Origin of the sequence: Aeromonas sp. CD, from assembly GCF_033349375.1 — a bacterium.
GTDB lineage: Bacteria > Pseudomonadota > Gammaproteobacteria > Enterobacterales > Aeromonadaceae > Aeromonas > Aeromonas hydrophila.
The window spans coordinates 2,359,813-2,417,278 of sequence record NZ_CP137631.1; the positions used below are offsets into that span (position 1 = coordinate 2,359,813).

At 58.9% G+C, this 57,466-nt stretch carries 53 protein-coding genes (1 of these 53 cut by a window edge); 28 read left to right on the plus strand and 25 right to left on the minus strand.

Annotated features, from left to right (window positions below):
* Positions 1–268, plus strand: partial view of a sensor domain-containing diguanylate cyclase gene (locus R2E40_RS11055; RefSeq protein ID WP_318165488.1) — the end only. The gene continues 1,382 nt to the left of window position 1, outside the view; only the last 268 of its 1,650 coding nucleotides appear in the window; the start codon falls outside the window, past its left edge; it ends in the stop codon at positions 266–268.
* Between the two features lie 95 nt (positions 269–363).
* Here the strand turns inward: R2E40_RS11055 and R2E40_RS11060 are convergent, their stop codons facing one another.
* The 7 genes from R2E40_RS11060 to R2E40_RS11090 all read right to left on the minus strand — a co-directional run bounded on the left by R2E40_RS11060 (position 364) and on the right by R2E40_RS11090 (position 7,102).
* Positions 364–1,368 (minus strand): substrate-binding domain-containing protein, encoded by a 1,005-nt coding sequence (locus R2E40_RS11060; RefSeq protein ID WP_318165489.1) that lies wholly within the window; start codon positions 1,366–1,368, stop codon positions 364–366.
* On the minus strand, positions 1,368–2,300 hold the full coding sequence (gene rbsK / locus R2E40_RS11065) for a ribokinase (protein ID WP_318165490.1): 933 nt from the start codon (positions 2,298–2,300) through the stop codon (positions 1,368–1,370). Before rbsK ends, R2E40_RS11060 begins: the two co-directional genes overlap by 1 nt.
* Positions 2,301–2,407: 107 nt before the next feature.
* Positions 2,408–3,283 (minus strand): ribose ABC transporter substrate-binding protein RbsB, encoded by an 876-nt coding sequence (rbsB, locus tag R2E40_RS11070; protein ID WP_010634030.1) that lies wholly within the window; start codon positions 3,281–3,283, stop codon positions 2,408–2,410.
* 21 nt (positions 3,284–3,304) lie between these two features.
* Positions 3,305–4,270 carry a ribose ABC transporter permease gene (gene rbsC / locus R2E40_RS11075; RefSeq protein WP_011706157.1) on the minus strand — a complete coding sequence of 322 codons (966 nt, stop codon included), beginning with the start codon at positions 4,268–4,270 and terminating at the stop codon, positions 3,305–3,307.
* Positions 4,267–5,784 (minus strand): ribose ABC transporter ATP-binding protein RbsA, encoded by a 1,518-nt coding sequence (gene rbsA, locus R2E40_RS11080; RefSeq protein WP_130633399.1) that lies wholly within the window; start codon positions 5,782–5,784, stop codon positions 4,267–4,269. The genes rbsC and rbsA overlap by 4 nt, the downstream gene beginning before the upstream one ends.
* 75 nt (positions 5,785–5,859) lie before the next feature.
* Positions 5,860–6,279 carry a D-ribose pyranase gene (gene rbsD / locus R2E40_RS11085; protein WP_065477537.1) on the minus strand — a complete coding sequence of 140 codons (420 nt, stop codon included), beginning with the start codon at positions 6,277–6,279 and terminating at the stop codon, positions 5,860–5,862.
* Positions 6,280–6,484: 205 nt separating this feature from the next.
* Positions 6,485–7,102 carry a glutathione S-transferase family protein gene (locus R2E40_RS11090; protein WP_318165491.1) on the minus strand — a complete coding sequence of 206 codons (618 nt, stop codon included), beginning with the start codon at positions 7,100–7,102 and terminating at the stop codon, positions 6,485–6,487.
* Between the two features lie 300 nt (positions 7,103–7,402).
* On the opposite strand from R2E40_RS11090, the gene R2E40_RS11095 reads away from it, so the two are divergent.
* Both R2E40_RS11095 and R2E40_RS11100 read left to right on the plus strand, forming a co-directional pair.
* Positions 7,403–8,140, plus strand: a complete 738-nt coding sequence (locus tag R2E40_RS11095) for a hypothetical protein (protein WP_029303065.1) — start codon at positions 7,403–7,405, stop codon at positions 8,138–8,140.
* A gap of 71 nt (positions 8,141–8,211) precedes the next feature.
* Positions 8,212–8,889 carry a DUF2987 domain-containing protein gene (locus R2E40_RS11100; protein ID WP_318165492.1) on the plus strand — a complete coding sequence of 226 codons (678 nt, stop codon included), beginning with the start codon at positions 8,212–8,214 and terminating at the stop codon, positions 8,887–8,889.
* 84 nt (positions 8,890–8,973) lie between these two features.
* Here the strand turns inward: R2E40_RS11100 and ttcA are convergent, their stop codons facing one another.
* The 11 genes from ttcA to ccoN form a co-directional block, all read right to left on the minus strand.
* On the minus strand, positions 8,974–9,882 hold the full coding sequence (gene ttcA, locus R2E40_RS11105) for a tRNA 2-thiocytidine(32) synthetase TtcA (protein ID WP_011706151.1): 909 nt from the start codon (positions 9,880–9,882) through the stop codon (positions 8,974–8,976).
* 67 nt (positions 9,883–9,949) lie between these two features.
* Complete coding sequence (uspE, locus tag R2E40_RS11110) at positions 9,950–10,894, minus strand: universal stress protein UspE (protein ID WP_005300766.1); 945 nt, start codon at positions 10,892–10,894, stop codon at positions 9,950–9,952.
* Between the two features lie 134 nt (positions 10,895–11,028).
* Positions 11,029–11,784, minus strand: a complete 756-nt coding sequence (locus tag R2E40_RS11115) for an FNR family transcription factor (RefSeq protein WP_005300768.1) — start codon at positions 11,782–11,784, stop codon at positions 11,029–11,031.
* A gap of 68 nt (positions 11,785–11,852) precedes the next feature.
* Positions 11,853–12,539, minus strand: a complete 687-nt coding sequence (locus R2E40_RS11120; RefSeq protein WP_318165493.1) for a sulfite exporter TauE/SafE family protein — start codon at positions 12,537–12,539, stop codon at positions 11,853–11,855.
* Complete coding sequence (gene ccoS / locus R2E40_RS11125) at positions 12,523–12,714, minus strand: cbb3-type cytochrome oxidase assembly protein CcoS (protein ID WP_005300771.1); 192 nt, start codon at positions 12,712–12,714, stop codon at positions 12,523–12,525. The genes R2E40_RS11120 and ccoS overlap by 17 nt, the downstream gene beginning before the upstream one ends.
* A gap of 128 nt (positions 12,715–12,842) precedes the next feature.
* Entirely contained in the window at positions 12,843–15,242 is a 2,400-nt protein-coding gene (locus R2E40_RS11130; protein ID WP_318165494.1) for a heavy metal translocating P-type ATPase, read from the minus strand.
* A 92-nt stretch (positions 15,243–15,334) separates the two neighbouring features.
* On the minus strand, positions 15,335–15,823 hold the full coding sequence (locus R2E40_RS11135; RefSeq protein WP_011706148.1) for a FixH family protein: 489 nt from the start codon (positions 15,821–15,823) through the stop codon (positions 15,335–15,337).
* Positions 15,824–15,941: 118 nt separating this feature from the next.
* On the minus strand, positions 15,942–16,931 hold the full coding sequence (gene ccoP / locus R2E40_RS11140) for a cytochrome-c oxidase, cbb3-type subunit III (protein ID WP_011706147.1): 990 nt from the start codon (positions 16,929–16,931) through the stop codon (positions 15,942–15,944).
* A complete protein-coding gene (locus R2E40_RS11145; protein ID WP_005300779.1) occupies positions 16,931–17,110 on the minus strand; it encodes a CcoQ/FixQ family Cbb3-type cytochrome c oxidase assembly chaperone in 180 nt (59 codons plus the stop codon). Before R2E40_RS11145 ends, ccoP begins: the two co-directional genes overlap by 1 nt.
* A gap of 12 nt (positions 17,111–17,122) precedes the next feature.
* Positions 17,123–17,737, minus strand: coding sequence for a cytochrome-c oxidase, cbb3-type subunit II (gene ccoO, locus R2E40_RS11150; RefSeq protein WP_005300783.1), 615 nt, complete (start codon positions 17,735–17,737; stop codon positions 17,123–17,125).
* A 16-nt stretch (positions 17,738–17,753) separates the two neighbouring features.
* The gene (ccoN, locus tag R2E40_RS11155; RefSeq protein WP_016350679.1) at positions 17,754–19,178 is read right to left on the minus strand and encodes a cytochrome-c oxidase, cbb3-type subunit I; all 1,425 of its coding nucleotides are present in this window, start codon (positions 19,176–19,178) and stop codon (positions 17,754–17,756) included.
* Between the two features lie 283 nt (positions 19,179–19,461).
* Here ccoN and R2E40_RS11160 point away from each other — a divergent pair, with 283 nt between their 5' ends.
* The 14 genes from R2E40_RS11160 (at position 19,462) to rmf (ending at position 40,209) form a co-directional block, all read left to right on the plus strand.
* Positions 19,462–19,920 carry a hypothetical protein gene (locus tag R2E40_RS11160; protein WP_318165495.1) on the plus strand — a complete coding sequence of 153 codons (459 nt, stop codon included), beginning with the start codon at positions 19,462–19,464 and terminating at the stop codon, positions 19,918–19,920.
* Between the two features lie 110 nt (positions 19,921–20,030).
* On the plus strand, positions 20,031–20,489 hold the full coding sequence (locus R2E40_RS11165; RefSeq protein WP_318165496.1) for a GAF domain-containing protein: 459 nt from the start codon (positions 20,031–20,033) through the stop codon (positions 20,487–20,489).
* Positions 20,490–20,590: 101 nt separating this feature from the next.
* Entirely contained in the window at positions 20,591–21,229 is a 639-nt protein-coding gene (gene proQ, locus R2E40_RS11170) for an RNA chaperone ProQ (RefSeq protein WP_011706143.1), read from the plus strand.
* 8 nt (positions 21,230–21,237) lie between these two features.
* On the plus strand, positions 21,238–23,253 hold the full coding sequence (gene prc, locus R2E40_RS11175) for a carboxy terminal-processing peptidase (protein WP_016350681.1): 2,016 nt from the start codon (positions 21,238–21,240) through the stop codon (positions 23,251–23,253).
* Positions 23,254–23,387: 134 nt separating this feature from the next.
* Positions 23,388–26,012, plus strand: a complete 2,625-nt coding sequence (gene pepN, locus R2E40_RS11180) for an aminopeptidase N (RefSeq protein WP_318165497.1) — start codon at positions 23,388–23,390, stop codon at positions 26,010–26,012.
* Positions 26,013–26,084: 72 nt separating this feature from the next.
* Positions 26,085–26,306 carry a DUF2835 domain-containing protein gene (locus tag R2E40_RS11185; RefSeq protein WP_005300804.1) on the plus strand — a complete coding sequence of 74 codons (222 nt, stop codon included), beginning with the start codon at positions 26,085–26,087 and terminating at the stop codon, positions 26,304–26,306.
* Positions 26,307–26,584: 278 nt separating this feature from the next.
* Positions 26,585–31,444: an NAD-glutamate dehydrogenase gene (locus R2E40_RS11190; RefSeq protein WP_318165498.1), complete on the plus strand. Its 4,860-nt coding sequence runs from the start codon at positions 26,585–26,587 to the stop codon at positions 31,442–31,444.
* A 76-nt stretch (positions 31,445–31,520) separates the two neighbouring features.
* Positions 31,521–32,531 carry a quinone-dependent dihydroorotate dehydrogenase gene (pyrD, locus tag R2E40_RS11195; RefSeq protein ID WP_113995028.1) on the plus strand — a complete coding sequence of 337 codons (1,011 nt, stop codon included), beginning with the start codon at positions 31,521–31,523 and terminating at the stop codon, positions 32,529–32,531.
* An 87-nt stretch (positions 32,532–32,618) separates the two neighbouring features.
* Positions 32,619–33,155 (plus strand): cell division protein ZapC, encoded by a 537-nt coding sequence (locus tag R2E40_RS11200; RefSeq protein ID WP_318165499.1) that lies wholly within the window; start codon positions 32,619–32,621, stop codon positions 33,153–33,155.
* A gap of 669 nt (positions 33,156–33,824) precedes the next feature.
* A complete protein-coding gene (gene rlmKL / locus R2E40_RS11205; protein ID WP_029300911.1) occupies positions 33,825–35,996 on the plus strand; it encodes a bifunctional 23S rRNA (guanine(2069)-N(7))-methyltransferase RlmK/23S rRNA (guanine(2445)-N(2))-methyltransferase RlmL in 2,172 nt (723 codons plus the stop codon).
* Positions 35,996–36,226 carry a glutaredoxin family protein gene (locus R2E40_RS11210; protein WP_029300910.1) on the plus strand — a complete coding sequence of 77 codons (231 nt, stop codon included), beginning with the start codon at positions 35,996–35,998 and terminating at the stop codon, positions 36,224–36,226. The genes rlmKL and R2E40_RS11210 overlap by 1 nt, the downstream gene beginning before the upstream one ends.
* A gap of 74 nt (positions 36,227–36,300) precedes the next feature.
* Positions 36,301–38,223, plus strand: a complete 1,923-nt coding sequence (locus tag R2E40_RS11215) for an ABC transporter ATP-binding protein (protein WP_318165500.1) — start codon at positions 36,301–36,303, stop codon at positions 38,221–38,223.
* 8 nt (positions 38,224–38,231) lie between these two features.
* A complete protein-coding gene (locus R2E40_RS11220; RefSeq protein ID WP_318165501.1) occupies positions 38,232–39,869 on the plus strand; it encodes a DUF3466 family protein in 1,638 nt (545 codons plus the stop codon).
* 160 nt (positions 39,870–40,029) lie between these two features.
* Entirely contained in the window at positions 40,030–40,209 is a 180-nt protein-coding gene (gene rmf, locus R2E40_RS11225; RefSeq protein WP_005315693.1) for a ribosome modulation factor, read from the plus strand.
* An 81-nt stretch (positions 40,210–40,290) separates the two neighbouring features.
* Here the strand turns inward: rmf and fabA are convergent, their stop codons facing one another.
* The 3 genes from fabA to R2E40_RS11240 all read right to left on the minus strand — a co-directional run bounded on the left by fabA (position 40,291) and on the right by R2E40_RS11240 (position 43,354).
* Positions 40,291–40,851 carry a 3-hydroxyacyl-[acyl-carrier-protein] dehydratase FabA gene (gene fabA, locus R2E40_RS11230; RefSeq protein WP_016350690.1) on the minus strand — a complete coding sequence of 187 codons (561 nt, stop codon included), beginning with the start codon at positions 40,849–40,851 and terminating at the stop codon, positions 40,291–40,293.
* An 81-nt stretch (positions 40,852–40,932) separates the two neighbouring features.
* Entirely contained in the window at positions 40,933–42,912 is a 1,980-nt protein-coding gene (locus tag R2E40_RS11235; protein ID WP_318165502.1) for a Lon protease family protein, read from the minus strand.
* Between the two features lie 49 nt (positions 42,913–42,961).
* Positions 42,962–43,354, minus strand: coding sequence for a helix-turn-helix domain-containing protein (locus R2E40_RS11240; protein ID WP_226033531.1), 393 nt, complete (start codon positions 43,352–43,354; stop codon positions 42,962–42,964).
* 124 nt (positions 43,355–43,478) lie between these two features.
* Here R2E40_RS11240 and R2E40_RS11245 point away from each other — a divergent pair, with 124 nt between their 5' ends.
* The 9 genes from R2E40_RS11245 (at position 43,479) to R2E40_RS11285 (ending at position 51,088) form a co-directional block, all read left to right on the plus strand.
* A complete protein-coding gene (locus R2E40_RS11245; protein ID WP_017785335.1) occupies positions 43,479–43,730 on the plus strand; it encodes a hypothetical protein in 252 nt (83 codons plus the stop codon).
* Entirely contained in the window at positions 43,717–45,249 is a 1,533-nt protein-coding gene (locus R2E40_RS11250) for a replication initiation factor domain-containing protein (RefSeq protein WP_139430849.1), read from the plus strand. Before R2E40_RS11245 ends, R2E40_RS11250 begins: the two co-directional genes overlap by 14 nt.
* Before the next feature lie 26 nt (positions 45,250–45,275).
* Complete coding sequence (locus tag R2E40_RS11255; protein ID WP_010634003.1) at positions 45,276–45,599, plus strand: hypothetical protein; 324 nt, start codon at positions 45,276–45,278, stop codon at positions 45,597–45,599.
* A 300-nt stretch (positions 45,600–45,899) separates the two neighbouring features.
* Positions 45,900–46,112, plus strand: a complete 213-nt coding sequence (locus R2E40_RS11260) for a major coat protein (RefSeq protein WP_010634002.1) — start codon at positions 45,900–45,902, stop codon at positions 46,110–46,112.
* 39 nt (positions 46,113–46,151) lie between these two features.
* Entirely contained in the window at positions 46,152–47,549 is a 1,398-nt protein-coding gene (locus R2E40_RS11265) for a hypothetical protein (protein ID WP_226014497.1), read from the plus strand.
* Between the two features lie 3 nt (positions 47,550–47,552).
* On the plus strand, positions 47,553–47,867 hold the full coding sequence (locus tag R2E40_RS11270; RefSeq protein WP_010634000.1) for a DUF2523 family protein: 315 nt from the start codon (positions 47,553–47,555) through the stop codon (positions 47,865–47,867).
* A 3-nt stretch (positions 47,868–47,870) separates the two neighbouring features.
* A complete protein-coding gene (locus tag R2E40_RS11275) occupies positions 47,871–49,073 on the plus strand; it encodes a zonular occludens toxin family protein (RefSeq protein ID WP_318165503.1) in 1,203 nt (400 codons plus the stop codon).
* A gap of 406 nt (positions 49,074–49,479) precedes the next feature.
* Complete coding sequence (locus tag R2E40_RS11280) at positions 49,480–50,202, plus strand: DUF4145 domain-containing protein (protein WP_318165504.1); 723 nt, start codon at positions 49,480–49,482, stop codon at positions 50,200–50,202.
* A 415-nt stretch (positions 50,203–50,617) separates the two neighbouring features.
* Complete coding sequence (locus R2E40_RS11285; protein ID WP_318165505.1) at positions 50,618–51,088, plus strand: hypothetical protein; 471 nt, start codon at positions 50,618–50,620, stop codon at positions 51,086–51,088.
* 36 nt (positions 51,089–51,124) lie between these two features.
* On the opposite strand, the gene R2E40_RS11290 is transcribed toward R2E40_RS11285, so the two are convergent.
* The 3 genes from R2E40_RS11290 to R2E40_RS11300 form a co-directional block, all read right to left on the minus strand.
* Positions 51,125–51,475, minus strand: a complete 351-nt coding sequence (locus R2E40_RS11290; protein WP_318165506.1) for a DUF3653 domain-containing protein — start codon at positions 51,473–51,475, stop codon at positions 51,125–51,127.
* Positions 51,476–51,672: 197 nt separating this feature from the next.
* The gene (locus R2E40_RS11295) at positions 51,673–52,950 is read right to left on the minus strand and encodes a site-specific integrase (RefSeq protein WP_318165507.1); all 1,278 of its coding nucleotides are present in this window, start codon (positions 52,948–52,950) and stop codon (positions 51,673–51,675) included.
* Positions 52,951–53,228: 278 nt separating this feature from the next.
* Positions 53,229–53,543 (minus strand): YebG family protein, encoded by a 315-nt coding sequence (locus R2E40_RS11300; protein WP_130632364.1) that lies wholly within the window; start codon positions 53,541–53,543, stop codon positions 53,229–53,231.
* A gap of 174 nt (positions 53,544–53,717) precedes the next feature.
* On the opposite strand from R2E40_RS11300, the gene R2E40_RS11305 reads away from it, so the two are divergent.
* Complete coding sequence (locus R2E40_RS11305; RefSeq protein WP_318165508.1) at positions 53,718–54,614, plus strand: esterase/lipase family protein; 897 nt, start codon at positions 53,718–53,720, stop codon at positions 54,612–54,614.
* A 48-nt stretch (positions 54,615–54,662) separates the two neighbouring features.
* On the opposite strand, the gene R2E40_RS11310 is transcribed toward R2E40_RS11305, so the two are convergent.
* Positions 54,663–56,633 carry an SDR family oxidoreductase gene (locus R2E40_RS11310; protein ID WP_029300896.1) on the minus strand — a complete coding sequence of 657 codons (1,971 nt, stop codon included), beginning with the start codon at positions 56,631–56,633 and terminating at the stop codon, positions 54,663–54,665.
* Between the two features lie 248 nt (positions 56,634–56,881).
* Between R2E40_RS11310 and R2E40_RS11315 the strand changes: the two genes are divergently transcribed.
* Positions 56,882–57,463, plus strand: a complete 582-nt coding sequence (locus R2E40_RS11315; protein WP_024945221.1) for a phasin family protein — start codon at positions 56,882–56,884, stop codon at positions 57,461–57,463.
* Positions 57,464–57,466: the final 3 nt, after the last annotated feature.

A 57,466-nucleotide genomic window follows, 5' to 3' on the forward strand; every position in this document is an offset into this window, starting at 1 on the left:
GGACGCCTCCCGCACGCCGCGGGTGCTGCTGGTGCCGGCGCTGCAGCCGGATGCAGCCTTGCTGGCGGGATTGCGGCAGCAGGGGGACATCCTGGCGCTCAGCGATATTGGCAGCGCCACCCCGGCCCAGTTGGCGGCCGGCTGGCCCGTCCGTTACTGGCTGCCAGATGACGCGGAGCACAGCGAGCTGTTGCAGCCGCTGGCCCGGCGACTGGGGCTGGTGCAACTGGAGGTGCTGGCGGGCAGTGAGGCAAGGCAGCTGGCTTGAGCACACAGAGCGGTATTGAACCGGCCAGAGACAACACGCAGCAAGGCGACCCCAGGGTCGCCTTGCGCTTTTATTGCAGGTATTGCAGGTGAATGTCAGGGGCGGGGGGCGCAGGAATCCCTGATCACCAGGTCGGGGTCGACGGTGATCAGATGATCCGCCACCGCCTCGCCATTGATGCGCGCCAGCAGCCGGGTGACGGCAAGGCGGCCCAGCTCCTCTTTCGGCTGATTGACCGTGGTGAGCGGCGGCGACATGAATTCGGCCAGCGCCACGTTGTCATAGCCGACGATCGAGAGATCGCGCGGGATCACCAGTCCCGCCTGATGAGCGGCGCTGATGGCTCCCATCGCCATCATATCGTTGCAGACGAACAGCGCGGTGGGGCGCTCGGGCAGGGACAGCAGGCGGGTCATCGCCTGATGACCGCTGGCGCAGTCGAAGTCACCCTCCTGAACCCACTCTGGGTTGACGGTGAGCCCGGCCTCCTGCATCGCCTGCTCGAAGCCCGCCTGACGCTGGTTGGCGGGGGCGCGGCTGTGGGGGCCTGTGATGCAGCCGATGGCGGTGTGACCCAGCTCCAGCAGGTGGCGGGTCGCCAGGTAGCCGCCGCGATGGGAGTTGTCGGCGATAAGATCCACGTCGGCGCTCTCCATCCCCCAGTCCATCACCACCACCGGCAGGCTCTTGAGCCAGTCGAGCTGGTTGAACACCTCCTGCTGCCCCTCGCTGCACATGATGAGCAGGCCGTCGACCCGTTTGCGCAGCATCATCTTGAGGTAGGAGAGGGCGGTCTCGGCCTGGCCCTCGGTGTTGCCCAGCATCAAGTTGTAGCCCTGCTCGAAGCAGTAGCGCTCCACCCCGCGTACCACCTCGGCGAAGAAGGGGTTGCTGGAGGTGGTGACCAGCATGCCGATACTGTTGGTCTCCTTCACCTTGAGGCTGCGGGCCACCAGGCTCGGGGCATAGTTGAGATCGCGCATGGCACTGAAGACCCGCTCGCGGGTCTCCTCGGCGACGAAACGGGTCTCGTTGATGACGTGGGAGACGGTGGTGGTCGACACCCCCGCCAGCGCCGCCACCTCCTTGATATTGGCCATCAGTGCCCCTGCGCAGTCTGCTCAAGCAGGAAGGTGTCTACCTCCTGCTTGCTCGGAATGGAGCTCTGGGCGCCAAACCGGGTGACGGAGAGCGCTGCGGCACCGTGGGCAAAGCGCACGGCAGCGTCAAAGTCGGCGCCGGCGAGCTCGGCCGCCAGCAGGGCGCCGTTGAAGGTATCGCCGGCCGCCGTGGTGTCTACTGCTTTGACCCGAAAGCCCGGGATGAGCGCTTGCTGCTGCCCCTTGCTGCAATAGACCCCTTGCGAGCCCAGGGTAATCATCACCTCTCCGATGCCCATCTGGTGGAAGCGGGCGGCCGCCTCGGCCGCGCTCGCCTCGTCGGTGACTTTTACGCCGGTCAGCAGCTCGGCTTCGGTCTGGTTGGGGGTGATGAGGTCGACCAGTGCCAGCAGTTCGCTTGAGAGCGAGCGAGCGGGGGCGGGGTTGAGCACCACCCGGGTGCCGTGGGCACGGGCCAGGCGGGCGGCTTCCAGCACGCTCTCCAGCGGCACTTCCAGCTGCAGCAGCAGGGTGTGGGCGGCGGCGATCATCGCCTGGTGGCTTTTCACCACGGCCGGGGTGAGGGCGCCGTTGGCTTCGGCGGAGATGCCGATGCTGTTCTCTCCCTCATCGCTCACATAGATGATGGCGATGCCTGTGGGGAGCTTGGGATCGAGTTCGACGGCGCTCACGTCGATGCCGTCTTTGGCAAAGCCGGTCTTCATCTGGTGGCCGATGGCGTCATCGCCGATGCGGGCGATAAAGGAGACTTCTGCACCTAACCGAGCGGCGGCCACCGCCTGGTTGGCGCCCTTGCCACCGGGCACCACTTGATAGCTGTGGCCGGTCAGGGTTTCACCCGGGCGAGGAAAGTGGGGGACGCGCAGCACGTGGTCTGCATTGACACTGCCCAGAACGACGAGACGATTCATGTTGAGTACTCCTGATGCATCTTGGCATGGACACGAAAGCCGGACCCAGGCCGGGAGGCACCGTAAACCTTGAGTGAAAAGGGGGAGGCGAACCTCCCCCCGTCAACTTACTTGCTGACAACTTGCAGCGGAACCGGGATGGATTTTTCCACCGGCTGGCCCTTGAGCACCTTGTCGGCGGTTTCCACGCCGATGGCGCCGATCAGCGCGGGCTGCTGGGCCACGGTGGCGGCCAGTTTACCCTTGGCCACGGCGGCCTTGCCATCGTCGGTGCCGTCGAAGCCGACGATCATCACCTCTTTGCCGGCGGCCTGCACGGCGCGGATGGCACCCAGCGCCATCTCGTCGTTCTGGGCGAACACCGCCTGCACGCTCGGGTGAGCGGCCAGCAGGTTCTCCATGACGTTCAGACCCTTGGTGCGGTCAAAGTCGGCGGGCTGGGAGGCCAGCACTTCCAGCTTGTTGGCGGCTACGGCCAGGGCAAAGCCTTCGCCACGGTCACGGGCGGCGGAGGTACCGGCGATCCCTTCCAGCTGGATCACCTTGGCACCGGCACCCAGCTTCTGGGTGATGAAATCGCCGGCCAGTTTGCCGCCCGCCACGTTGTCGGAGGCGATGTGGGCCTTGACGTCCCCCTGCGCCGCGCCGCGGTCCAGGGTCAGTACCGGGATGTTGGCCTTGTTGGCCAAGCGGATGGCATTGCCCACCGCTTCGGAATCGGTCGGGTTGATCAGGATGGCGTTGACCTTGCGCACGGTGAGATCTTCCATGTTGGAGAGCTCCTTGGCCGGGTCATTCTGGGAGTCCAGCACCACCAGCTCGTAGCCAAGCTCCTTGGCCTTGGCTTCTGCCCCTTCCTTCATGGTGACGAAGAAGGGGTTGTTGAGGGTGGAGACCACCATGGCCAGGGTGTGATCGGCGGCCTGGGCGGTGCCCAGCACGGACATGATGGCGGCAGCGAGCAGGGTATTGAGCTTTTTCATCATTTCATTCCTTGTGTGTGCTTACTTGCTTTTGTTATCGATCATCACGGCGAGCAAAATCACGCTGGCCTTGGCGATCATCTGGTAATAGGACGATACGTCGAGCAGGTTGAGGGCATTGTTGAGGAAGCCGATGATGAGCGCCCCGATCAGGGTACCCATGATGCGGCCCTTGCCCCCCATCAGGCTGGTGCCACCCAGCACCACTGCCGCGATGGCATCCAGCTCGTACCCCATGCCGGCGGTCGGCTGGGCGGAGGAGAGGCGGGAAGTGACGATGAGCCCGGCCAGTGCCGACAGCATGCCGCACAGACCATACACCGCGAGCTTCACCCGGTCCACATTGATGCCGGAGAGGCGGGTGGCCGATTCGTTGCCGCCGAGGGCATAGATGTAGCGGCCCAGGCGAGTGTGGTTGAGCATGAACCAGGCCAGCAGGAAGACGATGGCCATCAGCCAGATGGGCACTGGCAGACCGAACAGGTAACCGGTACCCAGCCAGGCGAAGTGATCGGCGCCGTCACTGAAACCGGTGGAGATGGGGCGCCCCTCGGTATAGACCATGGTGACGCCGCGCAGGGCGGTCATGGTGACCAGGGTGGCGATGAAGGCCTGTACCTTGCCCTTGGCAATGATGAGGCCGCTGATGCCGCCAAGCAGGGCGCCGGCCCCCAGGGTGAGGGGGATCACCAGGGCGATGGGCAGCTCCATGGCCACCATGGTGGCGGCCAGGGCGCCGCACAGGGCCAGTACCGAGCCGACCGACAGATCGATGCCGGCGGTGAGGATGACCAGGGTCATGCCGACCGCCATGATGGCGTTGACCGAGGTCTGACGCAGGATGTTGAGCAGGTTGTCGGCGGTGAAGAAGTTGGGGCTGAGGAAGGAGACCACGCCGATCAGCACCAGCAGCGCGACCAGGGATTTGTTCTCGATCCACCAGGCCTTGCTCATGACGCCGCGGCGGGAAAGGGTTTGGGTTGTCATTGTGCTGCCTCTTGCTCTGCTTGCCACTGTTTACCGACTGCCGCTGCCATCAGCTTCTCCTGATTGGCATCGCGGGTGTTGAATTCTGCGCTGATGCGCCCTTCGTGCATCACCATGATGCGATCACTCATGCCGAGCACTTCCGGCATTTCGGAGGAGACCAGGATGATGCTCATCCCCTCCTTCTTGAACTGGTTGATGAGCTGATAGATCTCCTTCTTGGCGCCGACATCGACGCCGCGGGTCGGCTCGTCCAGGATCAGCACCTTGGGCCTTGTCAGCAGCCCCTTGGCGATGGCCACCTTCTGCTGGTTGCCGCCGGAGAGCAGCTTGATCAGCTGATCCTGACTCGGGGTCTTGATGTTGAACAGGCGCACATAGTCGCCCACCGCCTGGCGCTCGGCCTGGCCGTCAATCTTGCCGTGGCTGATGAACTCGCCGAGGGCGCACAGGCTCATGTTTTCGCGCACCGACAGCTCCAGTACCAGGCCATCGCCCTTGCGATCCTCGGAGATGTAGGCGATGCCGGCGGCCAGGCCATCGGCTGGGCTCTTGGGGACCAGTGCGTGACCATCCACGGTAATGTCACCGGCGCTGATGGGGCTGGCACCGTAGATGAGCTTCATCAGCTCGGTACGCCCGGACCCCATCAGGCCGCTGAAGCCCAGAATTTCACCCTGACGCAGGGAGAAGCTGACCCCGCGCACACCGGGGCCGGCCAGCTCCTTGACCTGCAGGCTGACCGGGCCGAGCTCGCGGGCGAGGCGCGGGTACTGCTCTTCCAGCCGGCGGCCCACCATCATCTCGATGATCCTGTCTTCGTCGAGCTCGCTCACCGCCTGCTCGCCGATCCACTTGCCATCGCGCAGCACGGTGACCCGATCACAGATTTCGAAGATCTCCTTCAAGCGATGGGAGATGTAGACGATGCCGCAGCCCTGCTCACGCAGCTCGCGGATGACCACGAACAGCTGCTCGGTCTCAGTGTCGGTGAGGGCATCGGTGGGCTCGTCCATGATGATGACGCTGGCATCAAACGACAGCGCCTTGGCGATCTCCACCATCTGCTGTTCGCCGATGGAGAGATCCCCGAGCCGGGTATCCGGGCCGTGCTTGACGCCAAGCCGTGCCAGCAGGGTGCTTGCACGCTCGCGCAGTTGCTTGTGGTCGATGCTGCCAAAACGGGTACGCGGTTCGCGGCCGAGGAAGATATTGGCGGCAATCGACAATTCCGGCAGCAGGTTCAGCTCCTGGTGGATGATGCTGATCCCCTGATCCTGGGAGTCGCGGGGGCCCTTGAAGTGAACCGGCTGGCCGCGATAGCTGATGCTGCCCGCATCGGCCTGGTAGATGCCGGTCAGTACCTTCATCAGGGTCGATTTGCCGGCGCCGTTTTCGCCGAGCAGGGCCATCACCTGACCCGGATAGACCTTGAGGCCCGCCTCATCGAGGGCGCGCACCCCGGGGAAGGTCTTGACGATCCCGGAAAGCGCCAGAATGGGCGAGGGAAGCATATTGGCGTTCCCGGAGAGCCCGACAGGGGACGGGGGGAGCATATTGGCGTTGCTCATAGCTGCTTCCTTGGGAATTTAAAACGCCACGCCGGCGCAGAGAATGAGGTTGGCGTAGGGGGTCACCTCGCCGCTGCGCACGATGGCCTTGCTCTGGTGGGAGCGAGCCTTGAATGCTTCGTGCAGGCAGTACTCGATGGTGATGGGCTTGCCCTGGGCGGCGGCGTGCGCCGCCAGCTGATCCACCAGCGCCTGATGGGCGGCGGGGCTGATCTGCTTGATCTCGCTCGCCATGATCACCTTCTCCACCACCAGGTCGGTGAGCAGGGCGGTCAACACGGTTTCAAGGCTCGGCGTCCCCGCCATCAGCGCCAGATCGATGCGCTCCGGGCCGGCCGGAATGGGCAGGCCGGCATCGCAGACGGTGATCTCGTCGGTGTGACCCATCCGTGCCACCAGGGCACTCAGGGGAGCATTGAGCAGTACGCCTCGTTTCATACAGCACCTCGGCAGGCTATGCCCGCGTATCTGATGTTAGCTAGGCAACCGGTTACGCAACCGGTTGCGTCATGAGGTGGAAGATAGGCGCTCAGGCGGTTTTGATCCACCAAGAGATGGCAGAAATGTGAAAACGATCTCAATGGCGAGGGGAAAGCGGGGAAAAACAGGTGCCAGAAGAGCACTGGCACCCGTAACGAGAGGATTAAAGGGCTAGCCCTTGCTGCACGCCGGGGCGTGCCAGCATGCGCCGATAGTGATCCGCGACCTTGGGAAACTCGCTGATGGTCACCCTGTCGCCCTCGAGCCAGCTCGCCACCACGAACAGGTAGATGTCGGCTAGGCTGAACTGCTCCCCCAGCACCCAGGGACCGGCGAGATAGTTGTTTTCTATTTGGGAGAAGCCATCGCGCATGTTGCGCGGCACCTTGGCCTGCATGGCGGCGATGGCCTGCTCATCATCGGCCCAGCGGGCCGCACGCCGGCTATGGGCATGGGCGACGTGCACAGTAGAGGCGAGGAAGCTGTTGACCTCCTGCATGCGGGCCAGCAGGAAAGGATCATTGAGGGGGGCGAGTTTGGCATCCGGGAAGCGCTGCGCCACATAGAGCAGCAAGGCCGGGGTTTCGGTGAGCACGCCGCGCTCGGTCACCAGCGCCGGCACTCGGCCTTTGGGATTGATGGCGAGGTAGGCGGGGGAGCGCTGCTCGCCGCTGGCGAAGTCCACGCGCCTTATTTGGTGAGGTGCGCCAGCCTCCACCAGGGCGATACGAACCGCCATGGCACAGGTGCCGGGGGTGAGGTAGAGGGTCAGTTCTGACATGGTCGATATCCTTTATCGAACGAGGGGGCATGAAATCCGCCGCCCAATGAGCTAGCTAGCGGCGCTTTGGGCATCCTACCCCCATGCGTCAGGGGAACCAAGCGGGTATTGCGAGTCAGGTGGGCGAGTGGGCCGGGGAACCCGGCTTTGTCCGGAAAAATGCCACGGCTCCCTGTGAAATCAATGAGTTTCTGAACGGCAGATAACAGGAAAAACGGCTACGCATGCCGGGTCAAATCGCTATAATGTGCTCCCTGAATAGCAGTTTTTCGGATGTTGGATAGTCAATTGAGTAACAAAATGCGGATAGGTGGTTCCCTCGAACAGTCCCTGAGCCAGGGATATCGTCTCGACCTCAAGGGGGTATTGCAGGAGAGCTGGCAACAGACGCGGCGCACCGGATTCGGCCTGCTGCTGGCCATCGTCGGGGTGACGGCCATCTGGATGCTGCTGAGCAACACCCTGCTCGCCCCCTATGTCAATCAGGAAGGGGGGATGGACGTGGCCCTGGTGCTGAGCCTGCTCATCACCATCATCATGTCGCCGATGACCTCCTCCCTCGACATGCTGGGGTTGCAGCAGTCGGTGGGGGTCCGTGCCCGGCCGAGCCAGGTATTCGACTTCTTTCGCCACTTCCTGCGCCTTGGCAGCCTGAGCCTGCTCGGCAGCCTCATCACCAGCCTGTTTGGCCCGCTGTTCGAACTGCTGGGTCTGCCGGTGATGCTGGCCTTCATTCCGTCGGCCCTGATCGGCATGGGGCTGGTGTTTACCGTGCCGCTGGTGCTGGAACGCGGCCTGTCGCCAGTGCAGGCCATCCTGGTTTCCCTGCGCCTGTTTGCCCGCGGCTGGCCCAGCATAGTGCTGCTGCACGGGGTCATGATGGCGCTGTTCTTCCTGGCGCTGATCCCCATGGGGCTGGGGCTTATCTGGGTGGCTCCGCTCTATTTCAACTGCAAGGGGATCCTCTACCGGGATCTGTGCGGGGTGGCGGTCGAAGTGACCGAGGTGAGCCAGGGCCCCGATCATTTCAACGCCTGACGGCATGCAGGGCGTCAGACAACAGCAACAGATAGCGGCGCGTGCAGATGCGTGATGCAAAAGGATGGCATATGAACAATCGATACGGGATGGCGGCCGCGCTGCTGATGGCGCCCATGCTGGCAGTGGCGCAGCCTTCCCTTGAGCTGCAGTACGGCACCTTCTACAGCCAGATGAAGACCTTCGCCAAAGGGGAGTTTGGTCACGCCAGGCTGGGTTTTTATCTGACCGATCAGCAAAATGGCCGGCGCTGCCTGCTCACCTCGGCCCGGGTCTCGACCCTGGATCGGGACGTGGCGGCCGAGGTGACTGTCGACAGCGAATTGCGGCTGCCCTATGACGATGATTTGAATCTCGACAAGGCGACCGTGGTGGTAGGGCTCACCGAGCCTCACGAGGCCTGCGATCTGTCGGTACAGGTGATGGCGGATGTGCCGCCGCCGGCAGACAGTCGGTGGGAGCTCAAGGTGAGCGAGTTGACGGGGCGCCAGCACGACATGCAGAGCCTGCTGGAGAAGCTGGCCGGCATGGTCGGCAAATATTTCCTGCCCGAGATGACGGGGGTGAGGGTCAGCCTGGTGCAGCCAAGCGGCACCGCCTACCTCATCGACGGTGCTCGCCAGCTGCCGCTGCCCTGGCAGGAGGGACAACTGCTGCTGAGCAACACCCAGCTGGCGGAGTTTGCCGAGGGCAAGCTGCAGCTGCGGGGGGAGATCCTGCGGTTGACTCCCTGGCTGCACAAGGGCTAGCCCATCTTGAGCCGCCACTGAGGGTGGCCGGCATAGAAATGAAAAAGGAGCGCCAGGCGCTCCTTTTTTGTGGCTGAGGTGGGCTTAGCGCACCTCAATGACGTCCAGCATGTCCATCTCGTCGATATCCAGCAGCGGTGCCTTGGGCAGCTCGGGCGGATCAAACGCCTTGTCGCCGCCGTCGATGATGCCGGAGTCGCGGTTGATGCTCTTGAAGTCAAACAGCTTGTGATCGAGCAGGTGGCTCGGGATCACGTCCTGAATGGCGGTGAACATGGTCTCGAGACGACCCGGGAAGCGGCGATCCCACTCCTGCATCATCTGCTTGATGGCCTGGCGCTGCAGGTTCTCCTGCGAGCCGCACAGGTTGCACGGGATGATGGGGAAGGCCTTGACCTCGGCATAGCGCACCAGGTCCTTCTCCTTGCAGTAGGCGAGCGGGCGGATCACCACGTTCTTGCCATCGTCACTCACCAGCTTGGGTGGCATGGACTTGAGCTTGCCACCGTAGAACATGTTGAGGAACAGGGTCTCGAGGATGTCATCGCGGTGGTGGCCAAGGGCAATCTTGGTGCAGCCCAGCTCCTGGGCGGTGCGGTAGAGAATGCCGCGGCGCAGGCGGGAGCAGAGTGCGCAGGTGGTCTTGCCCTCCGGCACCTTCTCCTTGACGATGGCGTAGGTATCCTCTTCGACGATCTTGAAGTCGATGCCGAGGGTGGTCAGGTATTCGGGCAGCACGTGCTCGGGGAAACCGGGCTGCTTCTGATCCAGGTTGACCGCCACCAGATCGAAGTGGATGGGGGCGCTGGCCTTCAGGCTCATCAGAATGTCGAGCATGGCGAAGCTGTCCTTGCCGCCGGACAGGCACACCATGACCTTGTCACCCTCTTCAATCATGTTGAAGTCGGCGATGGCCTGACCTACGTTGCGCCGCAGGCGCTTCTGCAGTTTGTTGAAACTGTATTTTTCTTTGGCGTTAAGCTCTTCTAGCATGACCTGAAACCCGGGACAAAAATAAGCGGCTTATTATAGCCATGTCCCGGGGGAGGGCAAGAAAGGCTTATGCTGGACGGCGGCTATCGACCGGGCAGCTGTAATCGGCGGGCTTGAGGATCAGCATGTCGCAGGCGAGACGATCCACCACGTGTTCGGCGGTGTTGCCGAGCAGGGCGGCGGAGAGCCCGGTGCGACCGACGCACCCCATGATCATCAGGGTGGCCTGTAGCTCGCCGGCGAGATCGGGTAGCACTTCTTCGGGCAGGCCTTCCGCCACACGGGTCCAGAGATGGCCGATGCCGTATTTGTCGGCGTGGCTCAGCAGCAGGCTCTCGTGGTGTTTGCGAATGGCGTCGTTGTAGGCGTTGGGGTCAAACTCTGGCAGCTCGATGGCCACGTTGACCGGGGTGCCCGGATAGGTGTTGACCAGATAGAGGTTGGAGCCTAGCAGCTCGGCGATGGCGATCCCCTCTTCGGTGATCCGCTCGTTGAGCAGTTTCTGATCCTGATCGTCGCTGGAGCAATTGATGGCGGCGATGATGTTGCCGCCCCGCTGCCAATGACCCTCTTTCACCAGCAGCACGGGGCAGGGGCACTTGCGCAGCAGATGCCAGTCGGTGGGGGTGAAGATAAAGGTTTGCAGGAAGGAGTGGTGGTGGGTGGCCTTGACCACCAGATCGTGGCGCTGCTCCAGCACTTCCTGAATGATGCATTCGAAGGGACGGTTGTGCCAGACCACCTTGATCTCGCAATCCAGCCCTCGGGCGCGGTAGGGTTTGAGAATGTCGTCGAGCCATTCGCGGCGCTGGGCAATCACCCCGTGGCGCATCTCTTCCCGCTCATCCACCGACAGCATGGCGGTCATTTCATACGAGAAGTCGTAAATGGTGAGCAACAGGGTCAGTTGGGCGCCTTCATCCAGCTCGGCTACCTTGACCGCTCGTTCGAGGGCGATTTGCCGCTCTTCTTCCGGGTTGATGACCACCAGAATTTTTCGGTACTTGACCATGTTCTCCTCCTCCTTGGCAAAAATACCAATGATGGCAGACCTTTAGCCATTACAGCTTAGCTCAGGAGGAGAAGGGGGGACGTGTGCCGGATCAAATTTCGGGGTAAACCGATCCGGCACCAGAGAGAGGAAGCTTAACCGCAGGGGGGGCGGGTTGCACCGGCCATGACGCCGAGGGCGACGTGATCCAGTACGGTAATGTACTTGCCCTTGACGCTGATGAGACCGGACTTCTGGAAGCGGCCCAGCAGGCGGCTGATGGTTTCGACGGTGAGGCCGAGGTAGTTGCCGATGTCGCCGCGGGTCATGGAGAGGCGGAACTCCTTGGCGGAGAAACCACGCTCGGAGAAGCGCACCGACAGGTTGTGCAGGAAGGCGGCAAGGCGCTCTTCGGCATTCTTCTTGGAGAGCAGCAGGATCATCTCCTGGTCGCCCATGATCTCGTTGCTCATCAATCGCATGATCTGCTGGCGCAGCTTCGGCATCTTGCCGGAGAGATCGTCGAGCACGTCGAACGGGATCTCGCACACCATGGCGGTTTCCAGTGCCTGGGCGAAGGAGGGGTGTGCCTGCTTGTGGATGGCGTCAAAGCCGACCAGATCGCCAGCCAGGTGGAAGGCCGTGATCTGCTCGTCACCCTGTTCGGTGATGGTGTATGACTTGATGGTCCCGGAACGGATGGCGTAGAGCGATTTGAGCTCATCGCCGGCCTTGAACAACTCTTCACCTTTCTGGATCGGCTTCTTGCGCTCGATGATGCTGTCCAGCTGATCGAGCTCGTTGTCGTTCAGAGTGAAGGGAATGCAGAGCTGGCTGATGCTGCAATCCTGGCAATGAATTGCACAGCCACCGCTCTGAATACGTCTGCCAGGTTTCTTTTCCGGGATCATAGGCTCATACGAATAATTGATTTATATCAAACAAGTTTACCATCAACTCATCCGTTTTGGATAGGGTTTCAAAAGGACGCAATCCCGATCCAGAGGGTATGCAGCCCGTATACGATGAGCAGCAGGGCCCCACCAAGGCGTAAACTGCGCAGGGTCAGCCAGTAGCGCAGCCGATCCGCCAACCCTCCCAGCGCAAACAGGGTCGGCAGGGTGCCGAGGCCGAAAAAGAGCATGATCAGCGCTCCGCCGCCAGCGGATCCCGCTGCTGCGCTCCAGGTCAGCATGGAGTAGACCAGCCCGCAGGGGAGCCAGCCCCACACCATGCCAAACGGCAGTGCCTGCCAGGCCGAGGTGAAGGGGATGAACTTGCCCGCCAGCGGCTTGAGGCGGGGCCACAACCTGGCGCCAATGCGCTCGAGCAGCAGCACCCCCTGCCACCAGCCGGCGAGATAGAGCCCGAGGGCAATCATCAGGAAGGCCGCCACCAGCCGCAGGCTGGCGATGGCGTGCTTGCCCGCGCCGAGCTCACTGGTGGTGGCCAGCAGTCCCCCGACCAAGGCGCCGGCAATCACATAGCTGAGGATCCGGCCGAGGTTGTAGTTGAGCAGGTAACCGAGCCGACCCCAGAAGTGCTGCTTCTCGGCAGGAATGGCCATGGAGAGGGCGGCGGAAACACCGCCGCACATGCCGATGCAGTGGCCGGCGCCAGCCAGTCCCACCAGCAGGGCGCCCAGCAGATCAAGGGTGGCCGTCATCTTTGTGCTCGTGCTCGGCGTGTTTGGGGGCGGGTTGCTCTTCATCGAACAGGATATTGGAACCCTGGCGGTCGAGATCTTCAAACTGCTCGGAGCGAATGGCCCAGAAGAAGACGGCGCCGGCGATGATGACGAAGAGGATAGCGATGGGGATGAGGACGAAGATGATGTTCATGCAGCAAACCTTGCAATGAAAGGGGTCATGGTACACCACCTTGGTGGCCGCTGGCCCGTCGATTCGATTGTGAAAGGAGCCTGACCGGAGCCCGCCCCCTTCACCCTGTCTGTCCCTGTGGCCACGGCTCAGCGGTTGAGCCGCATGGAGTTGGTGACCACGATGAGGGAGCTCAATGACATGCCCGCCGCCGCCACATAGGGGGGCAGCCAGCCGCTCGCCGCCAGCGGCAGTACCAGCAGGTTGTAGCCGATGGACCAGGCGAAGTTCTCCTTGATGATCTTGCGGGTGCGCAGTGCCAGGGCGCGGGCATCCAGCAGGCGGGAGAGATCGTCGGCCAGCAAGATGGCATCGGCGCTGTTCTTGGCCAGGTCGGTGCCGCCGGCCATGGCGAAGGAGGCGTGGGCACCGGCCAGCACAGGGGCGTCGTTGATGCCATCTCCCACCATGATGCTGATGTCGCCGCGGGCTTCGTGCTCCTTGAGGTAGGCCAGCTTGCCATCCGGCGTGACGCCCTTGACCAGCTCGTCGACCCCCAGCTCGCGGGCAACCTCGTCGGCCTGGGCCGAGCTGTCGCCGGTGAGGATGGTGGTCTTGAGGCCAGCCGCCTTGAAGGCCTGGATCAGCGACTTCGCATCGGGGCGCAGGGTGTCGGTCAGCAGGAAACGGGCGAGCGCCCGATCCTCGTCGGCCAGATAGATGACCAGCCCGTCCGCTTGCGCTGCGTGGGCATCGCTGATGCCGAGCCAGCGGGCACTGCCGAGCCGATAGTGGCGACCGTCGATCACCCCTTCGATACCGTGTCCGATGACGGGGGTCACCTTGCTGGCCGCCAGCAGCACGGCGTCCTCTGCGGTATTGCAGCGAAAGGCGCGGGCGATGGGGTGCTCGGAATAGGCCTCCAGGGCGCGGGCGATGGCAAGACAGCGCGCCGCGTCGAGGTTACCCAGGGCCTCCGTGCTGGTGAGGCTGATGTTACCGGTGGTCAGGGTGCCGGTCTTGTCCATCACGATGCGGTTGGCCCGGGTCAGCACGTCCAGCACGTGGCCACGGCGTAGCAAGATGCCGGCACGGGTCAGGCGAGCGGTGGCCGAGGTGAGCGCGGTGGGGGTGGCCAGCGACAGGGCGCAGGGGCAGGTCGCCACCAGCACTGCCAAGGTGACCCAGAAGGCCTGCTCCGGCTGATGAAAGTGCCAGAAGGTCCAGACGCCAGCGGCGATGAACAGCAGCACCAGAATGAAGTGGCGGGAGAGCACATCCGCCATCTGGGCAATGGCCGGTTTGTCGTCCAGCGCGTGATCCTGCAGCCGCATGATCTGGGCCAGGCGCGACTCTTCGATGGGATGGCTGACCCGAATTTCGAGAGGGGCGTCGGTGTTGATGGTGCCGGCATAGACGGCATCCCCCGCCTGTTTGAGCAGCGGCAGCTGTTCGCCGGTCAGCATGGATTCGTTGAGGCTGGCCTGCCCAACCAGGATGATGCCATCCGCCGGCAGGGTGGCCCCCGCAAGCACTCGCACCCGGTCGCCAACCTGCAGCGTCTTGGCGGCCACCTCGTGATCGCCATCCTCATCGAGCCGGGTGGCCATGATGGGCACCAGCCGCGCCAGGTTGGAGCTGGACTCGGAGGCCTTGCGTCTGGCCCGCAGCTCGAGGAAGCGTCCCAGCAGCAGGAAGAAGACGAACATGGTTATGGAGTCGTAATAGACCTCACCGGTGTTGAACACGGTGGCCCACATGGAGGCGACGAAGGCGCCGATCAGCGCGAGCGACACCGACACGTCCATGGAGAGGTGTCCCTGCCTGAGGCTGCGCCAGGCGCCCACGTAGAAGGGCTGGGCCGAATAGATCATGATGGGGGTAGAGAGCAGCAGACTTATCCACTTGAAGTAGACCATGAACTCCTCTTCGACACTGATGAAGAGGTCCATGTAGAGCGCCACCGCACACATCATCACCTGCATGGAGCCGAGCCCCGCCAGTGCCAGCCGGAACATGTAGCTGCGCACCTCTTTGGCGTAGAGCGCTTCCTGCTGGTGAGTCTGGAAGGGGTAGGCGCGATAGCCGATCTTGGCAAAGCCCTTGAGGATGTCGCTCAACGAGAGCCGGTCCGGATCCCACTTGATGCGGGCCCGGTGGGTGGTGGTGTTGACGTTGATGTAGTGCAGCCCGGCCAGGTTGCCCAGATGGCGTTCGATGAGCCAGGCACAGGCGGCGCAGGTCAAGCCTTCCACCGTCAGCTGGATCTCGCGCACCTTGTGGCTGCCGGTGGCGCTGTCGGTGACAAAATCCTGCTGCACTTCGGCCAGATCGTAGTGGGTGAGGGCGGCGAGTTCTTCGGGTACCAGCTCGCCCTTGGTGCCGGGGGCGGTGCGGTGCTCGTAGTAGCTGGCCAGGCCGCACTCCAGAATGGTTTCCGCCACCGCCTGACAACCGGGGCAGCACATGGGCTGGACTATGCCTTTTATCTCGAGGGCATAGCGGCTGCCGGCGGGCACCGGCTCACCACAGTGAAAGCAGCCGCTCATGACAGCTGGCCGCAGGCCGCCCGGCCTGTCGGCAGAAACAGTGAAGCGCCGGTCGCTGCCAGCGTGTCATGGTGAACAGGACGGCTCATGACTCAGCGTCCTTTGGGATCGAGTTCGACGGGGGCCTTGGTGGGGAGCTGGACAGTCTCTTGCAGCCGCCATTCGTGGTTGAAGGCATCCACCCGCACGTGCCACTTGCCGGTGAGCGGCTTGTCGAGCAGCAGGCGATAGACGCCGTTGCCGTCGGCGGTCACCATGTGCTCGCTGTCCATGCCGGCGAGGGTAGGGTGAAATAGGGAGAGGTAGAGCGCCTGGCCGGCCGGGATATCGCCAGACAGCGGCTTGAGGGTCAGCTCGTTGCCGTTGACCTCCAGCGCGATGTGGATGTTGAGGGCTTCGGAGCGATCAAACTTGCTGAGATCCTGATTAATCTCTTTGCCTTGCTTGTAATAGTCTTCGGCCACCAGGTTGACGCCATCCTTGCTGGCGATGATCGCCGTGCTGATGCTGCCGATCACGGCTGCGGTCGGGAGGGCGATGATGAACCAGGGCCAGAATTGGCGATACCAGGGTTGGGACATAGTGCTACTACCGTGAAACCAGTGATTAACGAAACAGAGGAATTTCAGTCAACACAAGATAACAAAAAGCCTCGAAGAGTCGAGGCTTTTTGCTGAGTAATCACGTGTTTATCACATGTTACTGCTTATTTTGCTGGTCGTTGTGGGACAAGCTGTAAACGTAGGAGGCGAGCAGGTGCACCTTGTCTTCACCCAGAATATCCTTCCAGGCCGGCATCACGCCGTGACGACCGTGGGTGATGGTCTGCTCGACCACCTGACGGGAACCGCCGTAGAGCCAGGTGTTGTTGGTGAGATCCGGTGCCCCGAAGGCGATGCCGCCCTTGGCGTCCGGACCGTGACAAGCGGCGCAGATGGTGAAGCGCGCTTCACCTTTCTTGGCTTCCACCATGTCCACCTTGCGACCGGAGAGGCTCAGCACGTAGGAGGCCACTTCCTTGACCCCGTCCTTGCCGAGGATCTCGCCCCAGGCTGCCATCACGCCCTGACGACCACCCATGATGGTGGTCTTGATCTGGTCGGGCGCACCGCCCCATTGCCATTCGCTGTCGGTCAGGTTCGGGAAACCGCGACCACCGCGGGCGTCGGATCCGTGGCACTGGGAGCAGTTCTGCAGGAACAGACGCTGACCCACCTTGCGGGCTTCCGGATCGGCGGCGATCTCTTCGATGGCGCGATAGGTCTTGCCATCGGCCTGATAGGCCAGCTCGCGGAACTTGGCACCGTAGATTTCGTCGGCCTTGATGAGCTCGCGATCGTACTCCACCGCGCGCCCTTCAGCCTTGGCAGAGGCCGCCGCAGCCTTGGACTCGGCCAGCGAGCGTACGTCCTGGTTGGAGCTCTGCCAGCCCAGTACGCCCTTGAAGTTGCCAAGGCCCGGGAAGGCAATCAGATAGACCAGACCGGTGACGATGAAGAAGAGGAACATGTAGGTCCACCACTTCGGCAGCGGGTTGTTGATCTCTTCGATGCCGTCGAAGGCGTGTCCCATGGACTTGCCCTCTTCCACCCCCATCTTGTCGCGCAGGCACCAGACCAGCAGCAAGAAGCAGCCGAGGATGGTCCCCAGACTGATGACGGTGACAAAAATGCTAAACAAAGTGCTCATTATTGTTTCGCTCCTGCGTTCTTGTTATCAGCACTGGGTTGCTCGTCGTCGGCAAAAACCAGATTGGCAGCCTCGTCGAAGGAGGTCTTGCGGCGCTTGCTGTAGGCCCAGACGATGATGCCGATCATGATGGCCATCAACAGCAGGGTATACAGGCCGCGAAATGTGCCGTAATCCATATCCTGACTCCTTTATTTCAGGGCATGACCCAGTGATTGCAGATAGGCTACCAGCGCATCCAGCTCGGTCTTGCCCTTCACGGCCTCGCCGGCACCCTGAATGTCGGCATCCGTGTAGGGTACGCCGAAGTGATCGCGGAACAGGGCCAGCTTCTTGCCAGTCAGTTCACCGGTCAGCACGTTGGTGTCGAGCCAGGGGAAGGCGGGCATGTTGGACTCGGGCACCACGTCGCGCGGGTTGATCAGGTGAGCACGGTGCCAGTCGTCGGAATAACGACCGCCGACCCGGGCCAGATCCGGACCGGTACGCTTGGAGCCCCACAGGAAGGGGTGCTCCCACACGCTTTCGCCAGCGACCGAGTAGTGGCCGTAACGCTCGGTTTCGGCGCGGAACGGACGGATCATCTGGCTGTGGCAGACGGTGCAGCCTTCGCGGATGAAGATGTCGCGCCCTTCCATTTGCAGAGCGGTATAGGGCTTGAGGCCCTCGACCGGTTCAGTGGTCTGCTTCTGGAAGAACAGCGGGGTGATTTCGACCAGGCCCCCCAGGCTGATGGCAAATATGATGCCGACCACCAGCATGGGAACGCTCTTTTCAAAGATCTCGTGACGGTTATTGTTGCTCATGCTTTGACCTCTTCAATCATGCTGGCTGTGCGACAGGTTCCAGGGAACCTTTGGGCGCAGTGATGGTGCGATAGGCGTTGTAGGCCATCAGCAACATGCCGGTGACAAAGAAGCAGCCACCCAGGAAGCGCACGAAGTAGAAGGGATAAGAGGCCTGCAGCGCTTCTACGAAGCTGTAGGTCAGGGTGCCGTCGTCGTTGACCGCACGCCACATCAGACCCTGCATCACGCCGGAAATCCACATGGCGACGATGTAGAGCACGGTGCCCACGGTGGCCAGCCAGAAGTGGACGTTGATGAGCTTGATGCTGTACATGCGGCCCTGGCCGAACAGGTTCGGGATCAGGTGGTACACGGCACCGATGGAGACCATGGCAACCCAGCCCAGTGCGCCGGAGTGGACGTGACCTATGGTCCAGTCGGTGTAGTGGGAGAGGGCGTTGACGGTCTTGATCGCCATCATGGGGCCTTCGAAGGTGGACATGCCGTAGAACGACAGGGACACGATCAGGAAGCGCAGGATGGGGTCGTAACGCAGTTTGTGCCAGGCTCCGGAGAGGGTCATGATGCCGTTGATCATGCCGCCCCAGGAGGGCACGAACAGGATCAGGGACATCACCATGCCCAGCGACTGGGCCCAGTCAGGCAGCGCGGTATAGTGCAGGTGGTGCGGACCGGCCCAGATGTAGAGGGAGATCAGCGCCCAGAAGTGAACGATGGAGAGACGGTAGGAGTAGACCGGACGACCCGCCTGCTTGGGCACGAAGTAGTACATCATGCCGAGGAAGCCGGCGGTCAGCAGGAAGCCTACCGCGTTGTGGCCATACCACCACTGCACCATGGCATCCATGGCGCCGGAGTACATGGAGTAGGACTTCATGCCCGAAAGCGGCACTTCCATGTTGTTGACGATGTGCAGCACGGCCACCGTGATGATGAAGGCACCGAAGAACCAGTTCGCCACATAGATGTGGGAGGTGGTGCGCTTGACCAGGGTGCCGAAGAAGACCACGGCATAGGCGACCCAGACGATGGTGATGGCGATATCAATCGGCCATTCCAGCTCTGCGTACTCCTTGGAGGTGGTGTATCCCAGCGGCAGCGAAATGGCGGCCGAGAGGATGATCGCCTGCCAGCCCCAGAACACGAAGGAGGCAAGCTTGCCGCCGAACAGTCGGGTTTGACAGGTGCGTTGCACCACATAAAAGGAGGTCGCCATCAGGGCGCTACAGCCAAACGCGAAGATGACCGCGTTGGTGTGCAGAGGGCGAAGGCGACTGTAAGTCAGCCAGGGAGTATCAAAGTTGAGGGCAGGCCAGATCAACTGGGCTGCGATCAGTACGCCAACCGACATGCCGACAATTCCCCAGACAATCGTCATGATGGTGAACTGGCGAACAACGGTGTAGTTGTACTCAGGATGGTTAGTTGTATGGCTCATCGTTGTATTCCGCTTCCGATGCTGCTGTTGTTTGATTTTGTGTCCAGTGACGTGGACCGACTTCATTGGCTACTGCCTTTCCTCTTGTTAACAGCTGTTAATAAAAGGAAAAGCAAAAAGTAGCTAAATGAAAATTCAATGGGAATGATACTGAAGCGACAGGTAAAATAACAGTATAAACAGTGATATATTTGGCTCCGTTGGGTCTCGCCTGTTCAATTATTTACCTTGCGCGAGATCACGAAAATGTCATTTTTCAGACATCTTACAAGGCTGTTTTTTCATGAAAGAGAGACTCACTTCACGCAAAATTGTCCATTTGGCGATCGTCCTGGCCATTTTGCTCGGATTGGTTGCCTATCGAACCTGGTTCGGCAACGTGCAGACCGCGGTGGCGGGATCAGAAAAAGATCAGATTTGTGATCTGTCCCACACCAGCTGCGACACCCGGCTGGGCGACAAGCCGCTGACCGTGCGTCTTGCCTCGCTGCCGGTGCAGGCCGAACGTGACTTTGTGATACAGCTTCAGGGCGGCGATCCGGCCGTGACACCGGTGAAGGCGTGGCTGGAGGGGCGGGACATGTTCATGGGGACCATTCCGGTCAACTTTGAGGCCACCGAGCAGGGCTGGCAGGGGACTACCCTGGTGGGATCCTGCACCTCGCCGCTGATGGTCTGGCTGCTCAATATCGAGTGGAGCAATGGCCAGCGCCAGCAACTGGCGCTCTCCGTTGCCCGCTAAATACCTCGCCTGATTGAAGAAAGGATGGGGGGTGAGGTGAAAATTGATTTGAATTTTTCAGGCGGGGCGTTACCTTGCACTGATTATCAGGGAGTGAAGTTCATTTAATCATGATTGAAAAACAAGCATTTTATCGCACCCTCAACCAGCAGGCCCAGGCATTGCTGGAAGGGGAGCCGGATCTCATCGCCAACCTGGCCAACCTGTCTGCGCTGCTCAACCAGGAGCTGGCCGACATCAACTGGGTCGGCTTTTACCTGTTGCAGGGCGAGACCCTGGTGCTCGGCCCGTTCCAGGGCAAGCCGGCCTGCGTGCGCATTCCGGTCGGGCGCGGGGTATGTGGCACGGCGGTGGCCGAGGGCAAGACCCAGCTCATCGACGACGTGCACCAGTTTGAAGGTCACATCGCCTGTGACGGTGCCAGCAATGCCGAAATCGTGATCCCGCTGCGGCGTGGTGGCGAGATCATTGGCGTACTGGATATCGATAGCCCAATCTTTAACCGCTTTGATGTGCAAGACCGGATTGGACTGGAAGAAACGGTGCAAATTTTGGAAAGCATGCTCTAAGTCATTGCTTGATGGTTCGCAAAAGGCCCCAAGCTCTCTATAATGGGGCCTTTGTTGTGCTCGGGTGTGCCCGCGCGTTTATATGAAAGCCAAGGTTATACATGGAAAACACTGAGAAGCTGAAGAACAGTAAAGAGATCGTTGCCTACCTGGTCGAGAAATTCCCGGCCTGCTTCATTGCTGAAGGAGAGGCCAAGCCGCTCAAGATTGGCATCTTCCAGGATTTGGCCGAGCGTCTTGCTGACGACGCCAGAGTCTCCAAGACCATGCTGCGTTCTGCTCTGCGTCAATACACCTCCAGCTGGCGTTACCTGCATGGCCTCAAGGCCGGCCAGGCCCGTGTCGATCTGGACGGCAATCCGGGCGAGCTGCTCACCGAAGAGCACATCGAGCACGCCAAGCAAGCCCTTAAAGAGAGCAAAGAGCGTGTCTTTGCCAGCCGTCGTACCAACACCAAAGAAGAGAAGGCCAAGCAGCCACGTCGTCCTGCCCCGCGCAAGGCCGATGCTGCCGCCAAATCCGACAAGCCGAAAGCCGCTCCCAAGGCTGCTCCCGTCGCTGTCGAAGCACCGCTGGTCAAAGTGGATGCCGCTACCCTGAAAGTGGATCAGGGCGTCCGGGTTGTGCTGGGCAAGTCTCCGGTGCCGGCCACCATCAAGGAAGTGACCAAGGATGACGTTCAGGTTCAATTGCAGACCGGCATGATGCTGCGGGTCAAATTCGAGCACCTGGTTCTCTAAGGAGACAAATGTTGAAGCATGGCGTAATTCGTTTTTCCCTCGTTGCCTGTAGCCTGGCGCTTGCCGGGCTTGCACAGGCCATCGAGCCGGTGCTCAAGGAAAGTGATTTGCCTGTGTTGGCTCAGGAGAGCCAACATGCTACGGCTAGCAAGCGAATTGCCAATCTGTTTACCCGCTCGCATTACAAGCAGTTCAAGCTGGACGATGCCTTTTCCTCCGTGATCTTTGACAAGTATCTGGAGAATCTGGACTACAGCCGCAACCTGTTTCTGGCCTCTGATATCAGCCGCTTTGAAAAGTACCGTACCGGTTTTGACACCGACCTCGAGAGAGGGCGGCTGGCACCGGCTTACGAGATGTTCAATCTGAGTCAGCAGCGGCGTTATGAGCGGTTCGAATACGCCCTCAAACTGCTCGATACTCCTTTCGATTTTACCCAGCCCGACAACTATATCTTTGATCGGGAAGGGGCGGCCTGGCCGAAAGACGAAGCCGAACTCAACGAGTTGTGGCGCCAGCGGGTCAAGTTCGATGCCCTGAGCCTCAAGCTCAGCGGCAAGGAGTGGCCCGAGATCAAGGAACTGCTTGGCAAGCGTTACAACAACGCCATCAAGCGGATGTCCCAGACCGAGAGCGAGGACGTGTTCCAGCTCTTCATGAACTCCTTCGCCCGTGCCATCGAACCGCACACCAGCTATCTGTCTCCGCGCAGCGCCGATCGTTTCAACACCGAGATGAACCTCTCGCTGGAGGGAATTGGAGCCGTGCTGCAGGCCGAGGATGACTTCACCGTCATTCGCTCCCTGGTGCCCGGTGGTCCGGCTGCCAAGTCCAATCACCTCAAGCCTGATGACAAGATTGTCGGGGTAGGGCAGGACGACGGCAAGATTGTCGATGTGATCGGCTGGCGTCTCGATGACGTGGTCGAACTCATCAAGGGACCAAAAGGCAGCAAGGTGAAGCTGGAGATCCAGCGTGGCAAGGGTGCCGCCGCCAAGACCGAGCAGATCGAGCTGGTGCGTGACAAGGTGCGTCTGGAAGACCGAGCCGCCAAGTCCAAGGTGATCACCGCCGAAGGCAAGAAGATCGGGGTGCTCGAGATCCCGAGTTTCTACGTCAACCTGCACGATGACGTGATCAAGGAGCTCTCCAGCCTCAACAAGCAGAAGATCGATGGCCTCATCGTCGATCTGCGTGGCAACGGCGGCGGCGCGCTGACCGAAGCCTCTGCCCTGAGCGGCCTGTTCTTCGCCAGCGGTCCCGTGGTGCAGATCCGGGATCACATGGGCCGCATCACCGTCAACGGTGATGACGACGGCAACGTCTACTACGGCGGTCCCATGTCGGTGATGATCGACAGGTACAGTGCCTCGGCCTCCGAGATCTTCGCCGCCGCCATGCAGGATTACGGCCGCGCCCTGATCCTCGGTGAGAACTCGTTCGGCAAGGGTACGGTGCAGCAGCATCGCAGCCTCGCCAAGGTGTACGACTTCTACGAGCAGCCGCTCGGTCACGTGCAGTACACCATCGCCAAGTTCTACCGGATCAACGGTGGCAGCACCCAGAACAAGGGTGTCGCCCCGGACATCAGCTTCCCGACCGCGGTGGCACCGGAAGAGACAGGCGAGAGCCGCGAGTTCAATGCCTTGCCGTGGGACAAGATTGCATCGGCCAAGTACGACAAGCTCGGCAACTTCGCCAGCCTGCTGCCCAAGCTGCAGTCTGCCCACGAGGCGCGGATCAACAAGGATCCGGAGTTTGCCTACGTGATGCAGGACATTGCCGACTACAAGGAGGAGAAAGACAAGAAGTCGGTCTCCCTCAACGAGGCGGAGCGTCTGGCGGATCAGGCCAAGCAGGACGAGAAGGCTCTCAAGCGCACCAACGAGCGCCTTGCCCGTCTCGGCAAGCCGGCGGTGAAGAGTCTGGATGAACTGCCTGCCGATTTCGAGGCCCCCGACGAGTATCTGGTCGAGGCTGCCAACATCACGGCGGATCTGGCCAAACTCAGCAAGCGCAGCTGATCATTGGCGAGTCAATTAATCAACAAGGGCGACTGAGGTCGCCCTTTCTTTTGCCTGAATGCAAACTATTTGACCCTGCCAACCGGTTGTGACAGCCTCTGACACGTCAATTACAAGCGTGGAAGCAAACAATAATGACCGATCACTCCCAGGCCATGACGGCCAAATATCGCCAGGATTACCGGGCTCCGCTCTACTGGATCGACAGCATCGATCTCGACTTTCAACTGCAGGAGCCGCTGACCCAGGTGACAGCCATCTCCCGTCTGCGGCGCAATGGCGAGCACAATGAACCGCTGGTGCTGGATGGGGAGGGGCTCTCCCTGCACAGCGTCAGCGTGGACGGGGTGCCCTTCACCCAGTACGAGCAGGGCGAGAGCAGCCTGACCCTGTTCAACCTGCCGGCCGAGTGCGTGCTGACCATCGTGACCCTGCTGGATCCGGCCGCAAACACCGCGCTGGAAGGGCTCTACAAGTCCGGCGACGCCTACTGCACCCAGTGCGAGGCAGAAGGGTTCCGGCGCATCACCTATTACCTGGACCGGCCCGACATTCTGGCCCGTTACAGCACCCGCATCACCGCCGACAAATCCCAGTTCCCTTTCCTGCTCTCCAACGGCAACAAGGTCGATAGCGGCGATCTGGGTGACGGCCGCCACTTCGTGCAGTGGCAGGATCCCTTCCCCAAACCGAGCTACCTGTTTGCCTTGGTGGCCGGTGACTTCGACGTGGAGCGCAGCCACTACACCACCAAGAGCGGCCGCAAGGTAGCCCTCGAGATCTTCGTCGACAAGGGCAACCTGGATCGCGCCGGTTTCGCCATGGAGAGTCTCATCAACTCCATGCGCTGGGACGAGCAGCGCTTCGGCCTCGAGTACGACCTCGACATCTATATGATCGTGGCGGTGGACTTCTTCAACATGGGCGCCATGGAGAACAAGGGGCTCAACATCTTCAACTCCAAGTTCGTGCTGGCCAACCCGGCTACCGCCACCGACAGCGATTATCACGGCATCGAACGGGTGATCGGCCACGAATACTTCCACAACTGGACCGGCAACCGCGTCACCTGTCGTGACTGGTTCCAGCTCAGCCTGAAAGAGGGGCTGACCGTGTTCCGGGATCAGGAGTTCTCTTCCGATCTGGGCTCGCGCGGGGTCAATCGCATCAATAACGTGCGCACCGTGCGCGGCCCGCAGTTTGCCGAAGATGCCGGTCCCATGGCGCACCCCATCCGCCCGGATGTGGTGATCGAGATGAACAACTTCTACACCCTGACCGTCTACGAGAAGGGCTCGGAAGTGATCCGCATGCTGCACACCCTGCTGGGTGAGGCCGCCTTCCAGGCAGGCATGCGCCTCTATTTCGAGCGCTTTGACGGTCAGGCCGTCACCTGTGACGATTTCGTGCAGGCGATGGAAGATGCCTCCGGGGTGGATCTCGGCCGCTTCCGCCGCTGGTACAGCCAGTCCGGTACCCCCGAGCTCACCGTGACCGACGAGTACGATGCCGAAAGCGGCGTCTATCGTCTGCACGTGAGCCAGCACACCCCGCCGACCCAGGATCAGCCGCAAAAACTGCCGCTGCACATTCCGCTCGACATCGAACTCTATGATGAGCAAGGGGCCGTCATCCCGCTGCAGTATCAGGGCAAGGCCATCGGCAATGTGCTCGACGTACTGGAAGCGGAGCAGACCTTTGTGTTCGATCGGGTGGCGGTCAAGCCGGTGCCCTCCCTGCTGCGGGACTTCTCGGCACCGGTCAAGCTGCATTTTGACTACAGCGACGAAGCGCTGGCCTTCCTGATGCGCCATGCCCGCAACGAGTTTGCTCGCTGGGATGCGGCGCAGATGCTGATCAACAAGGCGGTCATCGACGGCGTGGCCCGAGTCCAGCACGGGCAGGGGGTTGAGCTCTCCCAGACCCTGCTGGCGGCCTTTGTCGCCATTCTGGACGACGGCGAGCTGGATCCGGCCCTCAAGGCGGAGATCCTGGCGCTGCCGGGTGAGGCGACCCTGGCCGAGCTGTTCGAGGTGGCCGACATCGATGCCATCCATCAGGTTCGCAACGAGATCCACACCTCGCTGGCCCACGCCTTCGGGGCCCGTCTGACAAGCAGCTACGAGGCGCTGCGCCTGCCGGCTTATCAGGTGGTGCACGCCGATATGGCCAAGCGGGCGCTCAAGGGGGTCGTGCTGGGCTATCTGGCGGCGCTCGACGCCGGCAGTGCCGATCTGCTGGTACGCCAGCAATATGCCACTGCCGACAACATGACCGATACCCTGGCGGCGCTGCAGGTGGCCAACAGCCATCTGCTGCCGTGCCGCTCCGAGCTGCTGGCCGATTTCGAAGGCAAATGGGCCAAGGACGGGCTGGTGCTGGACAACTGGTTGCGGCTGGTGGGTAGCAAGCCGGCGGAAGACGTACTGGAGGAGGTGAAGCAGGCGATGGCGCATCCCACCTTCAGCATCCGCAACCCGAACCGGCTGCGTGCGCTGATCGGTAGCTTTGCCATGAACAACCAGGTGCAGTTCCATGCGCGCGATGGTCGCGGCTACCGCTTCCTGACCGATCTCTTGATCGAGCTCAACGAGGTCAATCCGCAGGTGGCCTCCCGCCTCATCACCCCGCTCATTCAGTTCAAGCGGCTCGATGAGGGGCGCAAGGCGCTGATCCGCACCGAGCTGACCCGTCTGGCCAACCTTGAGGGGCTGGCACGGGATCTGTTCGAGAAAGTGAGCAAGGCACTGCAGCAGTAAACCCGACGGGGTGGGGGAGCCATCTCCCGCCCTTTCAACACCCGGGCCGTTTATCAGATCAGAGGAGTCATCGTGAAGCAGTTTACCTTTCGCCTGTCCCTGAGCCACGACGAGGTCATGCTGATGTATCAGGGCCATGCCAAACGGCTAGTGGTACGCAGCGAGCAGGGGCTGACCCTGGAGCTGGGCATTGAGAAAATCCGGCCTTTCGTCGCCATCAGCGGGGTACATGGCTATTTTCGCCTCAAAACCCAGGACGATTATCGCTTTATCAGCCTAGAACGCATAAATTAACAAAACTTGAACATATTTCCGCGCAATTCACTGCTTTAAGTCACTATCTATCCGGTAAATCCGTAACCATCCAGTGGGATTTTCTGTTTTTTGCCAGAACGGCAAAATATTTCACAGCTTAAGGCGTGATCTGACCCTTGTTTTTAACAACTCATTATCACCTTTGCTCGCCTTCCTTGATCCAAGACATTACACTTCGCAGCAACTCTGTACCGGTGGGCATCCAGGGTGGATGTCTCTGTGTCGGTGGTTAATGTCGTCCGATAAGGAATATAGAAATGGCATTGAAAGACGCCCCTACCTCAGTTCTGCTCGAAAACGTTCTCAGCCTGATCCATCAGAAGTTGCCCAAGAAGAGTGCCTCCCTGGTCGAGTGCTTCGTCGCCAAGTTCTACGGCAACATGGCGAGCACCGATCTGCACGATCGCAATGACAGCGATCTCTATGGCGCCGCGCTCAGCCTGTGGAATGCGCTCAACCAGCGCACCAGCACAGAGCCCTATATCCGGGTCTACAATCCCGAGCTGACCCGCCATGGCTGGCAGTCTCCCCATACCATCGTCGAGATCATCCTGCAGGACTCCCCCTTCCTGGTGGACTCCATCCGCATGGCGCTCAAGCGCCGGGGCATCACGGCGCACATGATGCTGCACCAGCCGTTGCACCTCATTCGTGGCAACGAGGGCAAGATCAGCGCCATTCTGGATCTCGACAACAGCGCCGAACAGACCTCCGTCGAGACCGCCTTCCTCATCGAAATCGATCACCTCACCAGCGAGGAGCAGATGGAAGGGCTGACCGCCGAGCTCAACTCCGTGGCCGGTGAAGTGGCCCTGGCGGTCGGTGACTGGCAGCCGATGCTGGCACGTTTGAACGAGATCATCGCCGAGCTGCCCAAGCGCAAGAACCCGGTCAGTCAGGCCGAAGTGGACTCCTGCGTTGCCTTCCTCAAGTGGGTAGCGGCCCATAACTTCACCCTGATGGGCTATCGTCGCTACGACGTCAAGGCGGTGGAGGGGGATCACGAGATCCTGCCCCAGGCCGACTCCAGCCTGGGTCTGATGAAGAACTCCATCAAGGAAGTAGGGCAGCGCCTTGGCAACATGCCGGCCAGTGCCCGTCACGCGGCGCTGAGTTCTGACTTGCTGATCCTCACCAAGTCCAACAGCAAGTCGCGGGTGCATCGCCCGGCTTATGTAGACTACATCGGCATCAAGCGCTTCGACGAGCACGGCAAGGTGGTGGGGGAGGATCGCTTCATCGGCCTGTATGCCTCCTCCATCTACAACACCAGCGCGACCCAGATCCCGCTCATCAGTCACCGTCTCGAGCACATCATGGCCGCTTCCGGTCACGAGAAGGGCTCCCATGCCTACAAGGCGCTGCTGAACGTGCTGGAAACCTACCCGCGCGACGAGCTGATCCAGGCCCGTGAAGAGGAGCTGCTGGCCACCGGTCTTGGCGTGCTGGAGATGCAGGAGCGCGACATGCTGCGCCTGTTCGTGCGCCGCGACGTGTACGGCCGCTTCTTCTCCTGCATGGTCTATGTCACCAAGGAGCGCTACAACACGGCGCTGCGGGTCAAGACCCAGCAGATCCTGCAGAAGTATTTTGGCAGCAGCGAAGAAGTGGAGTTCAACGTCTACTTCACCGAGGGCGTGCTGGCGCGGACCCACTACATAGTGCGGGTCAACAACAACAACGTGGATGTGGATGTGAACGAAGTACAGAACAACCTGATTGAAGCGGCCCGCAGCTGGGATGATCGCCTCGACTCCGTGCTGCTCTCTCACTACGGTGAAGCCCGCGGCAACGAACTACGCCGCCGTTTCAGCACCGCCTTCCCCCGCGCCTACAAGGAAGATGTGTTGCCGGGTTCCGCCGTGGCCGACATCATGGAGCTGGACAACCTGAGCGAAGCCAATCCGCTCGGCATGCTGTTCTACCGCGCCCAGGAGGAAGAGAACGATCGCCGGGTTCGCCTCAAACTGTTCCACCGCACCGAACCCATCCACCTCTCCGATGTGCTGCCCATGCTGGAAAACATGGGGCTGCGCGTCATCGGCGAAACCCCGTATCAGGTGCGAACCCCGGCGGGCGACATCTTCTGGATCCTCGACTTCTCCATGCTGCTGCATGGCGAGCAGCCGTTCGATCTGGAACAGAGCCAGCAGCGCTTCCAGCAGGCTTTCGCAGCCATCTGGAACAAACAGCTGGAAGATGACGGCTTCAACCGCCTGGTGCTGGGGGCCGGCCTCACCGGTCGTCAGGTCTCGGTACTGCGCGCCTATGCCAAATACATGCGTCAGACCGGCGTCTCTTTCAGCCAGTCCTATATCGAAGAGACCCTGACTCGCTACCCGGATATCGCCCAGCTGCTGTTCACCCTGTTCGAACAGCGCCTGGACCCGGCCGGCAAGCAGGACGCCAAGGTGCCATCGCAAGATGCCAAGGCATCCGCCAAGCTGCACGAGCAGCTCGCCGCCAAGCTGGATCAGGTCGCCAACCTGGACGACGATCGCATCATCCGCCGCTATGTGGAGATGATCGATGCCACCCTGCGCACCAACTACTACCAGCTGGACAAGGCGGGCAACATCAAGCCCTACATCTCCTTCAAGCTGGCCCCCTCCAGCATCACCGACATGCCGCTGCCGCTGCCCAAGTTCGAGATCTTCGTCTACTCGCCGCGGGTGGAAGGGGTACACCTGCGCTGGGGCAAGGTGGCCCGTGGCGGTCTGCGCTGGTCCGATCGCAAGGAGGACTTCCGTACCGAGGTGCTGGGTCTGGTAAAAGCCCAGCAGGTGAAGAACACCGTGATCGTGCCGGTCGGTGCCAAGGGCGGCTTCTACTGCAAACAGATGCCGGCAGGCGCCCCCCGTGCCGCCATTCAGGAAGAGGGCAAGGCTTGCTATCGCCTGTTTATCCGCGGCCTGCTCGATGTGACCGACAACATCATCGGCGGCGAGGTGATCCTGCCGAAATCCGTGGTGCGTCACGACGAGGATGACTACTACCTGGTAGTGGCCGCCGACAAGGGCACCGCCACCTTCTCCGACATTGCCAACGAAATAAGCCTCGAATACGGCCACTGGCTGGGCGACGCGTTCGCCTCCGGCGGCTCGGTTGGCTATGACCACAAGAAGATGGGCATCACAGCCCGCGGCGCCTGGGAATCGGTCAAGCGGCATTTTCGCGAGATCGGCGTCAACTGCCAGACCACCGACTTCACCTGCGTCGGCATCGGCGACATGGCGGGGGACGTGTTCGGCAACGGCATGCTGCTCTCCGAGCACACCCAGCTGGTGGGCGCCTTCAACCACATGCACATCTTCATCGACCCAACCCCCAATGCGGCCAAGAGCTTCGTCGAGCGCAAGCGGCTGTTCGAGCTGCCCGGCTCCAGCTGGGATGACTACAACCGGGAGCTGATATCACAAGGGGGCGGCATCTTCCTGCGCTCGGCCAAGTCCATCAAGCTGAGCCCCGAGATCCAGACCCTGCTCGGCACCGACAAGGCCAGCATGGCCCCGAACGAGCTGATCAAGGCGCTGCTCTGTCTGAACGTCGATCTGCTGTGGAACGGCGGCATCGGCACCTATGTGAAGAGTTCCCGCGAGAGCGACGCCGAAGTGGGCGATCGCAGCAACGACGTGCTGCGGGTCAATGGCCGCGATCTGCGGGCCCGCATCGTGGGTGAGGGCGGCAACCTCGGCTTTACCCAGCTGGGCCGGGTGGAGTACGCCAGCCAGGGCGGTCGCATCAACACCGACTTCACCGACAACGTGGGCGGGGTGGATTGCTCCGACAACGAGGTGAACATCAAGATCCTGCTGAACCAGCTGGTGGCGGCCGGTGACCTGACCCTCAAGCAGCGCAACCAGATGCTCTATGAGATGACCGACGACGTGGCGCAGATTGTCATCACCAACGCCTATCGCCAGTCCCAGTCCATCTCGGTGACCAGTTTCCGTGGCGCGGAGCAGCTCAAGGAGCAGCAGCGTTTCATCCAGGGGCTGGAGCGGGAAGGCAAGCTGGACCGCGCCCTGGAGTTCCTGCCCTCCGACGAGGAGCTCTCCGAGCGGATGGCGGCGGGGCAGGGGCTGACCCGACCCGAACTGGCGGTGCTGGTGGCCTACGGCAAGATGGTACTGAAAGAGCAGCTCAACTGCCCGGAAGTGACCGACGAACCCTTCCTCGCCAACATGCTGGTGACCAGCTTCCCGGCCAAGCTGCAGCAGCAGTTCGGGGCAGCACTGGCTCAGCATCCGCTGCGCGGCGAGATCATCGCGACCCGGGTTGCCAACATGCTGGTCAACGACATGGGGCTCAACTTCGCCAGCCGGATGAAGGACGAGACCGGTGCCTCGGTGGCGGAAGTGGCCTGCTGCTTCGCCATGGCTCGCGAGGTATTTGGCCTCAACCAGCTGTGGCGCGACATCGAAGGGTGCGACAACCTGGTAGGGGCAGAGACCCAGCTCGAGCTGATGTTCTACAGCCGCCGCATCGTGCGCCGCGCCACCCGCTGGTTCCTGCGCGCCCGCAATCGCAGCTGGAGCATCAGCGAGAACATCGCCTTCTTCCGCCCGGCCTTCGAGACGCTGGGTCAGCACCTCTACGAGGTGATGGACGAGAGCGAAGTGGCCGAGCACCAGCAGGCGGTCGCAGCGTTGGTGGCCAAGCAAGTGCCGGCAGCCATCGCCCGTCAGGTGGCCCACATGAGCAGCCTCTTCTCCAGCCTGGATCTGGCGCAGATCGCCGCGGAGCACAAGACCGACATCCTGCGTGCCGCCAACGTCTACTATCGCCTCGGCGCCAAGCTGGATCTGCACTGGTTCCTCGACCAGATCAACCATCAACCGGTGGGCAACCACTGGCAGGCGATGGCGCGGGCTTCCTTCCGCGAAGATCTGGACTGGCAGCAGCGCAGCCTCACTTCCGTGGTGCTGGAAGGGTGCAAAGATCAGGGAGAATGCGCTACCATACTGGCCGACTGGATTTCGGAGCATGAGCAACTCTTGTCCCGTTGGACCCACATGTTGGCCGACTTCAAGACCACCAGTACCCACGAGTTCGCCAAGTTCTCGGTGGCCTTGCGGGAGTTGAACCTGCTCCAGTTGAATTGCCGAGCACTGTAATTGCCAGCTAAGGCATAACAGCGGTATCACACCCAAAGCCCCGGCCAGTTGCCGGGGCTTTTTTTAAGGAGCAAACATGCTGTACCCTCTCGCCAGGCATTTCCTGTTCAAGCTCAACCCGGAACAGGCGCACGATCTCTCCATCAAATATTTGCCCCGCCTTCTCGGTACGCCGCTTGATTGTTTCTTCCGCCACTCCTTGCCCAAACGCCCCGTCACTGTCATGGGGCTTTCTTTTGCCAATCCGGTGGGTCTGGCGGCCGGTCTGGACAAGGATGGTGAGTGTATCGATGCCTTCGGGGCCATGGGATTCGGCTTTATCGAGGTCGGTACCGTCACCCCCAGACCCCAGAGCGGCAATGACAAGCCGCGTCTGTTCCGGGTGATTCCGGCAGAGGGGATCATCAATCGGATGGGCTTCAACAACAAGGGGGTCGACCATCTGGTTGCCCAGGTCAAGAAGGCCAAATATCAGGGGGTGATCGGCATCAATATCGGCAAGAACAAGGACACCCCCATCGAGCAGGGCAAGGATGATTACCTGATCTGCATGGACAAGGTGTATGACCATGCCGGTTATATTGCCGTCAATATCTCTTCCCCCAATACGCCGGGGTTGCGTTCACTGCAATATGGCGATGCGCTGGATGAACTGTTGGCTGCCCTCAAGGTTCGTCAGCAGGAGCTGGCCGCGCAATATAAGAAATATGTGCCACTGGCCGTTAAAATTGCGCCGGATTTGACTCCGGATGAAATTAATCAGGTGGCCGCATCCTTGATAAAAAATGGCATTGATGGGGTGATAGCCACCAATACCACCCTTGAGCGCGACATGATTTATGACATGCCCCATGCTGCTGAAGCGGGTGGCCTCAGCGGTCGTCCCTTGCAGCACAAGAGCACCGAAGTGATCCGCCTGCTGGCCAAGGCACTGGATGGTGCGCTGCCCATTATTGGCGTAGGTGGTATCGACAGTGCCATGGCGGCCCGCGAGAAGCTGGCGGCAGGTGCTAGTCTGGTCCAGATTTACAGCGGCTTTATTTACAAGGGGCCGGATCTGGTCAAAGAGATTGTGACCCATATATAAGAAATAAATCGGTGCCCTTTATTTAAAGTTGCTGAAATTCTCGACATGGAATAAAGTCGAGTAACGACTTTCAGTAAGGGCACCAGCATGTGTATCCAACCCAATGACAATTGGCAGTGGCATTATGATGCTCATGATGATCGTCTGATGCTGGATTTATCCGATCGCATGATCTTCGCCACCGAATATAAAGGGCGACAGCTTGTCCCATGTTCCTTCACCACCCAGCCTTTTTGCGTGGATGATGCGGCGCTCTATTATCAGCTGATGGACAGGGTTGCCGAACTGGAGTGGAGTGTACCGCACCAGGTTCAGCTGGTACTCAATGCCATCGCCGTCAGCCGCTTTTACAAACCCCTGATGCCACAAAGCTGGTTCTTTGGGGAAACCCACCCCGCCATTATTCCCGAAACCGGTGCGCTTGTGTGCATGGGCACTCCTCACGGCAAAGGGGAGTTTCTGGTGATCGAGGCAGGTGAACAGGCCAGCGTCTGTTTGAACCTGACTGACGATCTAATATTGACCACCAGCAAGACACTGCCCCGTTTTGGCGTTATCAAGGTGATGAACAATCGCATGAGCCCAAGGCCGGTGACACAGGCGCAATATCGCCAGGTGAGCTGAACCTCGGGTTATTTTATAGCAAGCCTTTATCCTCTCATTCAGTTCATCCTGATGAACACTCACTCGTCCCCATTCTGTTCCTATCATTAGCCTTGATTATGTCAGGCGACTGCTTTTGTGTAAAAAATGCCCTCCGATCAATTTGATAAGAGGGCGGCAAACACACACTACAGGAGGAATAAGCGGTTGTATCAACAACACGGGGTTATTCTAAATTCTATAGTTTCTCTTGAAACCTGATAGATGTGACAGTCGGACAATAGCGAGATGAACAGGGAGGGGAGGCAAAAAATAGCCCTCCCGTTTACAGACGATAACGGGAGGGCCAAACACGGGGTTTACAGAAAGGACTTGCTCTGTCGTGGGAGATAATAACGAGTTGAGTCTTGTTTGACGCCTGTCAGATATGGCAGCGGGATAGCTCACCTATTCTTGACCATGGCCATGTCATATATGGTTGCTACCTCAGCAAGGTCATGCCGTGCCAATGAGAGATGCCGGAGTACACCTGGTTATTGTTTGAACTTGTCGAGCGGCCGGTACGTTTTTTCTTCGTCAGATCCTTCCTGCGCGCATGCCTCGCCAGAGTGGCCAAAAGGTCTGAGGCGGCGCATGTCTTATGCCGTCACTGGCAAGCTTTTGCTGCTCCGGATCGCGGCTTAAGGTATAATGCGGCACTATTTTTATGGGTTCCCCGTGAGCGTGATGAAAGAATTTTTTGCAACCTGCCCCAAAGGGCTGGAAAACCTGTTGGCTGTCGAGCTGACCAACCTGGGCGCAGAGCAGGTCCGTGAGACCGTGGCTGGCGTGCATTTCAAAGGCGAACTGGCCATTGGCTACAAGGCCTGTCTGTGGAGCCGTTTCGCCTCCCGCATCGTGCTGGTGCTGTCCGAATTCCAGATGAATGACGACCTGGATCTCTATCTGGGTGCTCACACCATTCCCTGGGAAGAGCACTTCTCCGGTACCTCCACCATTGCCGTGGATTTTACCGGTACCAATCCGGCCATTCGCAACACCCAGTACGGTGCCCTTAAGATCAAGGATGCCATCGTCGATCGCTTCACCAAACGCGGTCATGTGCGTCCTGACGTGGACAAGAAGTCGCCGGATATTCGCATCATGGCGCACCTGGGCAAGGGCAAGGCCAATATCACGCTGGACTTGTCAGGCCCCGCGCTGCACCAGCGTTTCTACCGTCAGGGTACCGGCGAGGCGCCGCTCAAAGAGAACCTGGCCGCCGCCATGATTGCCCGTAGCGGCTGGGCCGGCGAGCCCATGATGGACCCCATGTGTGGCTCCGGTACGCTGCTGGTGGAAGCTGCCTTTATCGCCGCCGACATGGCACCGGCCCTGCGCCGCGAGCGTTTCGGGTTCGATCGCTGGCTGCAGCACGATAGCGAGCTGTGGCAGAGCCTGCTGATGGAGGCTCAGGTACGGGCCAAGCGCGGCATGCAACGCTGTGAAGTGAAGCTGTTTGGTTGCGATGCCGACAGCCGCGTGCTGCTCAAAGCCCGCGACAACGCCAAAGCCGCCGGCGTGGCTCATCTCATCACCTTCAAACAGGCCGATGTCACCGCGCTGGAAAACCCGCTGCCGATGCCGGCAGTGGAAGGGGAGGCCCGTCAGGTCGGCATGCTGATCTCAAACCCGCCCTATGGCGAGCGTCTTGGCGAGTTCCCGGCACTGCTGGAAGTGCATCAGGCCCTCGGCGATGCCCTGCGTCGCAGCTTCCAGGGCTGGAAAGTCTCCATTCTTTCCGCATCCCCCGAGCTCTTGAGCTGTCTGCGTCTGCGCGCCGACAAGCAGTATCGTCTGTTCAACGGCGCCCTCGAGTGTCAGCTGCGCAACTACCAGATTGCGCAGGACTCCGTCGCTTCCCAGAAAGAGGTGGCGCAGGACTTTGCCAACCGTCTGCGCAAGAATCTGAAGACCCTGGAGAAGTGGGCGCAGAAAGAGAACCTCGACTGCTATCGCCTCTACGACGCCGATCTGCCGGAGTACAACGCCGCCATTGACCGTTATCAGGACTATCTGGTGGTGCAGGAGTACGCGGCGCCCAAGGACATTCCCGCCCAGAAGACCCGTCAGCGCCTGCTCGACATGGTACAGGCCGCCATCAAGGTGACCGGCATGGACGGCGAGAAGGTGATCCTGAAAGTGCGCGAGCGTCAGGAAGGCAAACAGCAGTACCAGAAGCTCTCCGAAGAGCAGCACCGGATGGAAGTGCAGGAGTACGGCGCCCGTCTGTGGGTCAACCTCTATGACTATCTCGACACCGGTCTGTTCCTCGACCACCGTCAGACCCGCCGTATGCTGGGTCAGATGGCCAAGGGCAAGCGCTTCCTGAACCTCTTTGCCTACACCGGCAGTGCCACCGTGCACGCTGGGTTGGGCGGTGCCAGCGAAACCACCACGGTGGACATGTCGCGCACCTACCTCAACTGGGCACAAGACAACATGCGCCTCAACTCGCTGGTGGGCCGAGAGCACAAGTTCGTGCAGGCCGACTGCCTGAAGTGGCTCTCCGAGGCGGACGAGCAGTACGACCTCATCTTCATCGATCCGCCCACCTTCTCCAACTCCAAGCGGATGGACGAGAGCTTCGACGTGCAGCGTGATCACCTGCTGCTGATGCAGCACCTGAAGCGGCTGCTGGCTGCGGGTGGCACCCTGGTGTTTTCCAACAACAAGCGCCACTTCAAGATGGATCTGGCCGGCCTCGAGGCCATCGGCCTCAAGGCCCAGAACATCACCGGCAAGACTCGGCCCAAGGATTTCGAGCGCAACCAGCATATCCACAACTGCTGGATCATCACCCATGCGGAGGCCCAGGCCTGATGCTGACCCTGTTTCACACCGACGGCTGCCACCTGTGCGAACAGGCGTGGGCGCTAGTGGAACAGGCCGGTCTTGCGGCCGATACTCGCCCGTGCGACATCATGGATGATGCGCAGTGGCTGGCAACCTATCGGGTCCGCATTCCGGTACTGCGGGATGAAGCGGGGCGTGAACTGGGTTGGCCCTTCACCCTGGCTGAGCTGCAAGCGTGGCTTGCCAGGCAGGGGTGAGCGGACGATTTGACGATGAAACGGGGGGAGATCCAGTCTGCCACCCGTTTTTTCATTAGCAATAAGGAACAAGAATGGCTCTTTTGACATTGCACGGCGCGTCGTTGTCGTTCAGTGATTTTCCGCTGCTCGATCAGGCCGAGCTCACCATCGAGCGGGGCGAGCGCCTCTGCCTGGTGGGGCGCAACGGGGCGGGCAAGTCCACCCTGATGAAGGTTATCGCCGGCGAACTGCCGCTCGATGACGGCCGTCTGGTGCTGCAACAAGATTTGAAAGTGACCCGTCTCGAGCAGGATCCCCCCGCGTCGAGCGAACTCACCGTGTTTGACTACGCCGCCGAAGGGCTGGCCGGGGTAGGGGAGCTGCTCAAGCAGTATCACCATATCTCCATGGAACTGGCACACGATGCTTCCGATGCCAACATCCGCAAGATGAGCCAGCTGCAGGAGCAGCTTGACTACCAGAATGGCTGGCAGTTCGAGACTCGCATCAACCAGGTGCTGACCCTGCTGGGTCTGGATCCCGACGTGACCCTCGACAGCCTCTCCGGCGGCTGGCTGCGCAAGGTGGCACTGGCCCGCGCGCTGGCTTGCGATCCGGATCTGTTGCTGCTGGACGAGCCGACCAACCACCTGGACATCGATGCCATCAACTGGCTGGAAGAGTTCCTCAAGGATTTTCGCGGCGCCATCGTCTTCATCTCCCACGACCGGGAATTCATCCACAAGCTGGCAACCCGGATCATCGATTTGGACCGCGGCGTGATCACCTCCTGGCCCGGCAACTACGACGAGTACCTGCAGGGGAAAGAGGAGTGGTTGCGGGTCGAGGAGCTCAAGAATGCCGAATTCGATCGCAAGCTGGCCCAGGAAGAGGTGTGGGTACGCCAGGGGATCAAGGCCCGTCGTACCCGCAATGAGGGGCGAGTGCGCGCCCTCAAGGCGATGCGGATGGAGCGGACCCAGCGCCGTGAACTGCAGGGCAAGGCCAAGCTGCAGCTGGATGAGGCAAGCCGCTCCGGCAAGCTGGTATTTGAAAGTGAAGGACTGGGGCTGGACTTTGGTGATCGCACCCTGTTCCAGGGGCTGGATCTGCAGGTGCTGCGCGGCGACAAGATTGCGCTGGTCGGCCCCAACGGCTGCGGCAAGTCGACGCTCATCAAGCTGCTGCTCGGTCAGTTGAGCCCAAGTCGTGGCACGGTCAAAGGGGGCACCAATCTGGAAGTGGCCTACTTCGATCAGTACCGCGAGCAGCTCGACCCCGAGAAGACGGTGGTGGACAACGTCGGGGAGGGCAAGCAAGAAGTGATGGTGCGCGGCCGCTCCCGTCACATTCTCGGTTACCTGCAGGACTTCCTGTTTGAGCCAAAACGGGCACGCACCCCGGTGAAAGCCTTGTCAGGGGGCGAAAAAAACCGTTTACTGTTGGCCAAATTGTTCTTGAAGCCCAGTAATTTACTGATCCTCGATGAACCAACCAACGACCTGGATGTCGAAACGCTGGAATTGCTGGAAGAGCTGCTGGCGGACTACCCCGGTACCCTGCTGCTGGTGAGCCACGATCGTCGTTTCATCGACAATACCGTGACCGGTTGCTGGTTGTTTGAAGGGGACGGGCAGATCAGCGATTATGTGGGCGGTTACGCCGACATGATGGCCACCCGTGCTCAACAACAGGCACAGCAGTCTGCGCAGCAAATCGCCAAACCGGTGCAGAGCAAAACGCCAGAGCCTGTCGTGGCGCCAGCGCCTGCTGCCACAAAAGCCAAAAAGCTCTCTTACAAGTTGCAGCTGGAGCTGGATAATCTACCGGCTCGACTGGAACAGCTGGAGGCAGAGCTGGATGCCCTGCAGACCGAGATCAACCACCCCGGTTTCTTCTCCCTGCCGAGCGACCAGACTCAAGCCAAACTGGATGCCCTGAATGCAGCAGAGGCTGCATTGGAACAAGCCTTCTCCCGTTGGGAGGAGTTGGAAGCGTTGAAACATCAGGACTAAGGAAGTAGATGAAAAAGCAATTATCCATGCTGGCCATTCTGGTCAGCGCCAGCCTGCATGCCCAGGCGGCACAAAGTCCCTTTTTCACCATTGTCGATGGGTCCGACAAGGGTTACGCCAGCGGGATCAGCGGCGACGGCAACGGGCTCATCGGGATCAATACCAAGAACAACATGGCCGAGCACTTCTCGACCGTGCGTTTCGCCGACTTCCTGGTCGATCGTTTCCGTTTCGAGCAGGGCTGCATGCTCTCCAACTCGGTCTGCAACGCCTTCTGGAACGACAAGAGCAACTTCGCCTATCAGTGGCGTCGTGACTTCCTCGACGGGGTCGACCAGCGCAACAACGTAGGTTATGTACAGCTGGGTGAGACCGACGGTCTGGTGACTGCGCTGGGCGACGTGCCCGGCACCCGGACGGGCTACAAGATGAGTGGCAAGCTGCGCACAGCCTTCGCCGTGGTCGAGGAGGGCAACCCTGTCGAGCTGAAAGACGGCGCCGGCACTCACAGCCTGAGCGTGCCGACTAGCATCAAGATGCTGGACAACGGCCAGTATCTGGTGACCGGTACCGCCGCCACCGGCAAGAACATTGCCGTCAACTCCGAAACCTACAACTGGTGCTTTGCCGGCAACGATGGCCAGTACGGCGACTACCGCTACTGCCCGGGCCTCAACACCCAGGCCAGCTTCTGGCTGGTCAACAGTACCGGCACCTTCAACAAGCTGCTGCAGGCCAACGAGTACGCCCGTGCCCGCAACGAAGTGGTGCAGACCGCCTCCGCGCTCGGAGTGGGTAAATTCAACGGCACGTTGTATGGGGTAGGGTACTCCTCCACCGGCGAGATCGGCACCAACTACCTGGATGGTCGCAACCTGGCCGCTTACTGGACGCTGGATCTGGATGGCAGCAAGGTAGGCACTACCCAGATCATCCCGCTGGCCGAAGGCGAGCCCGGCAAGGATGATGCCAAGCTGCAACACAGCTGGGCCGTGGGGGTCAACGACAACGGTTATGTGATCGGCAACCAGCTCTATCGCATCAACAAGGGCCAGAACCGCCCGGTCGAGATGTTCGTGTTCAACCTGAACACGCCGACCACCAACGCCGTGGTCTCCCTGCAGGACAAGCCGCTCAGCGGCGCCGGCTCGGAAGCGGCCGCCATCAACAACCACAACATGGTGGTTGGCTGGCGTGATTCCCGCCATCAGACCCAGCCCGTGGTCAACGGCACCAACCGCATGCAGGAAGGCTTCCTGCTCAACGCGGCGACCGGCAACAACTGGTATCTGAACGATCTCATCTGCGGCCTGGATGATGCGGGTGCCAAGCAGTGTACCCAGAACGGTTACTACTACCACATCGCCTATGCCAGCGGCATCAGCAGCAACGGTACTGTCGCGGCCACGGCTTACCGCTACAACAGCGAGAGCGATCTGAACAACCGCACCAATGCTACCGTGGTCAGCGTCAAGCTGGCGCCGGTGGTAACCGACTACAAGAACAACGATCCGGCCGGTTATGTGGTCGCCAACGCACCGGTCAACAACCAGACCGGTCAGGATGGCGGCAGCGGTGGTGGCAGCCTGTTCTGGTTGACTCTGCTGGCCATGCCATTCGCCTGGCTGCGCCGTTTCCAGCGTTAAAAAGTTGTGTCACTAAAAATTAATGCGGTTCAGTGTCTTGTGTCACAATGACCGGATAGCATGAAATTTTTTGTTTGACCCTGCCGACCCCCTGGGGTAAAGATGAAAGCGACCGATGAAAAATTGGTCGCTTTTTTTGTTCCACGGAAGAGGGTCGTAGATGATGAAGAGACAAAAACGGGACCGTCTGGAAAGAGCTCGTGCTCGTGGTTATCAGGCTGGCGTGGTCGGCAAACAGAAAGAAGCGTGTCCGTATCAATGCCTGGATGCCCGTGGGCATTGGCTTGGTGGTTGGCGTGATGCCATGGAAGGGCGGGGCTCAGGCCTCTTCATGAAGTAGCCGGTACTTCATCACTCATTGCAAAAGGAAAGGGGCCATGATGGCCCCTTTACGTTGTTCAGTTCGACCTGAAGGTCAGACTTAGAATGCGGTGGTGTCCTTGAACAGACCCACTTTCAGATCGGTAGCGCTGTAGATCGGGCGACCATCCACTTCCACCACGCCATCGGCGATCCCCATCACCAGCTTGCGGTTGATGACGCGCTTGAAGGTGATCTTGTAGGTCACTTTCTTGGCGGTCGGCAGGATCTGGCCGGTGAATTTCACCTCGCCAACCCCCAGTGCACGACCCTTGCCGGGGCCGCCTTTCCAGCCTAGGAAGAAACCGACCAGTTGCCACATGGCATCCAGACCGAGACAGCCAGGCATGACCGGATCACCCGGGAAGTGGCAATCGAAGAACCAGAGATCCGGCGTGATATCGAGCTCTGCCAAGATTTCACCCTTGCCATGCTCACCACCGTTGTCATTGATCTTGACGATGCGATCCATCATCAACATGTTGGGGGCGGGCAGCTGACTGTTACCCTCACCAAACAGTTCGCCACGGCTGCAGGCGAGCAGCTCTTCACGGGTAAACGAGTCTTTGCCTTGTTCACACAGGGAAAGGCGGGCATCAATGGTGGTATTGTCTACGGTCACGCTGTTTATCCTTCAAATGGGTCAAAGCCGGGCCAATTTAGCGTACAGTTGTTCGCTAAACAACTCCGATCACTTCTTTTCTCACCGTCCGAACACTCGACCAAGCAGGCGGCGCAGCACGCCACCCTTGATCATGTCGGTGCCATTGAGCTCATCCAGCCGCTGCTGGATCCGGCCGAACAGGGTATCCGGCATATCCGGCTCACCAGCAACACAACCGGTCAGCAGCTCGATGGCCTCTTCCACATGATCCACCGGATGGATATGGAACTGGCCGGCTTCGACGGCTGCAATCACCTCATCGGACAGGTTGAGCTGCTGGGCATTGGTGCCGGGCAGCAGGATCCCCTGTTTGCCGGTGAGACCGTGGATCTTGCACACCCGGAAGAAGCCTTCGATCTTCTCGTTGACGCCGCCGACGGCCTGCACATTGCCGAACTGATCGACCGCGCCGGTCACCGCAAAGTGCTGGTAGATGGGCTGGCGGGCGAGGGCAGAGAGCAGGGCACACAGGCCGGTCAACGAGGCGCTGTCACCATCGATTTCATGGTAGGACTGCTCGAACACCAGGTTGGCCGACAGCGGGGAAGGGTTCTCGGCCCCAAACTTGTTGGAGAGATAGCCATGGATGATCATCATCGCCTTGGCGTGGATATGGCCGGCCAGCTCCGCTTTGCGCTCGATGTCCGCCACATCGCCATCACCCAGATGCACGGTGGCGGTGAGGCGCACCGGCTCGCCGAAATCATAGGGATGCCCTGAGACCTGGATGACGGAGAGGCCGTTGATCTGGCCCACTTCCTCACCATCGGTCTGCAGCAGGATCTGGCCGTCGATGACGCCCTGGTCGGACTGCTCGACCAGATAGTTGAGGCGATAATCCTGCTCTTCCAGCGCGCCGTGTATATGTTCGTCAGTGACGGCATCCGCTTCCAGCTCCCGTGCCAGACTGTCGGCCATCCGCATGATGGCACTGAGCTGGATCTCGGAGAGTGACAGCCACTCCTGGTGGTCGCACAGCCGGCTGGCGTGGCGGCAGATAGAGGCGAGGGCGGCAGGGGTGAAGTCCAGCAACTCCCAGCGTTCACGCAGCCAGGCCAGATACTGCAGGAATTCGGGCAAATCCTCTTCGATGTTCACTTCGGAGACCAGATCGGCGCGCAGGAAAATCCGCTCGGACATGTCGCGGTCCAGCATCTGGAACTCGGCTACATCGAGCCGATCGCCTACCAAGATCAGCTTGAGCTTGATGGGGGTGGCTTCCGGGGTGAAGAAGGGGGTCAGGGTTTTACCTTCCTGATAGGCGTTCCAGTCCAGTTCACCTTTTTGCATCGCATTCTTGAGCTTGAACCAGAGATGGGGCTGATCCAGCAGCTCATCAAGCTGCAAAATAAGATAGCCACCGTTGGCCTGACGCAGCAGGCCCGGCTCCAGCAGGTGCTGGTTGGCATAAACCGAACCTTGCTCGGTCTGATAGTTGATGGAGCCAAACAGGGTATCCCAGTTCAAATCCCGCCCATAGATGATAGGCGCTTCCTGCTCTTCATGGTGGATCAGCAGGTTGATGAGTACCGGATGCTGAAATTCGAGCCCTTGAGCCACGTGCGCCGCGAGATCGGAGAGGAAGTCATCGATCTTGGGATCATTGTTCTGTTTGCGCATGATGCGGGTGACCAGGCGCTCGGCATCCAGGTGATGGCTCATCAGCTTGAGCAATTCACCGACCATTTCACAGAACTCGAAGCCGGTGCCGGGTTGCAGGCGCAGCCAGATGGGCTTGAACGGGTTGTTCAGATTCTCGGTGTAGCAGAGATCGAACAGGTCGCCATCCTTGCCATTGGAAGCTGCGATCAGCGTCTGGCAAACGCCTTCATAATCCACCCCGGGAAAACCGTTGAGCAACATGACCGGGCAGTCGCCATCAAAACTGGCGAGACGCTTGATGCCGGAAATGGCTCTGGGTTGCAAGGCGGCAAAAGGAATGGGTTCGAGTTCGCTGAGGGCAGGAAACTGTTCAATCGAAAAAACAGGTTTTAATTGTTCTGATGTTAATTCAGCCACTTAAGACATCCGGTCGGAGATAGGATCAATTGTTGCCATTATACACAGTTCAATAGGTGGTGACAGGAAACAAGATAGTTAATTTAACATAATATACATTATGCGCGGTTAGGTCATGCCCGTGGCTAGGGGCCAGAAACACCGCTGCCGCAAGGGCTACAGCCGTGCCGGCTCCTTTGGTGTACTTCGCCAGGATGTCGTACCAGGCCTTTTTAATCTCGGGATCTGTCTCTCTGACGGCTGCCAGACTTAACAGCACTTCTTTGGCATCCAGGCCAATTTCCTCAGCCAGCTTTTTTGCAGTGGCATCAGTCAGTTGCGATTTACCATGCTTGATTGCAGAGATGTAAGAACTGGTAAATCCCAGGTCTGCGGCGACTTCCTGAAACTGGCTGTACTTTTTGGCCCTCATGTAGGCCTCAATCAGTGTTTTCGAGTCCATGTTTCTGTCTCCTGAGTAGTTCGACAATCGGCCCATCATACCCATTTTGGCGAAAATCGCCTCGTTTCTATTTAGGTAATTACATGATTGAATCTACTTAAGTAACTACTTGAATACATAACTTATGACCTACTGTAGCCCACAAAACCAGGATCTGCCGGCGCTCACCGAGCGCAAGGTCTACTGGCAAGCAGAGCCCACCGGCGATGTTTCCGCCTGTGTGGCCGGTCAGGTCGAGATGTTCCGCGACCTGCACGAGATGCGGGTCTATCTGTCCATGACGTACCCCGACACCGCCTTTGAGCTGGTCGAGGTGACCGAGGATACATGGCAAGGCTTCTATGACCAGGGAGTGTTTTTCGATGACTGGTCATAGCGCCGTGATGCCGATAAATAGCGTTATCGGCAACAAAACCCTGATCGACTATCTGTCGTTTACCTGGGCGCCGACCGAACTGCGCCAGATGACCGAGCTGGCCAAGCAAGGCGCTTTGCTCAAGGCCATCCCGCGCTTCGAGACCCAGAGCAAGGCCATTCAGGCTGCCTTTGCCGCCCAGCCGGTCGAGGGCCTGCGCTATCTGTGGAAGCGCCCTGTCGGGTTCGCTCCCCTCACCCGCTTCGACAAGGTGACTGAGCGCCTCTATGACAAAGCTGAGCGCCAGCAGTCTGCCGCCTCCCCTGCCCCTGCACGGGTCTTTGACAAGGCCACTGAGCGGTTGAGTCTCAAGGGGGTGGCCAAGGCCCCTGCCCCGGTGCTGACGCCTTCCATGACCGACATGATGGAACGTGCCCTGCACTCCGGCTACCAGTCCCGCGCCGACATGCGCCAGGAGCTCAAAGCCGTCTGCGCTGACCTGCTCAAGTTCTCCCAGTTCGAGGTGGTCGAGGGTGCCAAGTATTGGGAGGCCTATAACGACCTTATCGACTGCTACGGCGTCCAGTTCCTGGATGCCCTCTGCTGCAACGAGATCGAGCTGTGGCTGGAAGAACTCAATACCCGCATCGGTGTCCCTATCCCCGAGCCGCGCTTTACCATGCGCCCTCGCCGCTCCGGTCTGCACGGTTACGCCAACTCGGCTGACCTGCTGTGTGACGGGATGCCCTGCGGGCTGATTGGTTGGGGTGCAGCTAACCATGGCTGCATGGTGAGTTTTTCCGGTGTGGGTTGTGCGGCCCTCGATTTCCAGGCTTTGCATTCCGTTATCTCTCACGTGCCAGGTCTGCGCATCACTCGGGTCGACCTTGCCCTGGATGACTACAGCGGCAAACACATCACTTACCAGGGCGCGATAGCCGGCGCCGAAGCCGGCGAGTTTCACCCACAGCGTGGCCGTGCGCCTTCCTGGATGAAGATTGAATCGGGCGAGTTCGTGATCACCGAGGTGGCCAAGGGCATCGCCAAGCGTTTCGGCATGGTGCCGAGCAAGGGTTGCTCTTTCTACGTGGGCAGCCGTATCAACGGCAAATGTGCGCGGATATATGAGAAAGGCAAACAGATGCAATCGGCCGAGTTCCCAAACTGGGTACGCGCCGAAGGCGAATTACACAATAAAGACAGAGTCATTCCGCTAGATGTCCTGGTAAACCCTGACCCTTATTTTGCGGGGATGTATCCGCAATTTGCCAAATGGCTGGATGCGGTTTGCCAGGAAGAAATAACACCGGTACGTGTGACCACCTTTAAGAATAAATTCAAAACGTCCAGGGACAACGCCGTATTTAATATGTCCAGAATGGCCGGTCGCCTTGTCAATTGGTTAGCAAACATCGAGGGGCTATCCCCTGAGAAGATTGTTAACCAATTAACAGCGCACCTGGAAGAAACCGATATTCCTGCGCGGTTAAGAATGCCAGTTCCTCCTGACCTGGACGAACTGCCATTATTTTCGACCTAACAATGGTTCTTCAAAGGATAAATAATATGTCTCTGCTGACTGGTATTTTGGTTACCCGCGTTACTCACGGCTATGGCGTCTCCCGTAAATCTGGCTCGCCGGTTCCCTATGACTTTGCCCAGGTGGAATACCTGGCAGTGGCTAATAACGTGAACAAGCCGGAATGCAATATCACCTCCTGGGGCTATGAAGTGCGCCAATTAGCCCTGCGCAACGATGCGGCCACTATTAAAGAGCTGGCCGACTGCCCGAAATTGGTGGCAGTGGATCTTGTCCTGGAAGCGGATCCCCAGAATCCGACCCGCAACGTCGTTGTTGGTTTCCAGCCCACCAAAAAGCAGCCGGTATAACTACCGCGCCGCGAGGAGGAGGAGCGAGGGCGCGCAGCGAGCGACGACGAGGGCGCGATAATGCTTTGTCTAGATATTACCTCTGAAGGATATGCCCGCTTAGCTGAGGGGGATTCGTGTAATTACGTGCTCTTGACTGTCCAGGAGCACGCCAAATTAACGGATATATCGAGCTGGTTTGAATTTGATGTATCCACTGTGTCGATGGCCTTTGGCTTCGGATTATTAATCTGGATCACTGGCCTCAAACTGGGCGCAATTGCCCGTGTCATCGTAAGTGCAAAAAGAGGATAAACGAGTATGAAAAACTATTTCCGTAATGGCTGTATCGCTGCTGTGTGCTCCCTGTCTACCGGTGCGGCCTTTGCCGAAGGTACAGCCGCTGCTGATGCCGCTGCCAAGGCCCTGGACGCCACCCAGTCGGACGTGACCGCAACCTCTCCCAAGGTCATGCTGGTTGTGGCCACCTGTGTGGGCGTGGGCATCCTGATCAGCCTGATGCGCAAAGCCTAAGCATGTCTTTGCTCATCGGAACGCTGTGGTTCCTGTTCTTTGTTGAAGGCTACAGGTCATCGTTTTCGATATGACACAAAGGCGGCTCCGGTCGCCTTTTTTATTGGGGGTACTGTGCGCATCGCTTGGCTTTTATTGCTGTTTCCGCTGGGGGCTTCGGCGGGTTGTCCTGTCGGGCTCCGCCTTTCTAACGTGCCGATTTCTACTGTGCTGCCGTTCTGCGTGAAATGGGAAAGTTCCTCCCAGGGAGGCTGCTTTGTCGGGTGTCCAGGTATCTGCCTGCAGTTCCCAGACGCCGGCACCATGGGGCCGATTGAGAGTACCGGCCAGGAGTGCTCGGTGGGCGGTGGATCCGATGGGGATGGCGGCTCGGATGGCGATGGTAACGGTAGCAATGGCAATAACGGCAATAATGGCGATGTAATTCCCAATCTGCCGCCCAACGGGATTCGTGTCGGTGGTGATAAGCAGGAAATGACCACGGACGCCTTGCGTCAGGTGAATAATACCTTGATAACGGGTTTTACTAGCTTGATGTCGAGCTCAGCGGGTGCGAGTCGATCAGCTCAAAATATTGATGGCAAAATGGTAGATGTTCTTCGTTATATGAAGGCCACTAATAATGGTCAGGTTGGCATGGAGAACAGTATTCGGGAGCAGACGGCGTTAGGTCATAAGTTCTATGACGAGTTCCTTGGATTAAAGAATGCCATGATTAATCCGCAAGACGGATTTGGTCAAAGCACGGGTGAGTATCGTGTTTTGAAAGAGTTGCGGGATAATTTCTTTGGGCCTGATTTTGCTCAGAATTATGGTGGTAACACCATGTATGGGCTTATGCGGACAATGCAGTATGACATCGAGTCGATGAAAGGCCGAGTGCATGAATCCGCCAGCGACATGCACAACCTTTATTCCTACACCATGCAAGATATGCGAAATAATAGCATTGAAATGAACCGCAATATTAAGGCCATTGCTGAGGCCCTGCAAAATGGCGGTACAAATGGTGGTGATGGCACCGGCGGCACAGGTAATGGCAGCAATGGTAATGGCAATAATGGCCCAGGCATTGATTACTCACAAATGCCTGGCTCTGCAGAAAATCCGCTGCATGTAACAGGGTCTGAATATACATCCCAGCTCTGTAAAGGTGGTGCGCACTGTTTCTTTGACCTGGAAACCATTAATAAGCAGTTCCAGGAGCATAAGGAGCAACTCAAGAATACCCATAACGGTATTAAAGAAGATATGGTCGATATGTTCCGGTATAGCCTGAGCGGGTCGGCGGCGGTGCCCAAGTGTTTTGATATGTTCTCGATGTTTGGTCGCTCTTATTCCGTCTGCCCCGAGGTCGAGGGATATTGGGAAATGATAGCGGCCATCATGATGTTCATCTTCTATTTTCTGGCGCTGATGATTGTGGCTAAGAGGTGATATATGGAATGGATGAGTGATTTCTTTAACGGATTTTTCAACGATATATATCAACTGGCGGTGCAGTTTGCAGCCTGGATAACGGTTAAATTGGCTATTCAGTGGGTCGAGTTCAAAATATTCCTGCTCACTTTTTCCTGGGACGTTGCCAAGCAGATACTGATTAACCTGCAATTCAGCGACCTGATCTCCGCCTCTTTTAATAACCTGCCCTCTCAAATGAGGGGGATCTTGCTCTATTTGCACGTTGATAAAGGGCTGTCGATATTGACGCAAGCCTTTGTGACCCGCTTTTTACTGAACATGTTGGGGTGGTAAGCCATGTCTATCAAGATCCACCACGGCGCCCCAGGCTCCTATAAATCGTCAGGAGCGATTCATACCGATGTGATACCGGCCATCAAGGCGGGCCGTCATATCGTTACCAACGTGCGCGGCTTTACCGCGGAGCGGTGCAAAGAGGTATTGGGAAAGGAAGTGCCTGACGAGTTCCAGGTCACCTATATCGAGACAGAATCCCAGGAAGGACGCGATCACCTCGCCCGCTTTTATCATTGGGCGCCCAAGGGGGTTTTCTTCCTGGTCGATGAAGTGCAAAGAATATTCCCGCCTTCCTGGCGACAGAGTGATTTAGACCGGCTCGATTATCCTGGCGGGCCGGATGTGGCTAAAGAAGATGGCCGGCCAGAGACGATTGATGTGGCCTTTGATATGCACCGTCATCATAACTGGGACTTTGTATTTACGACTCCGAACATCAAAAAGGTGCACCAGGTAATTCGGGCTGCTGCCGAAACGGCCATTCGTCATACCAATATGGCGATATTGGGGATTGGTGGTCGATATAAGACGGTGCTTCATCTCTCTGATAACTCCGGTACGTCCATGAATGACGTACTGCAAGCCAAGCCATTTAATAAGGTGCCCAAGTATGTTTTCAAGCTTTATGACTCGACTACAACCGGTAAGGTCTCGGATACAATCGCGGGCAGCTCGATATTTCGAGACCCTAAAATTCTGTTTATTCTGGCGATTTGGGGACTCTGCGTATTCTTTGGCTTCATCAAGCCTGAATATATTGATGCTTCTGCTAAGGCCGCTGAGACCGCTTCTGCCACTGTTCCGGCTGCTGGGGCGGTGGGTGCTTCGCCCGTTGCTGATGTACGTCCTGGTGGCGCTCCTGCTGCGTCTGCTGCTGGCGTCCTTGCTATAGGGCCGTTTGCCGGCCATCAGCTCATTATCAGCTGTCACGTCCTGATAAAGGATCACCTGGGGGAATATCGGGTCGAGTATTGCTTCTCGCTGCGCAAGGGCGATGACGTGCAGCCGCTCGACAGGGACGATTGGCCGGAGGAACTCGCCAGGGTGGACCCAATGAGTGCATGCCATGCGGTGGTGAAGTACCAGGGGCAACCTGTGGACGTGTACTGCGACCCCGAGGGGGACGCCCTGCGCCGGAAATACAATGCCACCCTCTTTGCGGGTGGCAGCAACAAGCCAGCAAATACTGATGACCGGTCATAACTCCCCTCTCCTGCCGGTGGCCGCCTTTCTTCTGGTCGGCCACTGACCCCAGGGGCGTTAGCCCCTATAAGGCGACACTCTGAGGCCCATTGTCGGGAAGGTGGTAGGCTCGCCGAAACTTCTTTGGAATGCTCCTGTGGGGCGGTGGCACCCCCTTTCCTGCTAAACCTAATGACCACTCTACTCACTGTGTCAACGGATGTTACCTGTTCCCCAAGCACCCCCCGCAAGGGCCGTGGCGGCCCGATTCGTCGGGGGATATGTGCGCAGTGGGGACTGAGAAGTCACAAATTTATGTAATATTGCACGCTATGGAAAATTTTAAGATGAGTCACTATTGCTCTGATATTGTTGTAAGCCTATAGTCTTGATTTATTGATTGCTTTCGTTATGGGTGGAAAAATATATGGTAGATATAACTGGAGTTGAAAAGGAATTTAAATCCGTTCCAGGAAATATGGATAGACATCTTTGTGTATGTAGGGTGTGCGACAAAGATACATTTCATAATATTATATTTTCTTATAATGAACATGGTCGTCAAGATTGTGGGCGCGGAAACGAAGTTTCATGGCAAGAAAAGAACCAAATTATTCAGTGTCTTGGTTGTGACACCGTATCATTTCGCACAGTTCTGACTGATTCAGAGTCGGTGGACTATTTTTATGATGAAAATGGTAATACAGGTGTGTATCACTGTGAAACAATAAAATATTATCCTGCTAGGATGGAGGGATTAAATTCTATAGATGTGGATAAGCTGCCACTTAAAATATTGGATATATATAAGGAAACTCAATTCTCAATTGAGAATGAACAATATGTCCTAGCTGGCATAGGAATTAGAGCTATAGTGGAAACGGTATGTAAAGATTTGAAGGCAAGTGGTAAGGGGCTGAGTGAGCAAATAAATTCATTAAAAGCTATGTCAATAGTTACATCTGAGGGGGCTGAAACTTTACATAAATTAAGAATCTTGGGTAATAAAGCTGCACATGAAGTAAAGGCTCATGACTCCCAGCAGCTACGATTGGCGATGAAAATAATTGATCATATGCTTGATGGTACATACATTATTCCTCAGCAAGTCCTGGAAGTTTTTAAGAGTGATTCTCCAGAGCAGAAGTAAATCCACTATTGCACACCGTTTGCCTCTCAGCCCTCCCCCCCCCCCCGTGTAGTAATACGGGGGGAATTCTACCTCTACCCCTCCCCTCTCCTTGGGAGAGCTTTTCCTTGAACCCTCGATGGTGGGGCCATACGCGCAACCTCTTGGCCCAGGCCCACTCGGGCGAGTGTTTAAGAGCAGGGGCACCCTTACTAAAACGCGGGGCGCAGCCTCCAGCTTTCGCGGTGCAATATGGAGACTCTGCCCACATCGTATTCGGTATCTTGGTTTTATGGTATCCAGCCATGGCTAGGTTTGCTCCACTTTGAAAAATTGTTGGTTACTTCTTGAATCTCTTCATTCGAGTCACCATTTCATGGTTATGCCTGTTAGCCAGTAGATGGAGCTAGTTAGGCGCTTACAAAAAGGGAGTGTTATGTTTAGCCATAAAAGCAAGTTTTTCAGTGACTTAAAAAGCTCTGTTAATCGGAGAAAATTCGAAAAAATAGCTTTAGATAAGCTGAAAAAGGATTTTCTTGAAGATACGTTTAAACTACTCGAAACCATTAATTTGTGGTTTCAAGATTCGCTTGTAGCTTCGAGAGTTGATGGTTTTTTGCTCGATATTGACGGTGAGGAACATACAACCTCAATCCTAACGCTGTGTTGTGAGACGCGGTCTATTCGAATCGAGCCGCATAGCTTCGTGAATGATGATTATTCTACTGGAATCCTCCAAGTCACAGTCGATAACCCAGACAACTTTAAAGAGCCAGTTGTGTTTTATTTGCATTGGAAAACTAAGACATTCCCAAAAGTAGATTGGATGATCGTTCAAGCAGATAAAAAGAATAAGGTATTCAGCGAGGATGCTTTTTTTGAATTGATTTTACCATTTACCTTGTGATATATGCTTACAAGAAGGGGGCCGTGGCCCCCTTCTTTATCTGGTGCCTATTTTTTTCCTCCAGTAGAAAGCGGCCATCTGTCGCTCTGATCTCTCCGCTTGGATGATGGCTATGGCCTCCAGCCTTCGCCTGTCGTAGGTGACTCCTGCCGGTGAGACAAGGCAATCATTCTTCATCCGCCAGCCTTCCCATTCCTTCCAGATAGTGGGCAACTCCCTACCCGAAGCCATACGCATAAGCCGTTTATAAGCAGGCGGGATCTCTTTGCCCTTATCCCAATACGTGACCTGCCTCACAGAAACAAAACAAAGATTGGCCGTCTCTTCAATTGATAAACCGCACTCAAACCAACGAAAAATGAAGTTTTTGGTCAACTCTCGTTCCATCCAAGTAAATACCTGATAAACCAGCAAAATTGCGTGGGCTGGCTTATCGGCAGGTTTCAGATGGGCATTTAACTAAACACGGCATTATGCGCGGTATTGAGTCGTGGAAGAATCCGGAATGAGGCCGGTTAAAAAACGCCGGTCATCACAGCCGTGCTCCTGAACTTGTCTCTTCGTTATCTCTCATTTTTAAAGGCCTAGTCGTGCAACCGATCCAGCGGTTTATGATTGGCACTTTCATGGCGCTCGCTGTTGCCGGTGTGCAGGTACTTGGAGGTGGTGTCGATGCTGTCGTGGCCGGCATCGGCTTGCACATGTGATAACGGCCGCCCGTTGAGATTGATATCGTGAGTGATACCGGTATGACGAATGGAGTGCGGTGTCAGATTGCGCATCTCGGCGCCGTCCTGCACAAACCCATCTTTTTCTGCCAACTCGGCGGCGGTCTGGATGACGCTCATCACCAGGTCACGCAGCTGGCGGATCCCGAGGTTGGCGTTGAGCTCACCTTGTTCCCGGCCATGTGCCGCAGCCTTGTGGCGCACAAACAGTGGAGTCTGCTCATCGGGCGCCGGTAATTGTGAGAGACCGAGAAACGTCCGATAGCGTTTGAGGGCCTCGAGCAAGGCATGGGAGACCGCCACGGTGCGGCGCTTGCCACCTTTGCTGCGGGGAATGAAATAGCCCCAGACACCGGTTTTACCATCACGGCGGAACTGCCCCATGACGGGGGTAAACCCTGGCCTTGCCGCCACTTCCGAGATCCGCAGGTAACAGGCGTACATCAGGCTTATCAGGAAGCGGCTGCGCTCGTGCTGCTCTGGTGATTCGGCCGCCAGCAGGTCGGCCGCCTGCATCACATAGGACCACTGCAGCTCGCTGAAGGCCTGGCCATGGTCGTCCGGCTCCTGCTGCATTGAGCGCTTCACCCGTTGCAGTAACAGCGCCGGGTTGCGGTCCATGTACTCCTCCTGGATCAAGAACTGGAAGAAGGCAGACAGAATGGCGAGCTTGGTCTTCATAGCCTGTTCGCTGAGGCGGTACGGCAACTCGCGGCCCAGCTCCCGCTTGCCAAGGAAGGGTCGCCATTGGGGATTCGGCAGTCGTTCTCCCCACTCCTTGTCGAGCACGAACTGGGCTACGTTGCGATAGGCGATCAGGGCCGCCGGCGGCGTCTGGCAGTAATCGAGATAGCGCATCATGATGCGCCGGGTCAGATCCTTGGGACTGATGCGCATTTCGCCGAAGCACCAGTGCAAAAACGTGGTCAGCTCGCTGCGATAGGTTTTGTAGTTGTTCTCGCTGTTGCGCTGCTCCAGCAGCCAGTCGACGGCGAGTTCGTAGACCAACCCGGCATCGGGCACATCGTTGAGGCTGAGGTTGGCAAGATATTGATTGATCTGGGGGTTGCCCGCCTCCAGGTAGGCCAGACCATCGAACAGCGGCATGGCGGGTGGAAGTAACATAGTGGTCATGATGATGCTTGTGGATGAGAGACTCGGCTCGGGGCTTGCGTGATGGTGATGCCGATAAATGGGGTTATCGGCATCACGTGGGACTGGAACGTCGATGCTGTGTAGCGAACAGCACCGCTATCAACAGCTGATGCTGCATAGTGTGTTTATTCAATGGATATGCACCTTTGTTGGAAATTTCTCGGGGTAAATATCCATATAAATGCTTTAAAATTCTCATCAATGCATAAATTGAGGCTGTTTTCATCCTGTGATGGGCAGCCTCCCCCATATCGTCCTCACGCTACACGCTTGAGGGATTTGTCTTTTGGCTTGCCTGCGTCACTCTGCTCTTCCTGCGGCTCCGACTTGCCGCTCCCCTGCCCCTTGGCCCCGCGCAGCACGTTTTGCAGCAGATCGCGCTGCTCGGCCAGGTAGAAGGCCAGGCTCTCTTGCTGATCCGGTTCAAGGCGAACGGGCGCGCCCGCCAGCAAATGCATCAACTCATCGGCAGTGTCCAGCAGCTTGTCATAGGCATCGGCCTCTTTCTTGCTGGCAAAGGTCATCTTCTCCACTCCCCCACGCACCACAACATATTTGATCTCAACGGCCATAGCGGCGTCCTCCTTCTGATAGTGATTACAAGTATATGTATGGATATACAGTATTGCAAATAACCCCCATGCAGAAGTGTTTTATTGCCGCGCCGACGGGTGATTGCGCGCCTGTCATCACATTGATGAAAGGGTCATTTGACTTCCATGCCAAACTGGTCGGATGATTGGGCCATGACGATCACAAAGCAACTACTGATCCTGCTGCTGGTTGAGGTGACGCTCCTTGGGGGCATCGCCCATCTGGTCATCGGCCTCTCGCTACCGCTCTCCATCCTGTTTGTGGTGGTGGCCCTGTTGGGGCTGCGCACCCTGGTGGTGCTGCTGACCTGGGGCTTTTCCCGCTTCTACCCGGTGCCTGCCATCGGCTGGCGAGAATGGTTGCCCATGGTGGGACGGGAGATAGCCGCCTACCTGCTGACCTTCACCTGGTTGCTGCCGTTCGAGCGCTGGCTGATGGCGCCAGACAGGCTGACGCCCTCCCCCCTGCCCCTGCTGCTGATCCACGGCTATGGCTGCAGTCGCGGCATCTGGCGGGTGCAACGAGCCAGGCTGGAGGCAGCCGGCCACACGGTGGCGACCGTCACCCTGACCCCTCCCTTCGGCCATCTCGACGACATGGTGCCGCTGTTGGCCAATCGCATCGACGAGGTGTTGGTCGCCACCGGTGCGTCGCAGCTGGTGCTGATCGGCCACAGCATGGGTGGCCTGGTGTGCCGCGACTATCTAGCGGTGGCGGGTGGTGACAAGGTGGCGCAGCTCATCACCCTGGCCACCCCCCATCAGGGCAGCCAGCTGGCGACTCTGGGGCTGGGCGACAATGCCCGCGAGATGGAGCCCGGCTCCGGCTGGTTGCTGCGCTTTGCCACCGTGCCGCTCTGCGTGCCCGGGGTCTCGGTGCGCACCAGCCACGACAACTTCGTGCTGCCCCAGTCCCGCCAGCGACTGGATGGGATGGAGGACGTGGAGCTCGCCGCCCTTGGCCACCTCTCCCTGCTCTACTCCCGCCGTACCACGGCCTTGTTGTTAACCCTGCTCTCCCGCCCGCAGCCGCAAATGAAAAGGGCCTGATTGCTCAGGCCCTTTCCGTTTTTGCTACCTCAGTTCGCTGTCGTCCCCCTAGAAGTGGATCCCCTTGATCAGGGTGGAGACCGCCATCTGATCCGCCGAGGCCTTGGACTCGTTGCCCTCCTTGGGATCGGAGAAGGTGCGGAAGCTGGTGTTCATGATCACCTGGGCCACTCGCGGCGCCAGGGCATGGATCACCTGGCCGAACACCCCGAGCCGGGTAGCCAGTCGCACATGCTTGTTGATGATGGTGTCGCACACCAGGTCGGCGGCCTCTTCCGGTGTCATCATGGGCACCTGCTCATACACCTTGGTGGGCGCCACCATGGGGGTCTTCACCAGCGGCATGTTGATGATGGAGAAGTTGACCCCCTTGTCGGCAAACTCGGAGGCGGCGGTGCGCACCCAGGCATCGAGCGCCGATTTCGAGGCGACGTAGGCGGAGAAGCGCGGCGCATTGGTCAGCACCCCGATGGAGGAGATGTTGATGATGTGGCCCTTCTTCTTCTCGATCATGGTGGGCAGCAGTCCCATGATCACCTTGAGGGTGCCGAAGTAGTTGAGCTGCATGGTGCGTTCGAGATCGTGGAAGCGATCGAAAGAGTCCTCGATGGCGCGGCGGATGGAGCGACCGGCATTGTTGATGAGGATGTCCACCCCGCCATGCTCGGCCACGATCTGGCGGGTGATCGCCTCCCCTTGGGCGAGATCGGCCAGATCCCCCTGATAGACCTGCAGGGTCAATCCCAGCTCGGCAAACTCGGCCTGGGTCTCGGCAATCTTGTGCTCGTCCCGGGCGATGGTCAGTACCTTGGCCCCCGCCTCGGCCAGCTTTCTCGCCGTGGCCTTGCCGATGCCGGAGGTGGCGCCGGTGATCAGCACCACCTTGCCCTCGACCCGGCCGCGCAGGGTACGATCGATGAACAGCTCGGGATCGAGGTGGCGCTCCCAGTAATCCCACAGTCGCCAGGCATAGCTGTGCAGCGGCGGCACTTCGATGCCGGTCCCCTTCAGTACCCGCTGGGTTTCGCGGTTGTCGAAGCGGGTGGGATAGTTGATGAGCCGGAAGATGTCCTTGGGCAGCCCCAGATCGGCAATCGCCGCATCGCGAATGCGCCGCACCGGCGTCAGCGCCATCAGCATGGTCATCAGATGGCGGGGAATGAAGCTGAACAGGGCGGCATTGATGCGAATGGCCGGCTCGGGGGCATGGGCTGCGCGGGAGAAGGTACTCAGCATGTCGCCGACCCGCATGGGATGGGAATCGGTCAGGTGGAACGCCTTGTTGTCCTCCCCTTCCAGGTGGGCGATGTGATCGATGGCATCCACCACGAAGTTGACCGGCACCAGGTTGATGCGCCCCCCTTCGACCCCGATGGCGGGCATCCAGGGCGGCAGCATGCGGCGCAGCTTCTGGATGGTCTTGAAGAAGTAGTAGGGGCCGTCCACCTTGTCCATCTCGCCGGTGTTGGCATCACCGACCACGATACCGGGTCGATAGATGCGCCAGGGCAGCGTGCTCTCCTTGCGCACGATCCCTTCGGCCTCGTGTTTGGTCTGGAAATAGGGCATGTCGAGGTGTTCGGCTTCATCGAACATGTCTTCCCGAAACAGTCCGTCGAACAGACCGGCCACCGCGATGGAGCTGCAGTGATGGAAGCAGCGGGCCTGGAGTCGCTCGGCCAGTTGCAGGGCCTGACGGGTGCCTTCGGCATTGACCTGCTGCTGAATGCCCGCCTTGGCGTTGAGATCGTAGATGGCGGCGAGATGCAGGAAGTGGTCGACTTTGCCGATGAGAGGCTCCAGCTCGGCACTGCCCACTCCGAGCAGCGGGTGGGTCATGTCGCCGACCACGGGGATGGCGCGATCCGCCTCAACCCCCCAGTAGGCCAGCAGATCGGGTACCCGATCGAGATGGGCGGCACGCATCAAGAAATGCACCCGGCTATTCGGGCGCTGCAGCACTTTTTTAATCAGCCGGCGACCGATAAAGCCGCTGCCCCCCGTGATGAAATAGTCCATGGTATTTATATCCCTTACTGATTGGGCTGTTAGTTGCTGTTAGATATATCACGCTTTAACGCAAAATATTCATTCGAATATCATTCTTCGTGACCCAGACCAAAATTACCAGGGTTGCTTGTTCCGTTATTAGGTAGAACCCTCTATTTTTTCTCCATAGACTGAGGATGAAAGCCAAGTAATGCCACAACGAATATATCAAGGTTGTTGTCATTACCATCATCTATATCACGAGCAAGGAGATTGTCATGGCCAAAAAATTGAAAGCACTGGCAAGTTCGGTGACCGACAACCAACTCACCTCCACCATCAAGGAGTCCACCCAGCAGATCTGGTTGGCGGGTCTGGGTGCCTATGCCAAAGCCCAGGAAGAAGGCGGTAAAATCTTCGAAGCCCTGGTGCAGGAAGGGGAAGCCCTGCAAACCCGTACCCGCCAGAGCGCAGACGAGAAGATCGCTGCCATGACCGACAAGACTGCCGGTACCTGGGGACGTCTGGAGCAGGTGTTCGAGGATCGCGTGGCCCGCGCCGTCGCCAGCCTCGGCATCCCGACCCGCAAGGACATCGACAAGCTCTCCAAGCGCATGGCCGAGCTGACCGAGGTGGTACAGCAGCTGATCGATGCCCAGGATCTGGATGACGTTGCTCCGGCTGACGAGGCCAAGCCTGCCGCCGCCGCTGCCAAAAAACCGGTTGCAGCCAAAAAGCCGCCGGTCAAGAAAGCCGCCGCCCCCATCGCCAAGGTGAAGGAAGAGGTGAAAGCACTGGCAACGGAAGTGGAGAGCGTGGCCAAAGAGGTCAAGGAGAAGAGTGAAACCACGCTCTTCTGATCC

Bases quoted from the DNA above. Each gene is read 5' to 3' on its own strand.
- R2E40_RS11060 (WP_318165489.1), bottom strand. From the start codon at position 1,368: ATGGCCAATATCAAGGAGGTGGCGGCGCTGGCGGGGGTGTCGACCACC.
- rbsK (WP_318165490.1), bottom strand. From the start codon at position 2,300: ATGAATCGTCTCGTCGTTCTGGGCAGTGTCAATGCAGACCACGTGCTG.
- rbsB (WP_010634030.1), bottom strand. From the start codon at position 3,283: ATGAAAAAGCTCAATACCCTGCTCGCTGCCGCCATCATGTCCGTGCTG.
- rbsC (WP_011706157.1), bottom strand. From the start codon at position 4,270: ATGACAACCCAAACCCTTTCCCGCCGCGGCGTCATGAGCAAGGCCTGG.
- rbsA (WP_130633399.1), bottom strand. From the start codon at position 5,784: ATGCTTCCCTCGCCCATTCTGGCGCTTTCCGGGATCGTCAAGACCTTC.
- rbsD (WP_065477537.1), bottom strand. From the start codon at position 6,279: ATGAAACGAGGCGTACTGCTCAATGCTCCCCTGAGTGCCCTGGTGGCA.
- R2E40_RS11090 (WP_318165491.1), bottom strand. From the start codon at position 7,102: ATGTCAGAACTGACCCTCTACCTCACCCCCGGCACCTGTGCCATGGCG.
- R2E40_RS11095 (WP_029303065.1), top strand. From the start codon at position 7,403: ATGCGGATAGGTGGTTCCCTCGAACAGTCCCTGAGCCAGGGATATCGT.
- R2E40_RS11100 (WP_318165492.1), top strand. From the start codon at position 8,212: ATGAACAATCGATACGGGATGGCGGCCGCGCTGCTGATGGCGCCCATG.
- ttcA (WP_011706151.1), bottom strand. From the start codon at position 9,882: ATGCTAGAAGAGCTTAACGCCAAAGAAAAATACAGTTTCAACAAACTG.
- uspE (WP_005300766.1), bottom strand. From the start codon at position 10,894: ATGGTCAAGTACCGAAAAATTCTGGTGGTCATCAACCCGGAAGAAGAG.
- R2E40_RS11115 (WP_005300768.1), bottom strand. From the start codon at position 11,784: ATGATCCCGGAAAAGAAACCTGGCAGACGTATTCAGAGCGGTGGCTGT.
- R2E40_RS11120 (WP_318165493.1), bottom strand. From the start codon at position 12,539: ATGACGGCCACCCTTGATCTGCTGGGCGCCCTGCTGGTGGGACTGGCT.
- ccoS (WP_005300771.1), bottom strand. From the start codon at position 12,714: ATGAACATCATCTTCGTCCTCATCCCCATCGCTATCCTCTTCGTCATC.
- R2E40_RS11130 (WP_318165494.1), bottom strand. From the start codon at position 15,242: ATGAGCGGCTGCTTTCACTGTGGTGAGCCGGTGCCCGCCGGCAGCCGC.
- R2E40_RS11135 (WP_011706148.1), bottom strand. From the start codon at position 15,823: ATGTCCCAACCCTGGTATCGCCAATTCTGGCCCTGGTTCATCATCGCC.
- ccoP (WP_011706147.1), bottom strand. From the start codon at position 16,931: ATGAGCACTTTGTTTAGCATTTTTGTCACCGTCATCAGTCTGGGGACC.
- R2E40_RS11145 (WP_005300779.1), bottom strand. From the start codon at position 17,110: ATGGATTACGGCACATTTCGCGGCCTGTATACCCTGCTGTTGATGGCC.
- ccoO (WP_005300783.1), bottom strand. From the start codon at position 17,737: ATGAGCAACAATAACCGTCACGAGATCTTTGAAAAGAGCGTTCCCATG.
- ccoN (WP_016350679.1), bottom strand. From the start codon at position 19,178: ATGAGCCATACAACTAACCATCCTGAGTACAACTACACCGTTGTTCGC.
- R2E40_RS11160 (WP_318165495.1), top strand. From the start codon at position 19,462: ATGAAAGAGAGACTCACTTCACGCAAAATTGTCCATTTGGCGATCGTC.
- R2E40_RS11165 (WP_318165496.1), top strand. From the start codon at position 20,031: ATGATTGAAAAACAAGCATTTTATCGCACCCTCAACCAGCAGGCCCAG.
- proQ (WP_011706143.1), top strand. From the start codon at position 20,591: ATGGAAAACACTGAGAAGCTGAAGAACAGTAAAGAGATCGTTGCCTAC.
- prc (WP_016350681.1), top strand. From the start codon at position 21,238: ATGTTGAAGCATGGCGTAATTCGTTTTTCCCTCGTTGCCTGTAGCCTG.
- pepN (WP_318165497.1), top strand. From the start codon at position 23,388: ATGACCGATCACTCCCAGGCCATGACGGCCAAATATCGCCAGGATTAC.
- R2E40_RS11190 (WP_318165498.1), top strand. From the start codon at position 26,585: ATGGCATTGAAAGACGCCCCTACCTCAGTTCTGCTCGAAAACGTTCTC.
- pyrD (WP_113995028.1), top strand. From the start codon at position 31,521: ATGCTGTACCCTCTCGCCAGGCATTTCCTGTTCAAGCTCAACCCGGAA.
- R2E40_RS11200 (WP_318165499.1), top strand. From the start codon at position 32,619: ATGTGTATCCAACCCAATGACAATTGGCAGTGGCATTATGATGCTCAT.
- rlmKL (WP_029300911.1), top strand. From the start codon at position 33,825: ATGCGGCACTATTTTTATGGGTTCCCCGTGAGCGTGATGAAAGAATTT.
- R2E40_RS11210 (WP_029300910.1), top strand. From the start codon at position 35,996: ATGCTGACCCTGTTTCACACCGACGGCTGCCACCTGTGCGAACAGGCG.
- R2E40_RS11215 (WP_318165500.1), top strand. From the start codon at position 36,301: ATGGCTCTTTTGACATTGCACGGCGCGTCGTTGTCGTTCAGTGATTTT.
- R2E40_RS11220 (WP_318165501.1), top strand. From the start codon at position 38,232: ATGAAAAAGCAATTATCCATGCTGGCCATTCTGGTCAGCGCCAGCCTG.
- rmf (WP_005315693.1), top strand. From the start codon at position 40,030: ATGATGAAGAGACAAAAACGGGACCGTCTGGAAAGAGCTCGTGCTCGT.
- R2E40_RS11240 (WP_226033531.1), bottom strand. From the start codon at position 43,354: ATGGACTCGAAAACACTGATTGAGGCCTACATGAGGGCCAAAAAGTAC.
- R2E40_RS11245 (WP_017785335.1), top strand. From the start codon at position 43,479: ATGACCTACTGTAGCCCACAAAACCAGGATCTGCCGGCGCTCACCGAG.
- R2E40_RS11250 (WP_139430849.1), top strand. From the start codon at position 43,717: ATGACTGGTCATAGCGCCGTGATGCCGATAAATAGCGTTATCGGCAAC.
- R2E40_RS11255 (WP_010634003.1), top strand. From the start codon at position 45,276: ATGTCTCTGCTGACTGGTATTTTGGTTACCCGCGTTACTCACGGCTAT.
- R2E40_RS11260 (WP_010634002.1), top strand. From the start codon at position 45,900: ATGAAAAACTATTTCCGTAATGGCTGTATCGCTGCTGTGTGCTCCCTG.
- R2E40_RS11270 (WP_010634000.1), top strand. From the start codon at position 47,553: ATGGAATGGATGAGTGATTTCTTTAACGGATTTTTCAACGATATATAT.
- R2E40_RS11275 (WP_318165503.1), top strand. From the start codon at position 47,871: ATGTCTATCAAGATCCACCACGGCGCCCCAGGCTCCTATAAATCGTCA.
- R2E40_RS11280 (WP_318165504.1), top strand. From the start codon at position 49,480: ATGGTAGATATAACTGGAGTTGAAAAGGAATTTAAATCCGTTCCAGGA.
- R2E40_RS11285 (WP_318165505.1), top strand. From the start codon at position 50,618: ATGTTTAGCCATAAAAGCAAGTTTTTCAGTGACTTAAAAAGCTCTGTT.
- R2E40_RS11290 (WP_318165506.1), bottom strand. From the start codon at position 51,475: ATGGAACGAGAGTTGACCAAAAACTTCATTTTTCGTTGGTTTGAGTGC.
- R2E40_RS11295 (WP_318165507.1), bottom strand. From the start codon at position 52,950: ATGACCACTATGTTACTTCCACCCGCCATGCCGCTGTTCGATGGTCTG.
- R2E40_RS11300 (WP_130632364.1), bottom strand. From the start codon at position 53,543: ATGGCCGTTGAGATCAAATATGTTGTGGTGCGTGGGGGAGTGGAGAAG.
- R2E40_RS11305 (WP_318165508.1), top strand. From the start codon at position 53,718: ATGACGATCACAAAGCAACTACTGATCCTGCTGCTGGTTGAGGTGACG.
- R2E40_RS11310 (WP_029300896.1), bottom strand. From the start codon at position 56,633: ATGGACTATTTCATCACGGGGGGCAGCGGCTTTATCGGTCGCCGGCTG.
- R2E40_RS11315 (WP_024945221.1), top strand. From the start codon at position 56,882: ATGGCCAAAAAATTGAAAGCACTGGCAAGTTCGGTGACCGACAACCAA.